Origin of the sequence: Rubripirellula reticaptiva, assembly GCF_007860175.1 — a bacterium.
GTDB classification, from domain to species: Bacteria; Planctomycetota; Planctomycetia; order Pirellulales; family Pirellulaceae; genus Rubripirellula; species Rubripirellula reticaptiva.
The window spans coordinates 1,730,143-1,778,767 of the sequence record NZ_SJPX01000001.1; the positions used below are offsets into that span (position 1 = coordinate 1,730,143).

At 54.3% G+C, this 48,625-nt stretch carries 33 protein-coding genes and 1 pseudogene (1 of these 34 cut by a window edge); 16 read left to right on the forward strand and 18 right to left on the reverse strand.

Annotated features, from left to right (window positions below):
• Nucleotides 1-1,154, forward strand: partial view of a sulfatase-like hydrolase/transferase gene (locus tag Poly59_RS06180; protein ID WP_146533118.1) — the 3' portion only. Its footprint begins 331 nt before the window's first position; 1,154 of the gene's 1,485 nt are visible here — the last part of the coding sequence; the start codon falls outside the window, past its left edge; the stop codon is at nucleotides 1,152-1,154.
• Nucleotides 1,155-1,183: 29 nt separating this feature from the next.
• Entirely contained in the window at nucleotides 1,184-1,900 is a 717-nt protein-coding gene (locus Poly59_RS06185) for a hypothetical protein (protein ID WP_246151439.1), read from the forward strand.
• A gap of 334 nt (nucleotides 1,901-2,234) precedes the next feature.
• Here the strand turns inward: Poly59_RS06185 and Poly59_RS06190 are convergent, their stop codons facing one another.
• Nucleotides 2,235-2,531: a transposase gene (locus Poly59_RS06190; RefSeq protein ID WP_246151416.1), complete on the reverse strand. Its 297-nt coding sequence runs from the start codon at nucleotides 2,529-2,531 to the stop codon at nucleotides 2,235-2,237.
• Between Poly59_RS06190 and Poly59_RS06195 the strand changes: the two genes are divergently transcribed.
• The gene (locus tag Poly59_RS06195; protein WP_246151417.1) at nucleotides 2,530-4,608 is read left to right on the forward strand and encodes a YHYH protein; all 2,079 of its coding nucleotides are present in this window, start codon (nucleotides 2,530-2,532) and stop codon (nucleotides 4,606-4,608) included. The genes Poly59_RS06190 and Poly59_RS06195 overlap by 2 nt on opposite strands.
• 51 nt (nucleotides 4,609-4,659) lie before the next feature.
• Nucleotides 4,660-5,316 carry an HlyD family secretion protein gene (locus Poly59_RS06200; RefSeq protein ID WP_146533120.1) on the forward strand — a complete coding sequence of 219 codons (657 nt, stop codon included), beginning with the start codon at nucleotides 4,660-4,662 and terminating at the stop codon, nucleotides 5,314-5,316.
• A gap of 79 nt (nucleotides 5,317-5,395) precedes the next feature.
• On the opposite strand, the gene Poly59_RS06205 is transcribed toward Poly59_RS06200, so the two are convergent.
• The 11 genes from Poly59_RS06205 to Poly59_RS06255 all read right to left on the reverse strand — a co-directional run bounded on the left by Poly59_RS06205 (nucleotide 5,396) and on the right by Poly59_RS06255 (nucleotide 17,740).
• Nucleotides 5,396-5,710, reverse strand: coding sequence for a hypothetical protein (locus Poly59_RS06205; RefSeq protein ID WP_146533121.1), 315 nt, complete (start codon nucleotides 5,708-5,710; stop codon nucleotides 5,396-5,398).
• On the reverse strand, nucleotides 5,711-5,902 hold the full coding sequence (locus Poly59_RS06210; RefSeq protein WP_146533122.1) for a hypothetical protein: 192 nt from the start codon (nucleotides 5,900-5,902) through the stop codon (nucleotides 5,711-5,713).
• Nucleotides 5,903-6,136: 234 nt separating this feature from the next.
• Entirely contained in the window at nucleotides 6,137-7,696 is a 1,560-nt protein-coding gene (locus tag Poly59_RS06215) for a sulfatase (protein ID WP_390621431.1), read from the reverse strand.
• 234 nt (nucleotides 7,697-7,930) lie between these two features.
• The gene (locus Poly59_RS06220; protein ID WP_146533124.1) at nucleotides 7,931-10,354 is read right to left on the reverse strand and encodes a hypothetical protein; all 2,424 of its coding nucleotides are present in this window, start codon (nucleotides 10,352-10,354) and stop codon (nucleotides 7,931-7,933) included.
• Nucleotides 10,355-11,728 carry a sulfatase family protein gene (locus Poly59_RS06225; RefSeq protein WP_146533125.1) on the reverse strand — a complete coding sequence of 458 codons (1,374 nt, stop codon included), beginning with the start codon at nucleotides 11,726-11,728 and terminating at the stop codon, nucleotides 10,355-10,357.
• 67 nt (nucleotides 11,729-11,795) lie between these two features.
• Nucleotides 11,796-13,778 carry a sulfatase-like hydrolase/transferase gene (locus tag Poly59_RS06230; protein ID WP_146533126.1) on the reverse strand — a complete coding sequence of 661 codons (1,983 nt, stop codon included), beginning with the start codon at nucleotides 13,776-13,778 and terminating at the stop codon, nucleotides 11,796-11,798.
• 93 nt (nucleotides 13,779-13,871) lie between these two features.
• Entirely contained in the window at nucleotides 13,872-15,434 is a 1,563-nt protein-coding gene (locus Poly59_RS06235; RefSeq protein ID WP_146533127.1) for a LamG-like jellyroll fold domain-containing protein, read from the reverse strand.
• A complete protein-coding gene (locus tag Poly59_RS06240) occupies nucleotides 15,431-15,955 on the reverse strand; it encodes a sigma-70 family RNA polymerase sigma factor (RefSeq protein ID WP_146533128.1) in 525 nt (174 codons plus the stop codon). The genes Poly59_RS06235 and Poly59_RS06240 overlap by 4 nt, the downstream gene beginning before the upstream one ends.
• A gap of 420 nt (nucleotides 15,956-16,375) precedes the next feature.
• Nucleotides 16,376-16,531, reverse strand: coding sequence for a transposase family protein (locus Poly59_RS30595; protein WP_146533293.1), 156 nt, complete (start codon nucleotides 16,529-16,531; stop codon nucleotides 16,376-16,378).
• Nucleotides 16,532-16,837: 306 nt separating this feature from the next.
• The gene (locus Poly59_RS06250) at nucleotides 16,838-17,230 is read right to left on the reverse strand and encodes a DUF6250 domain-containing protein (protein ID WP_146533129.1); all 393 of its coding nucleotides are present in this window, start codon (nucleotides 17,228-17,230) and stop codon (nucleotides 16,838-16,840) included.
• Entirely contained in the window at nucleotides 17,231-17,740 is a 510-nt protein-coding gene (locus Poly59_RS06255; protein WP_146533130.1) for a DUF6250 domain-containing protein, read from the reverse strand.
• 307 nt (nucleotides 17,741-18,047) lie between these two features.
• Here Poly59_RS06255 and Poly59_RS06260 point away from each other — a divergent pair, with 307 nt between their 5' ends.
• Nucleotides 18,048-19,160 (forward strand): DUF5658 family protein, encoded by a 1,113-nt coding sequence (locus tag Poly59_RS06260; RefSeq protein ID WP_246151418.1) that lies wholly within the window; start codon nucleotides 18,048-18,050, stop codon nucleotides 19,158-19,160.
• Nucleotides 19,161-19,258: 98 nt separating this feature from the next.
• Here Poly59_RS06260 and Poly59_RS06265 read toward each other — a convergent pair whose 3' ends face one another.
• From Poly59_RS06265 to Poly59_RS06280, 4 genes are all read right to left on the reverse strand, one after another.
• Nucleotides 19,259-25,582, reverse strand: coding sequence for a CHRD domain-containing protein (locus Poly59_RS06265; RefSeq protein ID WP_146533132.1), 6,324 nt, complete (start codon nucleotides 25,580-25,582; stop codon nucleotides 19,259-19,261).
• A gap of 482 nt (nucleotides 25,583-26,064) precedes the next feature.
• Entirely contained in the window at nucleotides 26,065-27,435 is a 1,371-nt protein-coding gene (locus Poly59_RS06270) for a Gfo/Idh/MocA family protein (RefSeq protein ID WP_146533133.1), read from the reverse strand.
• A gap of 68 nt (nucleotides 27,436-27,503) precedes the next feature.
• Nucleotides 27,504-28,067: a flavodoxin family protein gene (locus tag Poly59_RS06275; protein WP_146533134.1), complete on the reverse strand. Its 564-nt coding sequence runs from the start codon at nucleotides 28,065-28,067 to the stop codon at nucleotides 27,504-27,506.
• A gap of 67 nt (nucleotides 28,068-28,134) precedes the next feature.
• Nucleotides 28,135-28,575 carry a MarR family winged helix-turn-helix transcriptional regulator gene (locus Poly59_RS06280; RefSeq protein WP_146533294.1) on the reverse strand — a complete coding sequence of 147 codons (441 nt, stop codon included), beginning with the start codon at nucleotides 28,573-28,575 and terminating at the stop codon, nucleotides 28,135-28,137.
• A 670-nt stretch (nucleotides 28,576-29,245) separates the two neighbouring features.
• Between Poly59_RS06280 and Poly59_RS06285 the strand changes: the two genes are divergently transcribed.
• The 6 genes from Poly59_RS06285 to Poly59_RS06310 all read left to right on the forward strand — a co-directional run bounded on the left by Poly59_RS06285 (nucleotide 29,246) and on the right by Poly59_RS06310 (nucleotide 39,058).
• Nucleotides 29,246-33,991 (forward strand): PVC-type heme-binding CxxCH protein, encoded by a 4,746-nt coding sequence (locus tag Poly59_RS06285; RefSeq protein ID WP_456238989.1) that lies wholly within the window; start codon nucleotides 29,246-29,248, stop codon nucleotides 33,989-33,991.
• Nucleotides 33,992-33,997: 6 nt separating this feature from the next.
• Nucleotides 33,998-34,246: a hypothetical protein gene (locus tag Poly59_RS30070; protein WP_186776042.1), complete on the forward strand. Its 249-nt coding sequence runs from the start codon at nucleotides 33,998-34,000 to the stop codon at nucleotides 34,244-34,246.
• 176 nt (nucleotides 34,247-34,422) lie between these two features.
• Entirely contained in the window at nucleotides 34,423-36,747 is a 2,325-nt protein-coding gene (locus Poly59_RS06295) for a sialate O-acetylesterase (protein WP_146533135.1), read from the forward strand.
• Between the two features lie 89 nt (nucleotides 36,748-36,836).
• A complete protein-coding gene (locus Poly59_RS06300) occupies nucleotides 36,837-38,282 on the forward strand; it encodes an endo-1,4-beta-xylanase (RefSeq protein WP_146533136.1) in 1,446 nt (481 codons plus the stop codon).
• A gap of 366 nt (nucleotides 38,283-38,648) precedes the next feature.
• The gene (locus Poly59_RS06305) at nucleotides 38,649-38,840 is read left to right on the forward strand and encodes a hypothetical protein (protein WP_146533137.1); all 192 of its coding nucleotides are present in this window, start codon (nucleotides 38,649-38,651) and stop codon (nucleotides 38,838-38,840) included.
• Nucleotides 38,822-39,058 (forward strand): hypothetical protein, encoded by a 237-nt coding sequence (locus Poly59_RS06310; RefSeq protein ID WP_146533138.1) that lies wholly within the window; start codon nucleotides 38,822-38,824, stop codon nucleotides 39,056-39,058. Before Poly59_RS06305 ends, Poly59_RS06310 begins: the two co-directional genes overlap by 19 nt.
• A gap of 94 nt (nucleotides 39,059-39,152) precedes the next feature.
• On the opposite strand, the gene Poly59_RS06315 is transcribed toward Poly59_RS06310, so the two are convergent.
• Nucleotides 39,153-40,511: a sulfatase gene (locus tag Poly59_RS06315; protein ID WP_222436042.1), complete on the reverse strand. Its 1,359-nt coding sequence runs from the start codon at nucleotides 40,509-40,511 to the stop codon at nucleotides 39,153-39,155.
• Between the two features lie 922 nt (nucleotides 40,512-41,433).
• On the opposite strand from Poly59_RS06315, the gene Poly59_RS06320 reads away from it, so the two are divergent.
• From Poly59_RS06320 to Poly59_RS06335, 4 genes and pseudogenes are all read left to right on the forward strand, one after another.
• On the forward strand, nucleotides 41,434-42,300 hold the full coding sequence (locus Poly59_RS06320) for a PP2C family protein-serine/threonine phosphatase (protein WP_146533139.1): 867 nt from the start codon (nucleotides 41,434-41,436) through the stop codon (nucleotides 42,298-42,300).
• Nucleotides 42,301-42,464: 164 nt separating this feature from the next.
• Nucleotides 42,465-42,824 (forward strand): annotated as a pseudogene (locus Poly59_RS06325) (transposase); the annotation flags it as partial.
• 389 nt (nucleotides 42,825-43,213) lie between these two features.
• Nucleotides 43,214-44,374 (forward strand): C45 family autoproteolytic acyltransferase/hydolase, encoded by a 1,161-nt coding sequence (locus tag Poly59_RS06330; protein WP_186776043.1) that lies wholly within the window; start codon nucleotides 43,214-43,216, stop codon nucleotides 44,372-44,374.
• 15 nt (nucleotides 44,375-44,389) lie between these two features.
• A complete protein-coding gene (locus Poly59_RS06335; protein ID WP_146533142.1) occupies nucleotides 44,390-45,778 on the forward strand; it encodes an aspartate aminotransferase family protein in 1,389 nt (462 codons plus the stop codon).
• Between the two features lie 82 nt (nucleotides 45,779-45,860).
• On the opposite strand, the gene Poly59_RS06340 is transcribed toward Poly59_RS06335, so the two are convergent.
• The gene (locus Poly59_RS06340) at nucleotides 45,861-47,237 is read right to left on the reverse strand and encodes an NAD-dependent succinate-semialdehyde dehydrogenase (protein WP_146533143.1); all 1,377 of its coding nucleotides are present in this window, start codon (nucleotides 47,235-47,237) and stop codon (nucleotides 45,861-45,863) included.
• A gap of 371 nt (nucleotides 47,238-47,608) precedes the next feature.
• Between Poly59_RS06340 and Poly59_RS29265 the strand changes: the two genes are divergently transcribed.
• The gene (locus Poly59_RS29265; RefSeq protein WP_186776044.1) at nucleotides 47,609-48,064 is read left to right on the forward strand and encodes a hypothetical protein; all 456 of its coding nucleotides are present in this window, start codon (nucleotides 47,609-47,611) and stop codon (nucleotides 48,062-48,064) included.
• The last annotated feature ends 561 nt before the right edge of the window (nucleotides 48,065-48,625 follow it).

A 48,625-nucleotide genomic window follows, 5' to 3' on the forward strand; every position in this document is an offset into this window, starting at 1 on the left:
CGAAGGCAGCGCCAGCTGAAGAAGGTCACAAGATGGTTGAACCTCGCAATATTCGCTCGATTCCTGCTTCGGAAATCACCATCGGCGAACTTCTGCAGTCTGCTGGTTATGCGACCGCTCATTATGGAAAGTGGCATATAAACGGCGGAGGACCTGCAGCGAATGGCTATGACGAGGGCGATGGCGACATCGGCAACGAGTACGCTCACGACTACGGCGATCCGAACCCTGCGGACATCTTCGGCATGGCAGATCGTGCTGTGGCTTTCATGAGAAAAAACAAGGAGGCTGGCAAGCCGTTCTTCGTTCAAATGTCGTGGCACGCATTACACGCTCCGCAGAATGCGATGAAGACCACTCTGGCCAAGTACGCTCAGAAAATGGGTAGCAGTGTCGACGACAAACGAGTCGGCAGTGCGGCGATCGCAGAGAATCTGGACACCGGAGTTGGCATTGTCGTCGATGCGATCGATCTTTTGGGACTCGCCGACAATACCTTCGTGATTTACATGTCCGACAATGGCAGTGGCGGCGGGGGTGGTGGCAAAGGAGGAGGCAAACGTGGCGGTCTGGCCGGTGGCAAGGGTGGCGTGTGGGAAGGCGGCATTCGTAGTCCCATGATCGTCCGCGGTCCCGGTGTGCCAGCAGATTCATGGTGCCACGAACGAGTCGTCGGCTATGACTTTTTTCCCACGTACTGTGAATGGGCTGGGATTCCATCGTCGAAGCTGCCACGAGACATAGAAGGTGGCAGTCTCGCCAACTTGCTGGATGATGGCAAAGGCAACGTGAAACGCCCTCGTGAAGAAATGGTGTTTCATTTCCCGCATTATCAAGGTGGTGACGGACCGCATTCGGCGTTATTCCTCGGCAATCGCAAACTGATGAAGTTCTACGAGGACGGCCGCCTCGCGTTGTTCGACATTGCAGCAGACATCTCCGAACAAAACGATCTGTCGAAACAGTTGCCTCAGATGGTGAAAGAACTGGACAGCTTACTGGTAAGGCATCTCGACGATATTGACGCCCAAATGGCGACTCAAAACCCGCAATACGACCCAGTTAATCCACCAGTCGCACGCAAGGGCGGCGGTGGTGGAAACAAAACGGAAAAAAACAAGAAACCAAATCCGAACAGAAGGGAAAAGCGATGAACCGAATTGCACAAACTCTAAGTGCGCTGATGTTGATGGCAGTTGCTCTGTCAACCGTGAACGCACAGCAACCGCCTCGGAAGCCCCGCATCGACGACACCATCAAAGCGAACGTCTACGCGGACAACTCGTTCAAGCTTTACATCAATGGCGAACTGGTTGCCGTCGATTCTGTTGCGTTTGTTCCTCACAACGTCGTGTCGGTTGATGTGTTGCCTGCGTATCCGATGACGATTGCGGCCATGGGCATCGACAACGCTGATCCTAAAACTGGAATGGAATACGCAAACACCAGCATCGGTGATGGCGGATTCATCTTGAAGTTTGGCGACGGTACCGTGACCAACGCGTCATGGAAAGCGAAGAAGTTCTCTTGGGGGCCGATTGATGGCGACATGAAGAACCCGCGCGTCGAGAGTATTCCAGTTCCTGACGATTGGTTCACCGTCCAGTTTGACGACAGCAATTGGCCTAACGCCAAAGAATACACCGAGGAAGAAGTCGGGCCAAAGGAGCCCTACTTTGAGCATGACTTCACCGGAGCGAAGTTCATTTGGTCCGATGATGTGAAGCTGGACAACTTGGTCTTGTTCCGAACCTTTGTGAAATCACCGCCCGATGGAAAAGAACGCCCCGACTTTCGTGGATTAGCGGAAGTCGTGCCACAAGGTGGCGGTGGCGGACGACAAGGCGGCGGTGGTCGACAAGTGGGCGGGGGAAACGGTTCACAGAAGCCACCTCGATAGATAGCAAGTTCAAGATCGCAATAGCCAGTCGACAAAGCTTGCGGCGTTCAAGTTCGACTCATTCACATCGCGACGCCGATTGTTTAACCCCGTTGGGGTTGGATGTAGATCGGGATTCGAGACCCGGGGTGCGCTGCGCGACCCCGGGCTGTGCTGTTGAACGCTTTCGGCGTGAATCTCAATCCCAAGCGTAGCGCTCGTCAATTTCAACACCATACTTCGCACACAACCGACGGAATTCCTCTTGAAACGTTTCCTTCCGATGATGCTCTTCCTGATTCGTGATGTATTGCTTCAACGCGTCGACGTGACTCGGGCTAGCCGAGAACGCTCCTTATCCCGTTTGCCAATAGAAGTTTCCAATCTTCAATTCGGTCTTCGCCCATTCAGAGGAATCCTTCTTCAGTTCACGGATCAACTTTGCGATATCGATCGTCTTCCCCAACCGACACAGAAGATGAACATGATCTTCCACTCCACCGACGATGACGGCTGGACATTTTTGGTTGCCACATACACCGGCGAGGTACGCATGCATTCGCTTCCGGGATTCGGCATCCCGTAGCAACGCTTTTCGGTACTTTATTGAAAATACAATGTGAACATAAATCTGAACGAGAGATTGACCCATGAATGCTGTCCAGTATGAAGTCGTTGACGTTCTACGTGGAATCGACCGCGAAGTGGTGCAACAACACAGCCCGGGATCGCGCAGCGCACCCCGCGTATGTAAGCGAAATATGCCCGGAACCTCAGCGGGGTTCAACAACCAACGGCCCAATCCAGCGAAGGATTGTGCAACCCCGTTGGGGTTGAAGTTGGATTCACTATCGTTACCCAGGGTGCGCTTCGCGACCCTGGGCTTTGTTGTTGAACGCCTTCAGCGTCGGTTCGCCATCGCTGCTGCTCTGTTGTTGATCACAGCGTTGACAGACCGCACCGCCAACGCTCACGAGGGCCATTCACACGCACCTTTGCCTGAAGCAAAACAGAAAATCGTTCAGCTCAACACAGAGCCGCCGAAGCATCATTTCGTCGTATTTCAAAACGGGGCGGAAGCAACCGTGCCCGAGCTGGCCAAGCTGTTTCAACCATTCGAGAAAACCGTAAACGTTCGGTTCGACAATGATTTCCTCTTCGTTGAATCCAATGGCATGCCAGAGCATCCGATGATGATCGGCATTACCGCTTGGCAACAACAAGTACCGTTACCGCAGGCGTATTTCGGTGACAATGCTTATCGAATTCCGTTGCATCCGGTGCCAGCGAAGAATCCGATGTCAACGAAGGAGCATTTCTTTCGTGGGGCGATTGCTGTCGCGGTCAACGGGATACCGATCTTCAATCCGATCAAGAACGATGGCAAAACGGATACGTTGCAAGCCGGTGAACTTGACCAATGGGGTGGGCACTGTGGTCGAGCCGACGACTACCACTATCACATCGCTCCGGTTCATTTGGAGAAGATCGTTGGTGCGGGTAGCGCCGTGGCAGTCGCTCTGGATGGCTATCCAATCTACGGCTACAACGACCCGAATGGACAGCCTCCCACGGACCTCGATTGGTTGAACGGCCACAAAGGTCCCGATGGCAAGTATCACTACCACGCAACAAAAACATTCCCTTATTTGAACGGGGGATTTTATGGCGAGGTTGTCGAACGAGACGGGCAAGTTGATCCGCAGCCACGAGCTCGACCTTTGCGACCGTCACTGTCCGGACTCAGGGGTGCCAAGATCAACGGCTTTGAGAGTCCAAAGCGGGGCAGCTATGTGTTGCTCTACGATGTCGATGGCGACAAAAGGTCGATCAACTACACCGTCGCCGATGACGGGTCAGCAAGGTTCAATTTTGTATCGCAGCAAGGTACGAAAACCGAAACGTATACACCGCGTGAAGGCGGCGGTGCCGGTGGAGGCGACCGTAATGGAGCGCCGTCTCCTGATGAAAAACGTCCACCGCAAGGCGACCGACCGGCCAACCAGCCCAACGGTCAGCGTGGGGGCGGCGGTGGCCAAGGAGGTCAGCGAGAAGGTGGCAGCGGCCGCCAAGGCGGCGGTCAAGGCAGCGGAGGGCAACAGCAAGGCGGCGGTCAGCGACAGGGTGGAGGAGGCAATCCGTTTCTTCAAGCACTTGACGCCAACCGCGACGGAATCCTCGACAAAGCCGAGATACAGAACGCAACAACCGCACTTCTCACTCTCGATAAAAACAAAGACGGACAAATCTCCGGCGAAGAACTCCGTGGCCCCGGTGGTGGACAAGCCGATCGCCCCGATCAAGCGGGCGGCCCAAATGTAGGCGGCCCGAATGCGGGTGGTCCAAACGCTGGTGGACAGCGCGGACCACAACCCGGTGATGGTCCACGTCAACCTTGGATTCTGGTTCATGCCGACGAAATCGATCTCGACAAGAACAAGATCATCAGTCGCGATGAAATCGTTGGTGAAGCGACCAAGGCTTTCGATGGTTACGACGCCGACAAAGACGACACGCTGACCGATGCCGAATTGAACAGTCGCGGCGGATCACGCAGCGCCATGGGCGGCTTTCTGAAAGGTCACATGAAAGAAATCGATCGCGACGGCGACGGCATCCTGACTCGAGCGGAAGCCGTCGGCAACGCCGAACGCATGTTCGCCAAGATGGATACCAACGGTGACGGGAATATTTCAGCCGAAGAAATGGAAGCCTCACGGCGAGAATAAACGAGCCGCCAATCATTTCGACACGATTGGATTGAGCGTTCCAGATCCAACATGAATCGATTCGTTTCCAAAACACGATGGCTCACACGTTACGTGCTGCCGACAATCATCCTTGTCGGCAGTGCCGTCGCGTTTTACCCCATGGGTTCGACGCCGGAAGTGCCTCGCAAGCCGAAGACTGCCATCAAGGCAACGGTTGTTGAAGTCGCCGAAATCCATGCACTCGATGGACCGCTGACCATCGAAACGACGGGCGAAGTGGTCCTTCATCGCGTGTTGTCGATCGCTTCGGAAGTGGAGGGGCGAATTGTATTCAAGCACCCAAATCTTCGGGTCGGCGAACAGGTTGACGCTGGTGAAACGCTGATAAAAATCGATCCACAGCGATTCGCGTTGACTGTGCAGCGACTTGATATCACGGTGAATCAAGCCGCAACAACACTCAAACAGCTTCAGCAAGATAGGGCGAACCTAGCGGAGCAGGTAACGCTCGCTCGTCAGTCACAACAAATTTTGGTTGATGACCTTGAGCGAATCCTGAAACTCGATCGATCGCAGGCGACATCAACTTCTCCGTCAGCGCGAAGTCCGTGTCGCCTCGCAAGAAGACTTTGCGAAAGCCCGCCGAGCGACAACGCTCAGCGGCAAGGTCGAAGTAGAACGCGGAGTTTTCATTGCTGGGTCGATTGCCGCTTCGGTTGGCGCTGAACAACGGTTCGCGTGTATTGGCCAGCGTGACGACCAGTGGATGGTAGCCCGATTGTCCCTTGTAGTTGATGCCGATGCCTTACTTCTTTTCGGCGGACGTTTCGATTTGTGTACCATCGCCTTTGATGACCGCACAGTCAAAGAAGTCGTCGAGTTGTTGTTTCCAAACTTTCGCACGTACGCGATTGAAGGCGTTCATCAAGTGCAACACGTCGGCTGTAACAAAGCGACGACAGAAGTCACCCTCGGTGGTCGGATCGGGAATCCGATCGGCGCCCACTGCGCTAAGATAGGCTTCGTCCTGTCGGCGGACTTCAATGTGCTCAAGGCAATTGCCACTGGCGAGCAGGTTCAAAGCGATGTTGAAGACATGATCGGCCTCGTCGTAAGGCATCTACAACTTGAAGAGCGGAATGGCTCGATTGATTTCCTTTCGCAGGCCCAGTCGTTTGGCCAGTTCGATCAGCGCGCCGATGCCGCCTGCGGCGATCGCTCGCTGCTTATCCGCCAGTTCGTACTTGATGCTCTCGGGCCGAATCATCGGCGAAGCACCGGACCATTTATTTTTGTCGATTGGCCGCAGCATTTTTCGCTAGCGTGCTTTGGCCTGTCGCCTTACTTTAGCGTTCGCTCGAAACCCTCGTTTGCGTGCGTGAATTGAAGTCTTAGTAACCTCCAATACACGCGTAAAACGCCGAGGGTTTTCGAGTTCTTCAAAAATTCGCGAATGCAGGCTTCGCTTGATCAAGGCCTAGCACACGCTTGCGCTGCGTGCTTGTACTAAGCCGAGACCTCACCGGAACGAGTGCTGGCAACATGCCTACTTTTCGTCTTCCTCGAGCGGTCGTTCGCCTTCAAACGGTCCCCACAGAACACGCTTCGCATATCCTTTGTCGTCTTTGTAAACGGCCGCGTCGTAGTCGGGATTTGGCTTGGGGATTCTTGCGCCGACTTCTTTGAAGTACGCAGTCATTTCGTCGTACAGTTTCTTGTGTTGCTCGGGTTGCTGCGTCGCGATGTTGCTTGCTTCGCTCATGTCGTTCGACAAGTCGAATAGCATCGGAACGTCGGGTCGTTCGTAGAAATGCAGCAACTTGTGATTACCCGAGACGACTGCTGAGTGCGGCATCGTTTCGCGGTAGTGCGGGTAGTGGAAATACAGATTGCGATTCAGGAAAGCATCGTCCGGAGTCTTGCCTGCCATGTAGCCGGCAAGACTGACGCCGTCGATGTTCTTCAGTTCCCCAGAATTACCGCCCGCCCAATCGACAAAGGTTGGCAGGAAGTCGTAGTTGACGACGTTGCCTGCGAAGCTTCCGCCCGCTTCGATTCCCGGACCCTTCACGATCATGGGGACTCGAATGCCGCCCTGCCAAACCCACCACTTGTGGGCATGGTGCGGCTGGGTAAGTCCGGGCTGGATGTGTAGTTCATGATGCCGATAACCGTTGTCGGACATCATCACGACGTAGGTGTTGTCTTCGATTCCTAATTCCTTGATTCGATCCAGGACCGCACCGATGCGTCCATCGAGATCATCCGCCATCCCAAACCAAACCGCCGGGTCATCACCGAGTCTGACGGTGTCTTTGTCTTTGCGATTCGCCTTGTACCATGCTTGTACGAGTGGATGATCGGCATACTTATCGCGAGTTGCTGGTAGGCATTCTTGCCCGGCGTGCATGGCGTAGTGCGAAATTTGCAGATAGAACGGTTTGCCAGCTGAAGTTTGTTCCTCCATGAAACGGATCGCCTTTTCCGTGACGCTGAACATCAGCTTGGGATCTTTCAAGTCCAGAGGAAGTCGCCGCGGCTTTATCTCACCTTCCTTCAGACCTGTCTTTAGTGTGTTACCTGGGTTGTTGTCCGTGTCTCCGTCGTGCAGCGCATAGCCTTCGTCGCCAGGGTTGCCTCGCATATGCCACTTGCCGATGTGGGCGCTGACGTAGCCAAGCGGTGCGAGTGCTTCAGGGATGGTGACCGTGTCGGGATCGATCGTCATGTCTGAAACGCACGGAATAACCGGGTATTCGGGATAGCCTTTCGCGTCGTAATAATCCTGTCCCCGGTCATTTAGGTAGACGGTGAATCCGCTACGAGGCGAAGACTTGCCCGTTTGAACGCACACTCGCGACGGCGAGCACTGTGGAGACCCATAGGCATTGCGAAACTTCATGCCTTCCCGAGCGAGTCGTTCGATGTTCGGCATTTGCAAGATTGGCATTCGCGAGTTCCTTAGCGAATCGTCCATCGCAACCGGCGATCCGTTCCATGCCCAGTCGTCGATGAACAGCAGGACGATGTTGGGCTTTTCGTCGGCGTGGGACCGACCGCATAAGGCGGCCGCAACGAAAAGGCACAGCGAAATTTTGTTGAGCACGAAAATTCGTCCTGACGAAAAAATGTGGATGGTGAGTTTGCTAAGTATGCCGGCACGAGTCGCCAGCTAGTTGTTGATTGCTTTGATTGGACGATGAACCGACGCCTAGCAAGGTGCTCGCATTTCGTCTCGTGCGGGTTTCAGGTCATCGGCATGTTGTTGTTGTTGTTGTTGTTGTTGTTGTTGTGACGGTGACGAACTTCAGCACTTTCATGTTGCCGACTTGGCGTTGTGCTAGTTCTTCTTCTTGCTTTTCTGACCACTCGCTTTCTTCGGATACGCTTTGTCAACGATGTCCTTCGTCTCCCGTTTCACGCCAAAATGAGCTGCCTGGATTTTCATTCCATTGTTGAGAGTGCTGTTCCAGTCCAGGTAATGCGTCCGCGACATTAATTGCGGTTGGTAGTGCTTATCAAGAACTGCCGCATACGCTTCCCAATGGTTTTGCGCGTCCTGGATGTGGGCAATCGCTTCGTCATGAAGTTTCTTGTACTGGTCAGCGAAGCCAGACTCGCGATATACCCAGTACTTCGTAGCGCAGCGTTGCTTGTCGGCGTAATAGCGACCAAGCAATGCCATGCTTTCAATATCCCAAAACAGATCCCGCAGCTCGACATTGCTTTCAGTCGCAGCTTGTAATTCCGGAAGCGCGGCGCGTACCGTGTTGGCATATGCTTCAAGCTTGTCGGCCACCTGCAGGGGAGTCAGTCGGTCGCTGCCAAACTGATCCAGCTTATCCGCCAGATAGGCGTTACCCCATTCGGGAACGGAGACACATTGCACCTCGTCTCCAGGCGGACTCTTCCTCAATCGCATTGGCTGACGTCGATAAACTGGTGGCCCCTCGCCATAGTAGTACTGCGGAATCGTCAGGAATCCGGTGGCCGACGCCAATCCCGTCAGGCAGCCTTCCGGCGCGAATGCCGCATCGGTTCCCTCAAAGACAGCTCGATTCAACTGCGGAACCACTTCGGATACCGTTTGCCAGGTGTCGTGGAGCAGTTTTGCGGAGTGATTATTCAAACCGAAGCGATGCTTCAAGGTTGCCGTCCAATACTCATCGCCAAGTTCGTTGTTGTAGGCGAGTTCGCCCCACAATCGAAAGTTGTACCAATGCTTATCGATCTCCAGCTGACCCTGCAGATCCGGAATCGTGGAATAGAATACGCGCCCCCAAACGTAGCCATCCGAACCCATCATGAAACCGGGAGATTGCTCTAGCGGCATCTCGCGAATGAATTGGCGAACATAGTCAGGGCTGCCCCAGCGGTGCATGAAGATGTCGTCGTTGCGGATGTTCATCCAGATTTTGTATCCACCATCGACCCAGCCGTCTTTTATGGCGCGAGCTTCCCACTCCAGGGGTCTTCTTGATGAATACAGCCGGCCCACGCAGTACTTGATGCTGACATCAACAGGTCCGTCGTATTTCGAGGCGAACTGTTCCTGAACATCATCGACTTTCGTGCTGTGATTGCGGAAAATGAATCGCACCTCACGGTTATTCTCCCAACGCGGATCAGCCTTTGCGTCCATCACGCCAAGGCCGTAGGTCTTGAAAATGTACGCTTCAGTAGACTGATCGCCCTTGAGGAACTTGTTGTCATTCTCTCCGGCCGCCACGCCGATGGCAGTAATCGACGGATAGTTCAGCACCAGTTCTTTTACAGCTGCACGCAGATAGGCGATTGTGTCGGGATCGGTTTGATCGGTGGTGATGCCGTGCTTTCCCGTTGCACCGTAGGTAAAAACGTTCCAGTGAAACAGCGTTATCTGAATGCCGCGATCACCAGCGTGCTGGAAGACCTTTTTCCAATGCGAAATCTTCTCGTCGATCGTCATCCGCTTCACCAACGCCAGCGTGTTGTCATTGGTATCGACGACGCCATCCTGGTTTGAATCTAGGTAACCTTCTTCCCATTCGTCATCGTTGGGATCGAAGTTTCTGGCGATGAATTTTCCCTTGGAGTCATGCTTCAAAACGCCATCGCGTACTTTGTACACATCAGCTTCGACCGCTTGCTCGAAACCTGGGGTTCTGACCATGTGTGGATAAGGATGGCAGGTCCACAGGCTCAAAACGTTGTACCGATAGCGCGCCAAGTCATCGAGATACGGCTTCCAGAATCCGTCAAAGTCCCACATGTGTTCGACGTTTTCATTCGCCGCGTCGCCTGAGTCGTCGTAGGAAGGGCTGCGAGCATCCAGCGGGATGTTGAACTTGATTCCTCGTTTCGCCACAAACGACTTACGCTGCGCGTTCGAAATCGGCAGACCCAATTTTAAATATTCGGCGACTTCGATCCCGCCATACATGGCTCCGTTGGCGTCTGCACCAACAACCTGAACTTGGTTCGGCCCCGTCAACTGAATTTGAAACGCTTCCGGGTTTGTCGGATCTGATTTGATCACGATCGTAACCTGTAGATCCTCTCGTTTCGCCTCCTTCAGTGCTGCTTCGACTTCTTGCATCGCAAATGCGAGCTGGGGATTTGATGAGTCCGCTACGATTGCAGCCGAAAGTGACCGTGGAATCGGGACGGCGAGCATGAAGAACATGCACCAGAGCAAGCGTGATCGATTTTGCGCACCGGTATCACGGTTGTTGCTAGGTTGACATGCTCGGATGGTCGCGGATCGAAAATTAGAGTTATTCATTTAGTCTTCCTGGTCCTTCGTCTTGACGTAGTCCTTGGGAAGGGAGGCGACCCAGGTTTGCACTTTCGCGGAGAGCGTCTTCACGATGTCGGGATGTTGATCGGCGACATTGCTCGACTCGGCGGGATCAGCTGCGATGTTGTAAAGCTCGACTTCACCACCGTTCCTGCGTGTGGGATGACGCAGTTTCCATTGGCCTTCGCGAATGTAGGACTCACTGCCGGGCGAGCTGGTTTTCCAAAGCAGAGGTTTGGCGCGCAGGTGCGGTCCTTGACCAAGCCAAGCAGCCGAGACGTCTTCGCCGTCAAATTTGTTGGCATTGATCTTGATGCCGGTGATCGCGCACAGCGTTGGCAGCCAATCAACGCCACTGAGGACCGACGTCTTGTCGGTGCGTCCAGCGGGAACATGGCCGGGCCAGCGGACGATCCAGGGCACGCGCACACCACCTTCCCAGTGCGTGTGTTTGCCGCCACGAACCGGTCCATTGAAGCCCATTTGATTGAAACGCAATCCGCCGAGGGATGCCTTGGTCATGTCTGCGCCCTGATCGCTATTGAAGACGACAATGGTGTTTTCGCGCAGTCCGAGTTCATCGAGTCGCTTAAGCAGTCGCCCTACGTTATCGTCGAGCGACTGGACATCGGCGAGATAACAACGCATTGCGTCGTCCACGTCACCGCCGGCTTTTCGCACCGCGTTGAACTTGTCGTACATCTGCGGGGGGAAATCGCTGTCCTTCACGGTCAGCTCGCTCCAGGGTTTCACCAACCTGTCGCTGGGATTCACAGGATTGTGCGAGATGTGACCCCACACGTTCACATAGAACGGGCCACCTTTGTGTTGTTCGATAAACTTGATGGCGTCGTCGTAGATGGGCGCGTCGCGTCCGCGTTCCTCGCCTAGCTGCTTTTTCTTTCCACCCTGTTTCTCATCGCTCGAATTGATTGAATCAATGCCGTAGGTTCCAGGCTTCTGCACCGGCCCGATGTGCCACTTGCCGAAATGCCCCGTGTCATAGCCTTGCTTTTTCAATAATTCGGTAACAGTGACGCGGTCCGCGAAGCCGCCATTTGCGGGGTAAGACGGATAGGTAGCCGGATATTTGGAGGTCATTAACCCAGTGCGTGCCGGACAGCAGGTTGCACCTGTCGCATAGAACTGGATGAAGCGAGTGCCGTCTCTCGCGAGCGAATCGATATTGGGCGTACGTGAATACGGATGCCCGTAGCAATGCAGGTCGCTGCCGCCAAGATCGTCCGCCAGCAGGAGCACAATATTGGGCTGTTGCGATTCGACACCCGATACCGTGACCGCCGTGTTACCCAAAATCAGCAGGGATAAAGTGACGTAAACGAGTTTGGTTGTTTTCATTTTTTATCTGTTAGGTGACTGCCGTTGACGACTGCCTCGTCCCCTGTTCGACGATCTTGCCGCACGGTTACTTGCTGACTTCCGCGACGTCAATCGTTTGAACCTTGATGTCCTTGAAAAACTCGTTTTCCTGAAACTTTCCGGCACGTGTGTCCCTGCGGTTGGTCCACAGCGGGGTCGTACTGCCGTCGGCATGACGGATGCGAAGGTTGTCAAGATAGACTGTAAACGTGCCAGACTTTCCGCCGGTAAACACGACGCCGTGTTTGCCCAACGGTCCCGGTGCGGTGCTGCTTAGGCCTACGATCCGATGCTCCCACACGCTATTGCCATCCGCGATGCCGGGACCGGTGACTTGATCTCGACCAAACTGATCCACGCCAGTTCCGAGTTTGAAGAGTGGCTCAAAAGGTTTTGAATTGTTGCCCTCGAGCGTAGAGAAATAGGGATGTCGTTTAGACACATTTGGCGAGAAAGCGATGTCGTACTCGATCCAATCGGTCGCGTACTGGGTGCCATTCCAATTCGCCAACGAGATTGAAAGTCGATCCCGTGGTTTAGCCTTGTCCGAAATCGTAACGGTAACGGCAAGCACTTCGCCATCGGGTGCGGCGGCGGCGTGATACTTCGCTGGCGCGGGCTGATGGCCAAGGGCGAGATCGAGTGAATCAGTCCAAGCGTCCATCTTGGCAGTGAGCGACTCAACAACATCGGGATGAGAATCTGCGACGTTGTTTGCTTCAATTTCGTCCGCGACGGTGTCATAGAGTTCAAAGCGACTCGAGAAGCGGTGCAGCTTCCACTTGTCAGTGCGAATCGCGTCTTCGTCGCGCCAAACAAAGTAGTAACTTTCGACAGGGCTGGGCTCGTTATCGCGAAGCGCTGGCCAAACGTCCTTGCCGTCGAGAGGTCGAGTTTGTGGCATCGTCGAACCGGTCATTCCTATCAGCGTGGGGAAAATGTCCAGCGCGCCGCAGAGTCCGTCCCATTTCTTGCCACCCACCAATCCGCCTTTGGGCCAATAGAACACTGTCGGTAAACGCACGCCACCGTCATAGATCGAGTGCTTGTGGCCTCGCAAGGGAAGGCTGCTACCAGCCTCCATCGCCCCGTTGTCGCTGGTGAAAACCAGGATCGTGTTCTCGCTCAAACCTAACTCTTCAAGCTCGGCCTCAATCGCGGCTACATTCAAGTCCATCGAATGAAGCATCGCCGCGTGGACCCGTTTATCCTCTTCAGTTGTTTTTTCACTGGCGGCGTGAAGCTTAGCGGCAAGTTTCGGATCGATGGCAGCGAGATCGTCCTCTTTCGCTTGCAGCGGCGCGTGAGCAATGTGGAACGGAACGTAACAAAAGAACGGCTGGTCCTTACTGTCGCGGATGAAGTCGATGGCACGCTGGGTGACAAGATCATCGGTATAGCCTTCGTCCTGAGGACGGAAATCAAGGTTGTGCCACCACGACACCGGACCGTTGCCTTTGACCGTGACTCGACTGAAATAGTCCGCCCCGCCACCGTAATAAATCCACGCTTCGTCAAAGCCGTGTGCGTTCACGCCGTGACCACCCTCAAGCCTTTTATTGGGCATCGTTTTGTAGGCTTCGGCGAAGGCGGCGCGGAATTCCGGCGTATCGGGATCGTTGCCGTTGTGCCATTTGCCAAAGACGCCAGTGCGATAACCGTTGGCCTTGAAGCCTTCGGCGATGGTCGTTTCTTCCAACGCTAACTCGCCGCCTACTTCGGGCCCTGTCCCGACGCGGATCGGATGACGCCCGGTTAGCAACATCGCGCGTGTCGGCGAGCACACGCACCAGCCCATGAACTGAGTCAGTTCCACGCCTCGCGAGAAAAGCCGATCGATATTCGGCGTGGGCACGCCGCCGCCATGCACGCTTAGGTCTCCCCACCCCACATCGTCGGACATGATGTAAACGACGTTTGGCTTTGTCGAAGCTTCGGCAGCAGTTGCGGCAGGTAGCCCAATCCAGAGAGCAATCAGAGGAACAGCGATTAGGCAAATAAGGATCAAACGTTTCGGGATTGTGGACATTTGGTGGTTCTCACGTTGATTCTGGCTTGCACGGCAAGCGAGGAGGGGGGCGTATACACTCGCTTGCGCGTCGCATTTATAGTTCGGTTGTTTCTATTTTGCTCTTGCTATCTCATCCACAGCCGCCTGATAAAGCTCCGCGATCTCCGATTCGCTAAGTGCTTTGTCGAACAATGCCAATTCATCGATGCGGCCATTCCATTGCCCTCGCCCGCCAGCGTCTGTGCCAAACCAAAGAGTTTCATTGGCGGCACGTGCAATCGGCTTGCATGATACTGACGACACAAGTTGGCCGTCCTCGTAAAATCGCAGATGGTCGCCGTCGGCGGTGACGACGATGTGACGCCACGTTGATAGTGGTAGCGATGCGTTACTGATAACTGATTGCAATTCTCGATCGCGATCTCGAACTATTGCTCGGAGCGCCCCCCGTTCATCGAGTGACAATGCGAAGCTGCCTTTCTCGTTACGAATGTTTGTCGTCACGATACCGTTGGGGGTTTCGGTTTCGAGATACACAAAGACAGCGAGCGTGAATTGCCCGGATTCCAACGGCGGCAAAGTCGTGACTCGCCCGCCACGGCCCGTCGAGCCCGTTCCTACACGCAACGAACCTCCCGCAAACACGCCAGGTGCATGAGGCGGGCGACTGCCGCCAGCGACCGAATCACGATCAATCAATACCTCACCTGAATACTGAGACGGATGAGAAACCAGTCCATAGTCGCGGATTCCCATTCGGTAATAAGCAACCGGTGATAACTGCTTTAGCGAACGCAGGTACATCCGTTTCGGCTCATCAAAACTGCGGATGAAACGTTCCGTGGCAAGCTCAATTTTCGACGACGTTTGCGTTGAGGCTTCGATCTTGACGGCTTGAGACGTTCGCAGGTCAACCGCTTCTGTGGCGACACCATCTTGTGCAGGCCGCGGCTGAACACGAACAAGACCATTGAATACATGCACTTCACTTGTGCCTGATTCGACGTCGACGGAAAACTCAGTTCCAAAGTCAATCACTTCCGCTTCGGGTGTATCCACCGCAAACCCGACGCCCGCGGGCGGCACATTGGCTGACAGTCGACCGCGGTGCAGGACCAAGCGTTTGCCGCTGGACACATGAAATTGCGCAGGAGCCTCGACATAAACCATCACTCCGCCATCGAATCGCAGATGCAGCAAACCTTGCTTGAGTTGATACTCGCCAGCCACCAAATCTGGTTTGTTCCAGTTTGACCGGCCGGATGTTAGCACTGCATCAATCTGGCTGACGACGGTTGCAAGGTTCCCGTTCAATGCAACAGGTTCCTGTTCATCGGTTGGAATCCAAAACGCAATTATCAGACATGCAGCCGTCACTAGCGCGGCCACGGCGAACCCAACTGCGAATTGCACAGGACGCCCTAGCCGGCCGACCGACGGGTCGGGCAAGGTGCGTGCAGGTTCGGCTTTGACTTCCTCGCATGCACCGATCGCTTCGGCTTGAATGTTTTTGCGCAGCAGAGAACTTCGCAGGTCAGAATGTAATTCGGCACGGCGGGCGAATCGCTGCAGATTCTCCGTCTCTTCGAGCCACCGTACAATCTCGGCAGCTTCATCATCCGATGCCTCACCATCGATGAAGCGATCAATCAATTCGTCGTCAATCGGCATCATGCATGCTCTCCGGCAAGGCGGCGCTGAACGCAGTCAGCTAAGGCATTGCGTGCTCTCGATAAAAGTACACGAACCGAACCCGTCGTCGATCCAATCGATTCGGCGACCTGCGAGGCCGAGAGGTCATCGACATAACGCAGATCCAGCAGCCTGCGTGAGTTCTCGGGTAGCCCGTTGAGGCAGGCTTCCAAAGCTTCCCGGCGCCGATCTCTGGTTTCAGCTTGCTCGGCAATTGTCTCGCCGAGCCGCTGTAGCAAATCATTGGAAAAAACCAACTGATTGCGGCCCTGCATTCGGTAAAAATCGACTACCCGTGACTTGGCGATCCACAAGGCCCAGCCAATGAATGGGCGATTCGAGTCGTATTCGTTGAACCGCCGAGCAAGCTCTTGGGCAACTCGCTGCACGACATCTTCAGCGTCGTGGAACCCCGACACAGCCGCAAAGATATACGCCGAGATCGAAGGCTCAGCGTTTAGCCAGCACTGTGCAAATTCTTCGCGTTTTCGATTCTCGTCCATGCTTGGTCCGGCGTTTGAAAGTCCCGATTCTCACGTATGCCGCACGTCAATAAGATTCGTTAACAAGAATCCTGCCAAAAGATTGAATTAGATGTTTGGGACCGAAGCGAGTGTCCAGCGTGATGCGACTGTGGTGTTGGATGGGCTTTCAAGATCGGACCGACGCAGAATAAATCTTTGGAACTCCAAGTACTTACGCGAGGAAGTTTGGTTTCCAGCCAGCCGCCTTGGCATGACTGCACCAGACGACTTGCCATCAATTGCAATGACGCCCAACCTGTCCTTCTGGCGGTTACCAGAAAAACGCTTGGTCGAACGCTCGAAGCAAACTTGAAACGCGGCTGGCTTGATTGTCATCAGCACACGACCAATTGTGGTGTGAGACGGAATTCCATTGGGAAGCTAAAGGCGATCGGTCAGTCAATGTTCATTGCTCTTGGCACAAACACTGATTGGCTTGGGCCCTTCTGCACCAGCAATGACAGCCATAGTGCTGATCATGTTCATGTCTCCAAGAAGATGACGCTTTGTGACAAGCGATCGCGGATCAGGCAGTTCGGCAAAGTCTTGTACGATGCTCTCGACCTCAAATTAGGTTCCCTTTTCTTGGGCAACGCGATTGCTCCAATCATGGTTCCGTGAACACAGAGTCAACTTAACCAAGATCGTGGAAATGACTCGATCGTGCCAGCTCAAGCTACCTGAATCGCACGTCGGCCCTGAATGGTTAAGCCATCGCCTGTCACGATGATTTGGTGAAGATTAGTGTTCGTCGTTAGCGAGTCGTGCCCCGTTTTCATCGCTATTCTTTGCACATTGCCTTTCACCGCCACACGCAGATCTGATAACGAACTGACTTCGATCGAAGTTAGATGGGGAACGTTACTGAGTGCCGGGGTCGCTGCGCGCTGTGTCGACGTCGACATCGGGAACCAACGCATGGACGCGGAAGTTCGTGTAGATGTGGTGAGTGCCCAACATGCGAAATCCGAAATAGCCGTCTCGGTAAAATGGAAATCGATTGAGGTCGTAGATTGTTTTTTGGACTGTAGGGTCGTCTTGGCTGTCACGTCCTTCGACCTGGATCGTATCGCCGCTTGCAATTTCGTAAATCAGTTTTCCGTCGACGATGTACTGGATCCTATCGTCGTAGGCGACCAGTCGCACCGGCATCAATTTGTCGGGTGTGATCAGGTAACCCGGTTTCTCATCTTTGTCGTTGAGGGCTAGATGCTCCGCTGGCTTACCGTTCGACTCGCGTGGATATCGTCGCATTCACGTTGTTAGGTTGGCGATGGCGCCACCACCACCGGTACTGGCGTAGTAGCCGTGGATCTTTTCATAGGAAGAAAAATTCTCGTTGTACCGTTGCGGATCGAACAGGCCTTCGTTGCGAACCATCGGATCGTTGGCCATCCAGAAGTTGTTGATGTCGCGCGGCTGTGCCCCTTTGATCGCTGGTTGCGGCGTCGGGCAAAGTACGTCGTACGCAATGGTGACGTGCGTCGAGAGTTTCTGTTTGAACCACACCGTGCAGCCGATTCCTGGCAGCAGGCAGTCGAACGCGTGACCGCGCGCTGTAACCTTCGCTGGTGGAAAACCGGATCGCTGCTGGATCTGAACTTCCCAGTTGTTCAAGTTTTCAAGGTCGTTTTTTGCCAGTACCTCGCCGACCTTGAACAAGCCAGCACCGCGCCCAATCACTATCGGGTGGTCGTCGGCGAAAGCTGCCCTGGATCCCATCGCTAAGATAGCAATCACCAGGGGCAAAATCTTCCAGTTCATAGCTCCTTGAAAAAAGGGGGCGATTCAAATTTCTCGTCTGCCGCGTTGCTTCCAAAGCCACTATGCAAAACACGCTTACGGGCTGGGATCTTCGAGAATCAGTTTGATTGAGAGTCAATCAGCTGCCTAGACATTCTGTCTAGCGATCCGGCATACGGCTCTCAGGGCGATCTAGCCCAAAAAATACTTCGGTCGAACCGCAACCTAGAACAGAACGTGGGGTTATCCCTAATGATCAACGTGATTGCCCACGACCAATTGGACTAAAATGAATCTGCCATCGACTCGCGTTATTGTTTTTCCCCGCATGATTGCAGCAGTAATGTTGACGATTTTGGCAGTGACTACCCTGCACGCTCAGCCAGGTCGATTCTCGCGAACAGAGTCGGACTCGAGAATGCCGATTGAGACTGAGAGGGGGTATCTGTTTGTCAACGGAGAGTACCTGCAGCCGCCGTACAAGATTGAAGCTGATTTTGAGAAAGACTTGATCCGCATCAACGGAGCTGACTATTCAGCGGATGCGTTCGATTTGAGCGGTTTGGTGAATCTCGATTCTGCCAGGCGTAGAGGAGGCGAAGGTGGTCGTCGAGGAATGGGATTTCGGGACGGTGGATGGGATCGTGGACGGGAACGTCAGGCGGAATTCGCAGAGCCGTCGGGCAGCGTCTCTGCCAGAACGTTCTTTCGCGAACTCGACACGCTTCGCCTCAACACGATTGTCGTTTTGCAGAATGAGCGGCCACCTTTGTTCTTGTCGCTTAGCGAGGAAAGCTACGCCTTATTGTCGTCACTGATTGCAACCGATTCAGGGTTTCAAGATGCCATGGTGATTCCCGATGCAGTGCAGTCACCAGCGGAACGCGAGGTTTGGGAACAACTGGTGAGTCAGTTTGTTGCGACTCCCGCATTTCTTCAGCGAGCAAAGCTTCACGTAGAAAAAATGGACGCAGAAGCAAGGCAAGTTGATGACTTTGCCGCGGCCATTGAGTTGAGCAGTCGAATCAGCTATCCGTTGACGACGTTCGCTCTTGTCTTGGTCGTGGTTGCGATCGGGCATCTGTTGATCCATGCCCAGCCAATGTTCGGTGGCGTCGACGACCCGTCGGGTTTGGAGAATATCAAGAAGGCAACAGTCTTGTGTCTCGTCATTGTTGGATTGATGTCGGGGATCGATCTGATCTGGACACTGATTGCGAATCAAAATGGCTCGATGCGAGAGCTCAATCCGTTGGGCAGCAAATTGATCGACAACCCCGCCCAACTGATAATGTTCAAATTCGTCGTCACATCCATCTCAATTGGGCTTTTGTTCTGGTTTCGCGAAATTCCCTTCGCTCGCCGAGCAACATGGTGGTGCTGCTTAGTGCTAACGCTGTTGACGGCACGTTGGTTGACGTTCCACTCATTGTTTGCCTGAGTGCAGACCGTCGACAGAGGTTCCATAAGTTTCAACCAGTGTCGACGGATCGTGTAATGCTTGACCACGTGGTCGCGGGACAGGCGTCTGGCAGTTGATCAGACAGCTGGGGTGAGTAACTCGATTTGGAGATTGAGACCATCGCTGTCGAATTGTAGCTCGTCAAACGCCGCATCGGCGGCGCTGGACTCGATGGACGGTCCAGAGTTGGCGACGGCGTCGACTGGATCGGCCGCGAAGAATTGGCTATGAAGCATCGTTTGTTCGCCGTCGAAAAGTGTGGCCACCGCCGCGTCATTGGTTTCTTCATGGTCGCGGGTTGATGAAGACGGCAGCGATAGTGCGAGAAAATCTTGTCCCCTTTCATCGGCGGTGTTGCTAATCGGTCGGCGTTGCCGGCTTAGGTGATTGATCACGCGCAAAGCATCAATTGCCGACACGCGACCGTCGCGATTCACATCCAAGAAGGTCATGCTAGACGAGATAATTTGTTCGCCTTCCGCACCTGTCGGTGACACGCTTCGCAGATTGTTGATGACAAGCAACGCGTCGAGTGATGTCGTTTCGCCGTTCGCGTTGGTGTCGGTTGGTTCGAAGATATTGGTCGGCGGAGAGCTGGAGAGAGTGCTGAAGCCAGCCGAGGATTCGATCGAGTAGATGCGGTTGGTTGTTTGCGGTTCGAAAATGACTGCATAAAGCCCACCTGCCGTGACTGTTGCCGTGGTGATCCCGCCAGTAAACGTGCCAATTGGATTGGTATTGCCATCGAGAATACGAATGTTCTCGCCGACAGAAGCTGATCCGATTGGCGTGACCGTAACGACCGTATCGGAGATGGCTTGGAAAATGATTGCAGTCGGAATGCTGTCGCCGGGAATCACATGCGGCCGGGTCACTAACGTCGGCACGAATATCCGTGTTTCTCGCACGGCAAAGTCGTCATCCTGGATCGTGGCGATTGCAGTCGCGGTTGCGATTGTGGTTGGATTCGTTGCGTTGGACAGCGTTACGGTGAACGTTTCGTCTTGCTCAATCAGGTTGTCACCCATGACGTCGATCGTAATCGTCTTGGACGTTTCGCCGGCAGCAAAGATGATGGTTCCCGACGGCAGCGATCCGCCAAAATCGGCCGCATCGGCTGGGTCGGCGCCACTGCCGACGACGGCAAAGTCGACAGAAGTGCTAGCGTCGACGTCATCGCTTCGCGAGACGGTGAACGTGAACGTAGTCGTTCCGGCGTCGCCTTCGTTTTTATCTGCATCGGTTGAGGTGATGGAAAGTGTCGCTGTTGGTGCGGACAAGTCGGACTCGAAAGCGCCTATGTCGACGCCTGATCCTTGCGGTCGAGCGATGCCGCGTTGGTCGGTTGCTAGACCGGCGGCGACACCGGCGCCAAGTGCGGGGCTGCCGGCGAGCAACGCAATTGTTTGAGTCGGCCCGCCGTTATCGGCCAGCGTGCTCAGTCCAGCCGATACACCGATCAAGTTGCTGCCGGTATCCACCAAAGCACCAAAGACATCGTTGTCGGTTGTGGCTGTGTTTCGTGATACGATTGAATTAGTTACCGCGACGGTTCCCCCGATGGTACTGATTCCGCCACCGGTCGCCGCCGTGTTATCTGCAATTGTCACGCTGGTCAACTCGACCGCCGCACCTTCGCTAGCGATGGCACCACCCGAGGCTGTTGCCGTATTGCCTGCGATTGTCGAGTTAATGACTGTCACGTCGCCGGCCGCACCATCGTTGAAGATGCCGCCGCCGTCGCCCGAGGCATTGTTCGAGATTGTGGACCGGTTCACGGATAACATGCCCGCCGCACTGTTCCACAACCCGCCACCTTCATTGGCTGCGCTGTTGCGATCGACTGTGGCTTCGCTCAAAGCGGCCACACCGTCGCCCGTGATATGCAGGCCGCCACCATTGCCCGGTGCCGCAGAACTAGTCGGTCCGGCGATGTTGTTGCTAAGAGTTCCGCCGCGGATGGTAGTGGTGGATCCTGCAATTGCTTCGATACCGCCGCCGGCTCGATTGGCGTTGTTACTGGTAATGGTTGAATTCGTGATCGTCATAGTACCGGCGTTGAGAACGCCGCCGCCGCTGCCGGAACTGCCATCAGCGATATTGTTCGTGATCATCGAGGAATCAATCAGTACCGTTCCGCCGACATTGAAAAGGCCACCGCCACCATTGTCAGCGTCATTGCCGGACGCGGTGTTTCCGTCGATCGTGACACCAGTCACGGTCATCACGCCGCTGCCGTTCCACAGTCCGCCACCTTCGGACGCAGCCACGTTGTTGTTGACCGTGCCGCCCGTGATGGTTGCGTTTCCGTTGCCTGTGATGTGCAGTCCACCACCGTTGCCTGGTGCTGCGACTGCAGGGCTAACGCCAACGTTGTTGCCATCCAGGTTCACGTCGGTCAGCGTCGTCGACGACCCTGCGGTGGCTTCGATTCCGCCGCCGGCACGGTTGGCCATGTTGCCGCTGATAAAGGTGTCTTCAGCTTTGAAAAGGCTAGCGTTCCAAACGCCACCACCGCTGCCCGATATTCCATTGGCGACATTATCGGTGACCGTGGAATTCGAAAGCGTCACGTTACCCGAGTTGTGAATGCCCCCCCCGCCGTCACTGGCTTCGTCGCCTGTGGCTAGGTTATCAACAATGTTCGCGTTGGAAATTCTGACAGAACCTCCGATCGTATCGATTGTGGCCGCAGCAACGGGAGCAGTCACGCGAAACGACATGCCGTCGCCGAGATCGATGCCAGCGGGCGCGGTGCCCATTGCGGCGACATCAATTACATCGGAAATGTCGGTTGCAATCGTCTTGCCGTGCAGAACGACTTCGCGAAGTCCCAAAGGCGACAAATTGCTGAACTGGCGAGCTTCATCCGCATTAGTCAAATCGAACGTATAAGTCGTATCGAGGTTGAATTCCGTCCCGTTCGGGAATAAGGCGGCAGCGTCGATCTCTCCAGCCGTCAACAAGTTTAAAAAATGCATCAGCGGCGGTGTTCCATCTGGTGGATTCGATCCACCGTCGGCATCGCGCAGTTGCGTCGAAGTCAGATTCAACACTACGGGGCCGTACTGAGGGCGACCTTCCAAGAAGTCCAGGAACCCGTCCTCGATAGTACGTCCGTCGTCTGCCGCTAATGTTGGTAGGACCGACGATACAGGTGACGAACCATTGGCCAATCCACCTGCTCCGTCAAAGAATGGTCCGTCGCCTTGTTCCAAGACAGGCCGAGTCGCGTTTCCAGCGAATTGTCCGTGGATGTGAGCGACGTGCACTGCGCCAGGAATGCCGGTCAGATCTTGTAACCCTTCGGCGTCAATGACCACGCGAACCGTTCGAGTCGTTTCGGTCGGTGACGATACCGTGACATTTCCGACGCCCGAGACACCGGAATCGTTCAGCGGGACAAAGGTGAGTGCGAACGTTTGATCGGCCATCGGGTCGGCTTCTTGATTGTAGATGCCGCCACCGCGAACCGCTGTGTTGCTCGCGATCATGGTTCCGTCGATCGTCATCAAGCCGGTCGCCGAATTCCATAGCCCACCGCCCTCAATCGCTCGGTTGTTGCTAACGCTGCCGCCGATGATTGTGATGTCCGAATCGAAGGTGACGTGCAACCCGCCACCGTTGCCAGGACTGGCGTCTTCTGCGACCGAATTGCCGTCCGCGGCTTCGTCACCTCCCAACGTGATGTTATTCAGCATGACCGTAGCTCGACCGACCTCGATTCCACCGCCGGCACGGTTGGCCGTGTTGCCACTGATGATTGTATCGGTGACCGTCAGCGACCCGGCTCGGGTCAAAATCGCGCCGCCACTGCCCGCGGTTCCTGTCGCGGCGTTGCCGGATAGGGTGCTGTCACTAATCGTGACGCTGCCATCAATGTTCAGGACCGCTCCGCCGCCGTCGCCCATCATTGTGCCGGCCGCAGAGTTACCAGTGATCGATGTACCGGTGATGTCTAGCACGCCCATTGCAACGTTCATCACGCCGCCACCGCCACCGCGAACACCATCAGCGATGTTGTCGGCGATGTTGGCGTCGCTAACCCGTAACGTGCCGCCGTTGTTGAACAGGGCTGCTCCGCCATTATCGTTGTCGATGCCGCTAGCCGTGTTGCCGGAGAGCATTGTGCCGCTGACCGTCATCGTGCCGCTGCCGTTCCACAGTCCGCCGCCTTCGGAAGCCGCAATATTGTTGTTGACGGTACCGCCAATCACGCTAACCGTTCCGCCACCACTGACGTGCAGCCCACCACCGTTGCCCGGTGCGGCGATCGCGGGACTGACTCCGGCGTTGTTGCCATCCAAACTCACGTTGGTTAACGTCGTCGCCGATCCATCAGTAACTTCGATTCCACCGCCCGCGCGGTTGGCAGTGTTGTCGGTGATCGCTGTATTAATGACCGTCAGAGATCCACCCAGGTTCAGGATACCACCGCCGCTGCCCGACGATCCATCAGCGACGTTACCGTCGATCGTCGCACCGGAGATTTGCAAGTCGCCGCCGTTATTGAACAGTCCACCGCCACCATTAGCGGCATTATTACCGCTGGCGACATTCGACGTGATCGATCCGCCATTGATGCTCAAGGTTCCGGTTGCCGAGTTCCATAAGCCACCGCCTTCGCTGGCTGCCGTGTTGCTGCCAAAAATTACCATGTTCGACGTTACGATTGCTGCGCCAGTGGAATGCAAACCGCCGCCATTGATTCCGGCGGTATTGAATGAGACGTCGGTGCCAAGGTTTAGCGTCAGGTTGCCATCGACGACTTCCACGCCGCCACCAGCACGATTTGCTAAGTTGCCATCCGCGGCGACTGGTCCCCCAATGCGTGTTGAGTCAATCGTTACGTTACCGTCGGTCGAAAAAATACCACCGCCGCTACCGAGTGTGCCATCGGCTGCATTGGCGGTGATGATTGCGTCGCTAACCGTGAGCGTGCCGCCATTGTTGAAAATTCCGCCGCCACCATCGTCAGCTGCGTCACCGGATGCGACGTTATTCACAATCGTGGTGCCGTCGACTGTCATCGTGCCAACGCTGTTCCACAAGCCGCCGCCCTCGCGAGCAGCGATGTTCCCACTGACCGTTCCGCCGTTGATCACCGCGTTGCCATCGCCGCTGATGTGCAGCCCGCCGCCATTTCCCGGCGTGGCAAAACCTACTGGACCAGCGATGTTGTTCGAAAGCGTAACGCCCGACATCGTCAACGTGCCACCTGCTGATTCGATCCCGCCACCGGCGCGGCTGGCGATATTGCCGTCGATCGTGCTGTCCGTGATCGTCAGTGCCCCGCCTGCGTTGAACAGTCCACCACCGCTGCCCATCGTCATCGGGAAAACTAACTGCCCGCGTACCTCGCCCGATGGATTGTCAGTTGAATGAACATTGATATAGATCCCACCGGCGGCCAGGTCATCAATGTTCTCGGTTGGGAAATCAGCGTCGGTCAAACGCAGCCGGATGCCACCCGCTTCGGTGACAAAGTTCGACGCATTTAAATTGACGATCACACCTCCGTTGACGCCAGCATCACCGACATGCAGATGAGCTCCCGTCACCTGAGGAACTTCATCCTCGTCATTTTCGACTTCAACGCCTGTAACAAAAAGGTCAATCGAAAACGTATTGCCAGCGGGATCATAGATAAACGTCGCATCGCCGGTCGCCGAAGTTGTTACTGGCGGATTTTCTTGCGCACCTGTCAACGAGACACTCGATGAAACCGCAGCCGAGTTGCCGCTAATGGTTGAATCAACAATCGTGACAGAACCGCCATCGTTAAACAACGCACCACCGCCTGCGCCGGAGCCGCTGCCTGTTGCCGTGTTATTCGCCAACGTGACTGAGTCGAGCAATAGAGACTGGCCTGATGAAACAAAGATGGCTCCCCCACGTTCGGCGACACCGTCGCTAAGGGTTAAGCCTTCGACCGACACCGTTGTTACCACGCTTGCGTCATTGCCGGCATCAATTGAAAAAATGCGAGAGGCGCCGTCGCCGCTAATTGATTGAGCTGTCGCCGTGCCTAGCGAAATGCTGAGAGAATCGCTGATCGTTAGTTCGCTTCCAAGCGTGATTGCTGAAAGTCCGTCGGCGAAGGTGATTGTGTCGGTGATCCCGGGGCCCGTATCGCCTGCAACCGTGTCGGCGTTTACCACCGCATTTGTGTTGGCCGCCTGAACCGCTTCACGTAAACTCACCATGCCGTCTTCAGCAACGATATCGTCGGCCGTGTTGACCAGGTAAGCCGCCAAAACTCGCCGGTGCTCGAGAGGCTCGCCAAGCAATTGGCGGATCTGCGACCTGCCGCTGGTCGATCGTCGACCACTGCCTTGCTTGCGAGCATTTTTGCGGTCGGATTGAAGATCGAGCAGGCGAGAAGGTCGGAAACCAAACATGGTGAAGACTCCAGAGATGCGGACACTTAGATATTTGAGGCTGCAACGAGAGCGGATGCGCAGGGTTCCGGTCGTTACCCCGACGCGACGCAAACGCCGTGCCTCTTGTCTTGGGCTAGGCTTGCTGGGCACGAGTTGTGTGCTTGGTGCGAGAATCGCGGAAGCTCGGTCGGCGTGAAAAAATTGAAGGCGACCGTTTAACCAGCCTGGTCGGTGGTTGCAGAAGTGTTTCGCTGGCCAAATCGGATACAGTTCCAAGCATGGATGACCGTATCACGCAATTTGGCGTTGCGTTTTCGAAGCCCTGTTGTAACCAACTTTCGACCCAGCATTAGCGAAGGAGTAGGCTGAAATCGGTTACCGGTAGTGTTTCGCGGACGGATCTGTGGGAGAGGATTCAATGAACCATCCGGCGGAACGACACTGCGTTAGTCGCCCGCCGGATCTTGTCCAGATTTTAATGCCTAGCGTCGAGGCTAGAATTACATGCTGATCTCGAAGCCCTTGCGGCTTTCGCGAGATAAGAACGCGTTGGCTTGATCATCACCGATGATTTCACGCTTGGTCGGATCCCATTTTAGTTCGCGGCCTAAGCGGATTGCGATGTTTGCCAAGTGGCAAGTCTCGAGCATGCGGTTGTGCGACCAAACATCCGAGATCGGTTGCTCGCGGGAATTCATCGCAGCGATCCAGTTGGCGGTGTGGTTTTCACTGACAGGGCCGCCGTAGACTGCTTCGACTGCGCCCTCGGGCAACGGATTGGTTTCCAAATCCTCGACCGGTTTGCCGGTCAGTTTGCCGCGGTTGACGAAGAAACGACCTTTGGTTCCTTCGAACAAAATGCCGTTGTCACCCTCGCTGGTGATGACCAGTGGAATGTCGCCGGGCATGTTCGCATGAATTTCAAACTTGGTCGGCGAATTGTACTGATCGCTGACGGTTGGATAACCATCTTTGTAATCCACAGGCAACGAAAAGCTGACCGGCGTGACCTTGTTCGGACCAGTAGCATCCGCGCCGAGCGCCCATGTCGCGATGTCAACATGGTGCGCACCCCAGTCGTTCATTTGGCCACCGGAATACTCGTACCAATTACGCCAAGCGTAATGACAATTGGTATAAAGTGGCACGCCGCCACCGTAGCCTTCACGCATTTCGGGCAAGGCACGGTAGGGAACCTTCGGGGCTGGGCCGAGCCATGTGTCCCAGTCGAGACCCTTAGGAACATCGATCGCCGGAATGACTGGCGAACCGGTAGCACCGTTGATTCCACAAGTCACCTTGCGGATCTCGCCGATCCGGCCGTCACGGATCAACGCAATTGCTTTGAGGAACCGATGATCGCACTCGGTCCGTTGCATCGTTCCGACCTGGAAGACGCGACCAGTTTGCTTGACAACTTTCTCGATCAACTTGCCCTCGTCGATCGTCAGCGTCAAAGGCTTTTCACAGTAGACGTCTTTACCGGCCAGCATTGCTTCGACCGAGATCTTGGTGTGCCAGTGATCGGGTGCTGCAATCATGACCGCATCGATGTCGTCACGGTCCAGGACCTTGCGGTAGTCGGCGTACCCGTCAGCCGTTTGGCCGGTCCTTTCTTTTAGCTTTGCCAGGTTCTCACCAAGCACCGTTTCGTCGAGGTCAGCAAAGGCGGCGAAGTCCGCGAACTTGGTTGACTTGCTCGTGATGGTCCAACCCTGGTTTCGCAGTCCAATAGTGGCGAAGACAGGTCGCTCGTTTGGTGAGTCTTGACCACGACTGACGGCGCTAGTTCCCATAAAGAACCCAGTCGCGGTCGCCGCGCTGGTTGCCTGAATAAAGTCACGCCGGTTGAATTTGCGTTTCGAAGTCATTTTGAATCCTCTACTGGGAGATCGGGGAAGGAATTAGAAAGAAAACTATTGGGAGAGTGAAGCTCCCGTTATTTGCCCAAGTCTTTGAATCGTTCGTAAGTCTGATTGAGTGGGTGGGCGTCTTTCCGACCGTCAATCATACACGCAGTCCATTCGGAAAGTCGCCGTCCGAGTCGCCTGCAAGCTTCTTGGACCCGATCTTCCTCTGGAATGCCCGCTGAGATCGCTCCATAATGGGCCGAAAACTTAATGCCGGAATAGTCCGTCAGTCCAAAGATGAGAAAGCCGTAGTTGATCAAGATCGACATCAGCGCCATGCAGGTCCATTCCTGGCCACCGCCCCAAGCACCCGCAGACGAGAAAACACAACCGATTTTTCCATCTCGCTTCCCCCAATTCTCGATTGGCTGCTCGTCCCACCACCGTTTCATCTGCCAACTCACCGACCCATAGTTGGTGGGAGAGCCGAGTGCGATGCCGTCACACCAGTCGAGGTCAGTATGATCGGCTTGGTCAGTGCTTTTCAAACGCACATCAACGCCTTCAAGTTGACTTGCACCTTCAGCGACCAATTCTGCCATTCGCATGGTGTTCTGTGTGTTGGAGTGATAGAGAACTAGTACATTTGCCATGTCGATTTTTACCGATGTGAATAACGGAAAGACAGCACACGCTTCGCCCAATGAAACTTTGTCCAATTTACACAAGCGTCGCTTCATCGTTGATCGCGCAAGTCAAATTTCGCAGCAGAGCTAACAGCATCTCTGCTTCCTTTGCAGACATACAACCGCACATGTCATCGCGAATGGGCTGGCCAGCCTTCCACAACTTCTTGTTCATTCGTTTGCCTGCGGCCGTCAGTTTGACGGTCTTCGCCCTAGCGTCCGAAGGGTGGCTTTCTCGTTTGACAAAACCATTTGCTTCCAAAAGAACCAACATCGCTCGAACCGTGCTGGGATCCGACGAAATTTGATCCGACAATTCGCGTTGGGTGAGTGCTTCCCCATTCGCGAGCGCCGCCAATAGGACAAACTGGTCAGCGGTAACCTGGTGCTCTGCAAATCGTGCGTCTGTTCTCCGGTGTAACGCTAGGTATGCCGCACGCAACGCCAAAGGAAGATCTCGGTGAGTGTCAATCATGTCTCTGGCCAATCTGATTTTTGCATATATTCCGTGCTCAACTTCGCGAGGATGCATCGTTCGCTGCTGTGCGAACATAAAAAGTCGCCGCATTGCAAATCGAATCGATTTTTCTGGCAGAACACCGACTGGTTTGATCTTCAGTCTCGAGTGCTGCATGCTTCAAATGCACGGCAGTGTACTCGGCAAAGATTCTGGCTCGCAGCGCAGCGTCTTCAAAAGTTTAACTGGTTGGTCGACCGGGATCTGGTGCGAGCAGCAAACAATTGTCAGCAATTTTTTAATGCGTGTACGCACGAATACGTGGTTTTGTCCTGTTTTGCCTGCAAGTGAAATACGTATGCATGTTTTCGAAATTTTTCATGGGCCGCGCGTGCCGTTTGGCATTAGAGTCATATTCACTGCCGGGTCGTTTCTCGTGTGCGACCTAACTTGTTACCACTACAGTCACACCGCAAGCGTCTTGCCGAGCGAACATTTGTTCGCCGCGAAACGTTGGTTCGGTTTCGAAACGCTGCTTGCATTGGACAATTTGATGATGAAGTCGATTTATAAATTCACCTTAACCACGATCGTTCTGTTCGTTGGTCTTGCGAATTCCCAGCGAGTCTCTGCCCAGTCGCATGCCGATGCTGTCGCTCAAGCGAATCGTCCGTTTGCAAGACCTCTGATGACGCCGCCGACAAAGGATGAAACAAGTTTTGCGTTTAAGGATGTCGGGGCCAAAATTCCCAATTACACGCCGGGCGCAAGTTGGGGAACGCAACAGGCTCCGTTGACGCTGATGCAGGAGCCGGTTCCCGCTAACCAGTCGATCGAGTCCTACTCCGTTCCCAACGATTTTCACCTGTCGTTGTGGGCCGAAGAATCAAGTAAGAATTGGCCCGATGACTCTCAAGCGACTGAGAAGTTTGCTGGCTTGACAGGCAAGCCGATCGCGATGAACTGGGATGAACGCGGTCGATTATGGGTCTGCGAAACAGTTGATTATCCGAATGAACTGCAAGCGTCTCCTGGTCGAGGTCGCGACCGCATTCGAATTTGCGAAGACACGGATAACGATGGGCAAGCTGATAAGTTCACGGTCTTTGCCCATCACCTGAGTATCCCTTCAACGCTGGTCTGTTATCGCGGCGGTGTGATTGTGCAGAACGGTGCGACAACGATTTACCTCAAAGATGTTGACGGCGACGATGTTGCCGATTTCCGTCAAGAATTGATCACCGGCTGGGCGATGGGTGACACGCACGGTGGCGTGAGTAATTTTCAGTACGGTCCCGACAATTGGATTTGGGGCATGCAGGGGTACAACAACTCCGAGCCGATCATCAATGGTCAAGCTCAAATGAGATTCCGTCAGGGATTCTGGCGATTCAAAGTTGGAAGCGGTGCAGCAGACAGAACGGCTCCCGCGTACGCACTCGATAAGCAATCCGGCTTACCTGCCGACCACGCTTCCGGTGATTTCAACGACGACACGATCCGAGTGGACGCGTTGGAGTTCATGCGAGCGACCAACAATAACACTTGGGGGCTTGGGTTTAGTGAAGAAGGTTATGTGTTCGGATCAACGGCAAACGGCTGCCCAAGCGTCCATATGCCTATTCCCAATCACTATTTCGACCAAGTCGCTGGCTGGTCGCCCAGCACACTGCAGAAGATTTCGCCGACGGACAAGTTCAATGCCCTCGACCAAAAAATTCGCCAAGTAGATTATCACGGCGGCTATACCGCAGCGGCTGGCGGAGCAATTTACACAGCGCGGAACTACCCGGCCGCGTGGTGGAACAAAGTGCAAATGGTTTGCGAGCCAACCGGCCATATCGTTGGCGGGTTCGTGCTTGAAAAGGATGGTGCCGGATATCGAAGCAATAATGTGTTCAACGTCGTCGCCAGTATCGACGATTGGGCTGCGCCAATCATGTCCGAAGTTGGCCCCGACGGAAATGTTTGGGTGCTCGATTGGTACAACTACATCATCCAACACAATCCGACGCCCAATGGTTTTCAGACTGGTAAGGGTGCGGCTTACGAAAGCGACCTGCGCGATAAACGCTTTGGTCGTATCTATCGCTTGCTCTATAAGCAAGAAAAATCTCCAACTCGTGCAATGCAACTGGCCGATGCGTCTAGTGCCGACTTGGTGAAAGCACTCAAGAACGACAATTTTTTCTGGCGTCGAACCGCGCAGCGTTTGCTTGTTGAACAGAATGCGACTGACCGGACAACACTAAGTGACTTGGTTGCTCTGGTGGACAATCAGCAAACCGATGAGATCGGTCTGAACACCGCTGCGATGCATGCGATCTGGACACTATCCGGTTTGGCCCAAGGCGGCAGCAACGAGGCAAACGCTGCACTCGCTATGGCGTGCAAAAAAGGTTTCACGCATCTGTCCAGCCCGGTGCGCAACGCAGCAATAGCCAACTGTGCAAATGATCAAGTAAAGCTCGCCGTCGAAAGCGGCGTTTTGCGAGATGCAGATCCTCGCGTGCAACTATCCGCCTTGTTGCGGATCGCTGATGGAGCCGGTTCCGCGTCGGGGGAAACTTTGGCATCGATGGTTGATGGTGCGAAGTCGATTGCATCCGACGAAATTTTGATGGACGCTTGGACATCCGCTGCCGCAATCGAACCTGTCGAAATGTTGGTCGCCTTGATCAACGCAAGCCGCCGATCCAGCAACCGCGGTTTGGCGTCACGAGTCGCGATTTTGTCCGAGCACCTTGCTCGCTCGCAGCCAACAGCAAGTCAGATCGAATCGCTTTTGGCCATTGAGCCGGATGCACCGCTGGCGATCTCGCTGTGGGAAGGTCTGTCCAAAGGCTGGCCAAAAGAATTGTCCGTCACCTTGTCCGACGCTGCTCAAACACGGTTTCGTGAGCGTTTTCTTGCTAACGACACGAGCGTCGAAAGCAAGGCTGCGATTTTAGCAGTTGCCGATAAGTGGGGGATCAAGAATCTGGACGAAGCGGTTGCGTCGATTCAGGATCAACTTTTCGCGACTGCTTTGGATACCGAGGCGGAAACTGCGTCGCGTCTGACCGCTTGGGATCAAGCGATCAAGCTGGCCCCGGCAAGCGATCGCATCTTGGATGCAATCGACACGCTGCTCACTCCACAACTTGCACCCGAGACCGGCGCAAAAGCAATTGCATCGCTTGGAGATGCTCGCGTTCCAGGCCTGACCGAAAAACTGGTTTCGATTCGCGGGTCGCTTGGTCCAAAACTAACAGGCGAAATACTGACATTGCTGTTGGCTCGTGCTGATACGACCACGGAATTGCTTCAAGCAATCACCGACGGAAAGGCACAGTTCACTGAACTGCAACTCGATCAGCGACAAGCTTTGTTGAATCACCCGACTCGAGAGATCGCGAAGCGGGCGAGAGAGTTGATGGAGATGAAAGGTGCTGCAGTGGCGTCGAATCGCCAAGCACTGGTGGATGAGTGGATGCCAGTCACGGAACTGAGCGGAAATCTTGAGAACGGAATTGCAATGTACAAGAAGCACTGCATGCTATGCCACAAGCACGGCGAACTAGGGGTTGCCATCGGACCCAACCTGACCGGCATGGCTGTGCACCCCAAGGAAGAGATTCTGATCAACGTTCTCGACCCTAATCGCAGTGTCGAGAACAACTTCCGCACTTACCAAATTTTGACGGTCGATGGTGCAGTGCTTACCGGAATGTTGGCTGGTGAGTCCGCGAATTCGTTGCGTCTGATCGACACGCAAGGCAAGGAAAAGCTAGTGCTGCGTGAAGATATTGAGCAAATGATCTCTTCTGCCAAGTCGTTGATGCCGGAAGGCTTTGAAGGTCAGATTTCAAAACAAGAAATGGCGGATCTGCTGACATTCTTGGCCAATCGTGGACGCTACACACCGCTGTCTCTCGCTGCTGCGGCAACGATCAGTGGCCCGAAGGGATTGCCGGGATTCCGCGGAAATTCAGGCGACAAGTTTGAGCTTAATTCTTATGGAACGGTCGAATTCGAAGGTGTTCCCTTCGAATTGCAAGACCCTCAGGATGGACGAGTAGCGAATATCGTCGTCTTGCAAACTGCTCGTGGTCGATTCCCCAGCACGCTGCCGAGCGAAGTGACGATTCCTTGTTCAGGAAACGTTTCCGCGATTCATATTCTCGGAGGTGTAGCTGCTTTCGGATTCCCGATGAACCAAGATGAGACAGCAAGTTTGGTCGTACGGTGCCAGTACGAAGACGGAACGTCGGTCGATCACGAGCTGATCAACGGCAAACATACCGCGAACTATCAAGAGAAAACGGACGTTCCAGAATCGAAGTTTGTGATCGATGCCAATGGAAAGCAAATCCGTTATCTAAAGATTCCTATCGACGCAGCCAAGCCTCTGAAAAGCATCGAGTTGGTCAAAGGTGATAATCGCTCCACACCTCTCGTCTTCGCCATTACGGTTGAGTCTGCCGGTGGCAAAGAAGCTGACGACACGGTTGCGATGGACGAAAAGCCCCAGGCTGCGGCACAGCCGCCCCGACGTCGCGGCGGCGGCTTTGGCGGTCCGATCGAACTTGGACCCGATGATGTCGCAGCGTACGCAGCACCACCGGAAGGCTTTAAGTCTGAGCGAGATGTACCGCATGGCAAGCTTGAGATGATCGAGTATGAATCAAAAACCGTTGGCACGACTCGCAAGCTGAATGTCTACACACCGCCAGGCTACACGACCGACAAGAAGTACCCAGTGCTTTATCTGTTGCACGGTATTGGTGGTGACGAGACCGAGTGGCAACGATTTTCTTCGCCGAATTTGATTCTCGACAACCTCATCGCCGATGGAAAAGCCGTCCCCATGATCGTGGTAATGCCCAATGGACGAGCACAAAAGAACGATCGAGCTGAAGGCAACGTGATGGCAAGTGCACCGGCCTTTGCGGTCTTCGAGAAGGACTTACTCAACGACGTGATTCCAGCGATCGAGTCGAAGTATTCGGTCGATACCAGTCGAGAAAAGCGTGCCATTGCTGGCCTCTCGATGGGCGGCGGCCAATCGTTCAACTTCGGACTCGGTAACCTCGACACATTCGCCTGGGTCGGGCCGTTTTCTGCCGCACCGAACACGATGCCAGCGGAAGAGCTGATTCCCGATGTCGCCGCGGCAAAAGCCAAACTCAAACTGCTGTGGATCTCTTGCGGCAACAAGGACGGGCTAATCCGAATCAGTCAGAACGTCCATCAGTTCCTAAAACAGAAAGGTATCGACCACGTCTGGCACGTCGACGGACACGGCCATGATCCTCAGCATTGGAGCAGCAGTTTGTACTGGTTCACGCAAAGCGTGTTCCAGGACAAGCCTGCGAAGAACGCGAAACTCGACAACGCGGTGATTGGCAATTGGATCGGTACCGTCAGCACGCAAATCGGCGATCAAGCCTAGGTGTTCATGATCGAGAGCAAGGATGGGCAAGTTGGCGGATCGGCCGAAATGACGCTCAACGGCGAGAAGCACAACAGCAGCCTATCCAATGTGAAAGTCGAAGACGGCAAAGTGTCGTTCGATGAGGTCCTCAACTTTCAAGGCAACAATTTGCCGATCAGCTACTCAGGCACATTGGTCGACGATGAAATGCAACTGTCTCGTAAGGTGGGCGAATTCGCTACAGAGGAGTTCACCGCAAAGCGATCCAAGTAGTTTTTGATGCAAGCCAACGAACCGCGAAACAGGTGCCACACCAGAGCCTCGTGACCGACGGCGGACACACTTGGATGAACGCTCGAAATTACCTCGCAGAAACGCTGCAACTCTTCTTCAAATAGAACCGCAAGTTCCAACTTCCCCGCAAATTCTCCAGCTACAAGAGACGACCTATGTTTTTACGCTTACCCGCACTGATGTGCAGTGTGCTGCTGCTCGTCTCGATTAGTTTGGCGCAAGACACTGAACCGGCGGATGACTGGGAACCGGCGGTCACCAACCAGGAGGGCAAAGAGTATCCTCAGGTCAACTCCGAAGGCCGCGTCAGATTTCGTGTCAATGCACCCGAAGCGACAAGTGTTTCGTGCAGTTTCCGCGACAGCAGCGAATTTGTGAAGGATAATCAAGGAGTTTGGACGGGATACACGCGCAAGCTTGATGAAGGCTTCCACTATTACACGATCAAGATCGACGGAGCCGAAGTTCCCGACCCCAACAGCAAATACTTTTTCGGTGCCATGCGGTGGGGTAGTGCCGTGGAAGTTCCTGCGAACGACAGAGACTTTTACGCTGTCAAAAAGGTTCCTCACGGACAACTTCGCGAAGTCCTTTTCTACTCGGAAAGCACCCAAACGGATCGTCGAGCTTTCGTTTACACTCCGCCGGGATATGACGCCGACCAGGAAAAGCGTTACCCGGTTCTGTATCTGCAACATGGATGGGGCGAGAACGAATACGGTTGGAGCGTTCAGGGCCACGCCGGCCTGATCATGGACAACCTGCTTGCCGAAGGTAAGGCTAAGCCATTTATTATCGTGATGACCTACGGCATGACGAATGATGTCCGTCCGGGCGGAATCGGTGGCTTCGACATCAGCCATTTTGAAACGGTACTTGTCAAAGAGTTGGTCCCGTACGTCGATTCCAACTTCCGCACGCTGACCGACCAACCCAACCGAGCCATGGCTGGTCTTTCCATGGGCGGCATGGAAACCAAGGCAATTACGCTTCGAAACCTCGACACGTTTTCACACATCGGTCTATTCAGTGGCGGGTCGATCACCATGGACGACGTCAACAACACCAAAGGTTTCAAGAAAAGCAACAAGCTCGTCTTTGTCAGTTACGGCAGCAAGGAAGTGGGCGGCGGAGGGCGTCCAGGACGTGGCGGCGATCCCGAAGCGCATGCAAAGGCACTCAAGGACGCGGGCATCAATAGCCACTATTACGTTTCACCTGATACGGCTCACGAATGGCAAACCTGGCGTCGCAGTTTACGCCAGATTGCTCCACTGTTGTTTGCCTCAGACGGCAAACTCAGCGGCGCGTGGAAAGTCGACTTCGACACCCAAATCGGTCTTCAAAAGTACATGATGACGTTCGATTGTGGCGGTCAAAATCCAACAGCGAATGCCAAGGTGAAAGTTGAAGAGAGAACGCGACAAGTCGAATTCCACGACGTTAAAATCGATGGAGATACGATCTCGTTTTGGGAGCCACTGAACCTGGGCGGCAACGAGATTCGCATTGAATTCAACGGAAAGGTCTCAGGCGACTCCATCACATTCACACGCAAGGTAGGCGAGTTCTCCAACGAAGAAGCGACTGCAAAGCGAGTAAGTCTTGATGCACAAATGGAAGCAGATGCAACAGCGAACGAGGGAAAAGGGTCAGCTAACAACATGAAGCAATTTCCCGTCGCCATGGCGGGCGAAGTGGACCCGAATTTTCACGTCTACCTCTGCTTTGGCCAGTCCAACATGGAAAGCGGCGGAAGCATGAATGATGAAGATCGCAACGTCGATGAACGTTTCCTACTCATGGCGGATTTCGACAATGCCGATCGCGGATGGGAGAAAAACAACTGGTACCATGCTGTTCCACCGCTTGCCGCACGTGGCCGAGGCATCTGTATGGTTGACGGCTTTGGCAAGACATTGGTGGCGGGACTTCCACAAAACGTCCGAGTCGGAGTGATCAAAGTTTCCGTACCCGGCTGCAAGATCGAACTGTTCGACAAAGACTCGTTTCAATCTTACATCGAGAACGAACGGGACTGGATGAAGAACATCGTCCGAGGCTACGGCGACAACCCTTACCAATACATGGTGGACATGGGAAAAGTGGCGCAGAAGCACGGTGTGATCAAGGGCATTCTTTTGCATCAGGGCGAGTCCAACTACGGCGACAAAAACTGGCCTCAAAAGGTCCGTGTCGTCTATGACAACCTGATCAAAGACTTGAATCTGAATCCCGAAGAAGTGTCACTGCTTGCCGGTGAAATGGTGAATGCCGACCAACAAGGACAATGCGCTGGCATGAACGAAATCATGGCAGGACTCCCGAAGATAATACCGAATGCCCATGTCATTTCATCAGCTGGCTGCACGACGGATGACAAGTTGCATTTCAATCCAGACGGCTCAAGGAAGTTCGGACACCGATATGGCGAGAAAATGCTTTCGTTACTCGGCAAAGAAGCGGTTGCAGCCAAGTAACTGCTGAGGCGTCCACCGAATTCAGATCCGGCGGGCGTTCCACCAATACCGTTGAGTGATCGAGAAGCCATCAACCTAGGAAAGTGTTCATGAGAAATGTCGGAAAGCTGGCCATCGTCGGCGTGGTCGGGCTGTTGATTTTTGCTTTACCCGTATCTGCAGAGGAGATCGACGGTCAATGGCATGCGATGTTCGACACACCGGCCGGAGTTCAGACGTACCATTTCGATTTCCAGGACATGGACGGCAAGCTGACAGCTAAGGCGGTCGTCGAGTCCGCTGATGAAATGCGTGATGTGGAGTTCGAGGAAGCCAAGCTGGACGGTGAAACGCTGAAGTTTGTGGAACTGCGGAAGTTTGGCGAGCGAGAGCTTCGCATCGAATACACCGGCAAGCTGAGTGATAGAGGAATCATGTTCACTCGCAAAATCGGAGACTTCGGCAGTCAGGAATCGGGTGCAACTCGAGACATTCCCAAACCGGAACCGCAGTCTTCTGCGCCGGTGGTCAAAGTTCATCTCGATCGCATCATCAAGGATGCTTACAAAGATTTATTTCGTGTTGGCACTGCCGGAGATTTTCCATCGCGGTACTCGAGCGAGGAGCTACAGCTTGCGTCGGAGCATTTCAACGCCGTCACTCCGGAAAATTGCATGAAGCCTGAGCGTGTTCACCCGGACGAGAAGACATGGCGATTCGAGCTTCCCGATGCGCTGGTCCAATGGGCAACCGACAGCAAAATGAGTGTCCACGGACATACGCTCGTCTGGCACGCGCAGACCGGTGATTGGTTCTTTCGGGATGGCGACCGAGAAGTCTTGACTCAGCGAATGAAAGATCACATCCACACGCTGGTTGGTCGATACCGAGGAGAAATCCAAAGCTGGGATGTCGTCAATGAAGCGATCAATGATGCTGGAAATGAAGAAACCGGGCAAACCGAGAACCTCCGCGATTCAAAATGGTTGCAAACACTGGGGCCGAAATTCCTGACGCTGGCGTTTAAGTTTGCCCACGAAGCTGACCCCGACGCAATCCTTTATTACAACGACTACAACATCGAATCCGGACCCAAGCACGACAGTTCGATGGTCTTGTTGAAACGATTGCTCGATGACGGAGCACCGATTCACGCGGTTGGAATTCAGGGGCATTGGACGACCGGTCGCGTGCCTTATGAAGACATCGACAAGGCGATCTCGGACTACGCTTCACTGGGTCTGAAGGTCAGCATCACCGAACTTGACGTCACGATTCGCGGAGCTTCCGGTGGTCAATTCGGCGGTGGCTTTGGGCGAAGACGTTTTGGTAGCCGCGAACCAGCTTCGATAGAAGACCTCAACGCTCAAGCCGATGCATATGCAAAACTATTCGCGATATTCAGTAAGCACAAAGACGTGATTGAGCGAGTCACCTTTTGGGGCCTCAACGATCGCCGTACATGGCGTTTCGGACAGCATCCCTTGATCTTCGACGCCAACAACTATCCCAAACCGGCTTACGCTGCGATTGTAAACGAGCCAGGGCGCGACTGAATACCAAGCCACCGTTCGCTTGCCGAACCAAACATTGGCTAGGCACTGCCAAGGGCGACACAAGCAAATCACCACGTCGCCAAAGCACAATCATCGCGACTGAAATTAGCGACCGTGCCCAGGATCACCACGATAGGTCGCTTGACGTTCATCGCTAAAACTCACTTCGTGCATGTCTTATTCAACAGTCGTGAAATCTTTCAAGAAATCAATGTCTATGATTTTTTGTAGGGACCATGAATACTTGTTCCATGCCATCGTTCAGCGGCGACGTTTCGCAAATGTTCGGACTCGAATACGGCTTCGGCGAAAAACAAGCAAGGCATCATCGGCGTCCAGGATGCTCAACACCGCGATTGAATCCGAATGGACCGTTGGTACTCGGCCGTTCCACCCGAAGCCGAACAGTCAAACTGGCTGAGCAACCGAACGTCGGTTTCCATCATTCTCCGTTCGGTCGAAACTTGCCAAAAACCAGACTTTTTGAAGGCTGACAACATCTGCTTCATCGATGCCTCGATTCGCGAGGTGACGCTGCGTTGGCCGATCGAATCGTGATCACCGACTCGCCGTCCAACGTTGACAATAGTGAAGCGTTCACGATCACTGTTGAGGACATGGGCGCTATCCAGCGAATTGCTGGGGTTCGCAGCGGTGCACTGACTCACGCAGTCAACAACGATATGTGTTTCGTTAACCTTGGCTTCACCGTGATCGACAGCAACACCATCCAGGTCATAACATTCAACACAAGCATCATAATCCCCGGAACGTGAATGCTGTTCACGCTCGAAGCCGATGGCCAACGTTGTCGACACGCCACAGGCGTTGGTGTGAAAACGTTAGGGAACTGTCCCGCAGCATGGCAACTCACTGAATTTTCGACAGCCTCTCGCGGAATCCATTGAGCACCTCAGCGTACCTCGAGTTCTTCGCCAAGTTAGTGAACTGTCCCGGGTCTTCCTGCATGTCGTAAAGCTCTTCGCCATCCTTGCCGTAGTTCATGTATGACCATTGATCGTTCCGCAGCGACCGCTGCTTGCCCCCGCCGGAGTACGCGATGTCGCGTAGGATCGCGGTGGGGTCGGCAATCGCGGGGACAAGGCTGTGACCGACGATGTCGCTGGGTATCGAAAGTCCGGCGAGCTCACTAACCGTCGGATAGATGTCGACAAGCTCGGCAAACGTCACGGCGCGACCGGACTTCCTGCCCGGCGTGAACACGATCAAGGGCACGTGCGTCACTTCTTCGTGCACGTTTGATTTCAGCCAGAATTCGTGCTCGCCTAGGTGGTAGCCATGGTCGCTCGTGAACACGACCACTGTGTTATCCCGCAGGCCGAGCCGATCCAGCTCGCCCAACACCCGACCGACCTGCACGTCCATGAACGTGACCGCCGCGTAGTACCCCGCCCACATCCGCTTCACATTGTCGGGATACTTGCTGATGCCGGATTTCTGTGACGTGCTACGTGCGAGCCCCGCCTTCGGGATATCGTCGTGATCGCCAGGCAGCGTCTGCGGAGCGGTAATTTTGTCGATCGGATATGGTTCGAAATAATTCGGCGGCGCGACCATCGGGTAGTGCGGCCGAACGAAACCCACCGCGAGAAAAAACGGATTGTCTTTGTGCTCGCGCATCAGCTCGATCGCCTTGGTCGCGGCTTTGTAGTCGGGCTGATCGGTTCCGTCTCCCTCGCTTTCCACGGTCACAAACGGGCGGTGCGGATCGCCGGTGGACTGCCGGTTCTCTTCCTCGGTGGTGAAGATGTTCTGATTCAGCAGCGAGTAGAGGCCCGGCGTGTGCGCTTCGCGACCGGGCGCGTTGAAGCGTTCGGTCCATGACGCGGCGTGATCGACGCCGTTGGTCCCCGCGATGATGTCGCCGGGCACTCGCATGTGGTAGATCTTCCCGACGCGCGCTGTGTACCAACCGTTGTTCTTGAAATGTTCCGCCATGCTCGGTCCGCTGCCGCTCGCCCCAACGTATCGGCTGAACATGAACGACTGACGTGATGGCCCGCACACGAGCCCCTGGCAGTACGTTTTGTCGAAAACCATGCTGCGTGCGGCGAGCTCGTCGATATTCGGCGTCTTGCACAGTGGATCGCCATAACACCCCAGCACGCTCGCCTTCAGGTCGTCCGACACGATAAACAAAACGTTCCGCACCTTCGCCGGTTCCTCAGCAAACAGCAGTCCGCTCTGAGCGAATAGAAGAAGCAGCAAGAATAGTCGTAGCATGGTCGCCTTTGATGTGTTCAATACGGAGCATCGCGGATCGCCAAGCAACACTCGTTGTCCCTTAGCGGTCTCTAGTTCCTACGCCTGGCAGAGTATACGTCGTCGAGCGACCCGAATTCGGTGAACTTGAATTTACGTTTCACCGCTTCCGTCGATGAAACCGGTGTGAGAGTGAAACGAAAGGAAAAGTACACCGGTGCACAGCCCCAAATCCGTTGTTGGAACTTTACGGAAACTGCTAGTTGCGTCGAATTGGAAACCGCCACTTTCGATCGTGGACGATTGGTTTGACAAGAGTTTTACCCCGACGGTGTTTCACGTTGGTTTTTGCTGCACCCTTGGCTTGCTAATCCAAACATGGGACGTCGGCGGGACTTCGCAGGCGATGAATACGAGACTTCCGACCTCGAAGGTTGGATCCGCGGGATCACGTAGTTCATGAATCATTGCTGATTGAATTCAAGAAACCAAGAAAACAGAACGACGCCAATCATTAAGTTTGACAATCAGAAGGTTGCGTGCGTCGAAAATGAAAATCATCGGCATGTGCAATTGACAGCGACTGTACCGCTTTCTATCGGTCTTGCCCGTCAGGTTCATTGCCGTGGCATGGGCACCTGGAGAACGTGCGTGATCGAAGTGTCGGGGCCAATACCGAAGATGACAGCGATCGAAAAGGCGATTCGGTTTTCCGCCACACAATCACCGCCACACAAAAAGAGCAGCGGAATGGGGTTGGCATGCCAATAAACTGTATTTGAGAAATCCGAGGTCAGGAAGCTCGCTGGAAGTATGGGACAGAAGAAGGGCGAGCCATGCCGACCCTCGTTGGCACTCGCCGATCGGTCCACCGTGGCCGTGACAATACGCTGACAGGGATTGTGGTACAACAAAGCACGAGGTGATTATGCCACAGCAATCGTCCGATTCGTCAGTATCTCATCAGCGCATGCAATGCATGGAGGTGTGGGGTGGAAACCGACAGGTCGATAGATACCTAGCGACACCAGGTCTAGAGGCTTGGATATACAGTCAGCCCCACGAGCAAGCGCCCGGTGGCGGTGATGTGTATTACATTTCTTCGTGCGCATCAGGCAGAATCACCCGAATTCTGCTTGCCGATGTCAGTGGTCATGGTGTGGATGCATCTAAATTGGCAGTAGGTTTGCGGGAACTGATGCGGCGAAATATCAACATCATTCAGCAAAAGCGTTTTGTTGCTGAAATGAACCAGCAGTTTGCTGAACTCGCTTCGAACCATCAGTTTGCCACGGCGGTGGTCTGTTCTTTTTTCTCTCCGACAAGACGACTCACCCTTTGTAACGCCGGTCATCCCGAACCTCTGTGTCTGCAGCAGCAGGACGGGCAGTGGACTTCCATTTCCCAACCATCGGAGGCCCGTGAATTGAGCGACTTTCCGCTCGGTGTGATCGATGAAGCAAGTTACACGCAGACTGTCCTGACGCTCTCAGACGGTGACTTGGTGTTGCTTTTCAGCGACGCGTTTGTCGAGTCGGTAGACGCCAATGGCGATATTTTGGGCGCTGACGGACTGCTGAGCATCATTCGAGGTCTTGAGTCCGACCAACCCGATCGTTTTATTCCCGCACTTAATGACGCGATCAGGGCAGAAAATCCAAGTAACTTGTCGGACGACGACGCGACTGTGCTACTGATTCGGGCGACTGGAAAGAGAACTTCGGTCAAGAACAACCTCTTGGCTCCCTTCCGCCTGCTCCGTCCTGCTCGGGACCGAACGGAGCTTTCAACCTAGAGCCTGCGGTCAAGACTGACATTGGCGAAGTTTGTGGGATGTGCAGAATAGCTCGTTTTCAAGCCCGGAGGGAATCCCGATGGCTGGTCGCTTCGTTGCTGACGAGACTATGGAATAAAATAGAATTGTGGATTCCGAAGTATTAACGAACGAGCAAAGGAGGCAGTCCTCCGGTCGATAACCGAACCGTGTTCACACGTTTGATTGTCATGTTGAAAACCGAAATTGGATGGCGGGACTTGCCGACGGAACTGGAAACGAGCGAGAAGGCGATTCGCAGACGTTTGAAGTCTTGGACGGAACAAGGCTTGTGGGCAACGATATTTCATCAGTTGCTCACACGTTTACGGGCATCCGGACGACTCGACCTAGCCGACGTACTCGTCGACAGCGGGTTGATCCAATCGCCGTGCGTAGGCGAAAAGTCGGCCCCCACCCGATGGACCGTGGGCAGTGCGGGAATAGTCGGCGATGGTCCGCGCCGACTGCGGTTGTACATCGAACAATGCCCTGGCTGTTTTTGATGCAATTAGCATCCATTTGCAAATTCCGCAGCGTGGGAAGGACGTGATCGTAGGATAGGAAAAGTGTCGTTGGCCGGTGAAAGAGCGATCGCCTAACTGAAGCAATATCTCTGCGTCGGTGTGCGGTGTAAAAAACTCGGCGGAGTCTACGAATCCTCTCTAATGCTCGCATCTGCGATGATCGCGTTCAAGCAGCTTTACAGAACCTTGTTTTGACCACACGCAAAAAATTTGTTTTGAATTTTGGCGTATAGCCTCCATCATTGACATTGATAGATTGGCAGGTTCGCAGCACTATCTCTAGAGCTGAATTGGCCGAGCCTTCGATGCTTGAATCGCCTACGATAGGCAAATCGATTTCTTGCCTTCCTCTGTCTGGATCACGCGTCATGCCTGCCATCGAAAAACTAACCATTGTCGGTGACGCTGAAGCGATGGGGCGCGCTCATGGGACCGCATTTCGTAGTGAAATTCAGGCGTTGACCGAAGAGCGGATGCGGCTTTGCCATGACTGTTTTTGGAGCGGGGAACGCAATGATTCCACGAACCCAAAAGCATTGGCAGAGGCTTGCTGGGAACATCAAAAACGTTACGACACGCAAACGACGGCTGAACTTGAGGGTATTGCCATTGCAGCGGATGTGCCAGCTCGCGATCTGTTGGTGACAGGCGGGTTCACTGATTTTGTTGACGCGCTGCGTAGCGATGCGGCTTTGAGTTCTCCGTTTCAAAGTCCCATCAACGATCCAGGTCAATGCACCGCGGTGCTAGTGGCTGCCGGCACGAGTGCGGATGGCCTGCCGTTGCTTGCGCAAACTTGGGACATGCACCCTACGGCTACTCCGTACATTCGCGTGCTGGACCAACGATCGACCGATCAACCTGCGACGGTGGTCTTCACCGTTACCGGCTGTCCGGCGATGATCGGTATTAACGAGCACGGTCTTGGGATCGGAATCAACAACATGGTGACCATGGACGGGCGACCCGGCGTGATGTGGACAAGCGTGGTGCGTCGCATGCTGCGTGCTCGAAATGCCGATGAAGCCCTCGAACTATTGAAACATGCACCGGTGGCCGGAGCGCATCATTACCTTTTGATTGATGCGGAAAGCAACGGATACAGCGTCGAACGCTCACCGACGCGAATTGCCGTGCGAACGTTGGAATCAACGCTCGCCCACACTAATCATTGCTTAGACTCGGAACTGGTCAGTATTGAACCCGTTCGCGGCGATGCACCGGCGCATAGTACGCAGGGCAGACTGCGATCAGCTAAGCGTTGGCTTGATACTCATCGCGAAGATTGTTCTCGCCAAGGTTTATGGCGTTTATTGAACCAATTTGACGCCAAGGACCCCTTAGGCTCGATCTGCCATGGCCCATTTCCCGATTACGATGTAGAGACTGGAGGCGCGGTGGTGATCTCGCCTCGTGATCGTGCGATGGATGCGATCTGGGGGCAAGGCCGAGTCCACACGAAAGCGGACCAGACCGAGCCCGAAACCTTTACTGTATTGCCAAACAATCCCATGCCAAGTGTTTCTTGATTTGGAACGCACTCTATGTCTAAAAAGAATCTTGCAACTTCTACGATTCAAATCAGCGGCCCTATTCCAGGTCCTCGGGCCCAAGCGATTCTCGATCGCCGCGACGCATCCACGGTCCGGGGCCTTTACCGATCGTGTCCTATCGTTGCCGAGTCTGCTTCCGGCGCTACGGTGACTGACGTCGACGGCAACGTTTTCATCGACCTAGCCGGCGGCATTGGCGCACTCAATGCCGGTCATTGTCCACCCGAAGTCACCAAGGCGATTCACGACCAAGCGGATAAGTTGATTCATTTGTGCAACATCGTGGGCACCTACGAATCGATGGTGCAACTGAACGAAAAACTGCATGAGATTGTGCCGATCCGCGGCCTCAAAAAGACATTGCTTTGCAATTCGGGTGTCGAGGCCGGCGAGAACGCAGTGAAAATTGCGCGCTACGCCACGGGGCGACAGGGCATCATCGTGTTCGAGGGAGCATTTCACGGACGAAGCCTCTTGGGAATGACGATGACGAGCAAATACGATCTCTACAAACGTGGATTCGGGCCGTTTGCGAGCGAAGTCTATCGTGTGCCGTTTCCGTATGAATACCGCGAGAAGCCGAACGGGATGAGCACCGACGATTTCTGCGAACTACGAATCAACGATTTGAAGAAAGCTTTCGTCGCGCAGATTGATCCCACCAGTGTCGCCGCGGTGATTATCGAGCCTGTGCAAGGCGAGGGCGGCTTTATCCCAGCACCGCCCGCGTACATTCGAGCCTTACGCGAACTCACCGCCCAACACGGAATCCTGTTAGCCAGTGACGAAGTGCAAAGCGGCTTTGGTCGCACAGGAAAAATGTTCGCGATCGAACACACGCCGGGCTGTGGTACCGAGTGGGATGTCGACATGGTGATCATGGCCAAGAGCATTGGGTCGGGATTGCCGATTGCGGCAGTCACCGGCAAGGCTGAGGTGATGGACAAACCACACGTTGGGGGACTTGGTTCAACTTTCGGCGGCAACCCCGTGGCGTGCGCCGGTGCGGTAGCAACGATCGACTACATGCGAGAAAACAACTTGGCGGACCGGGCGAACGAGATCGGCTCGATAACACTGGATTACTTCCGTCGGTGGCAGGCAAAGCACCATGCTATTGGCGACGTGAGGTGCGCCGGTGCGATGTGTGCGCTGGAATTTGTCAAGGATCGAAAAACTAAAGAACCCAATTCGGTTCTGCCACCGTTGATCGTCGAAGAGGCGTTCCAGCGGGGGGTGATCATGATTCGCGCCGGGCTTTACGGTTCGTGTCTTCGTTTGCTTGCGCCGCTGGTGATTAGTGATTCGCAACTCCATGAAGCCATGCAGGCACTGGAATCTGCGATCGATGCCGCAGTGTTGCGAGCCAAGACCGCGTAGGTGATGCAAAGAGAGACAGTGAACAATGGAGTTGACCGCCCTCAAGTTTAAAAACTTGACGTTTCCTCGCGGATCAAATCGGTCATGAACTTTTTGATCCCAAGTGAACGAGCTTCTTATTGACAAACTCTAGAATACCGAGATGCGAAAGCTCTCGGCCATAGCCCGAATTTTTTATGCCACCGAATGGTAGGTCAGCTTGCGATTTGGTGGGTTGGTTAATGAAGATCATCCCCGATTCAATTCTCTCGGCAATGCGCCGGCCACGATCAATGTCACGGGTATAGATACTTCCGCCTAGGCCATAGGAGGAATCATTGGCCAATTGAATCGCAGCTTCTTCGTCATCAACGACGTAAACGGTGGCAACCGGACCAAATAGTTCTTGGTCATAGGTCGGCATATCAGGAGTGACGTCAGTCAAGATCGTAGGATTGAAATAAGCACCCGGCCGAGCGGGACGATCGCCACCTAGCAAAACCGTAGCTCCTGCGTCGACCGACGCTTGCACTTGTTCGCTTAACGTAACCGCCGCTTGTTCCGTCGAGAGTGGTGAAACCGTCGTTTCGTCATCCATCGGGTCACCGATCTTCAACACAGACATCGATTGTTTGAACTTTGCCAGGAATTCGTCGGCAACCGATTTGACGACGATGAAGCGTTTCGCAGCGACACACGACTGGCCAGCGTTTGTCATTCTTCCTTTCACGGCAAACTCGACCGTCGAATCAATGTCTGCGTCTTCTAAGACAATGAATGGATCATTTCCTCCAAGTTCCAGAACCGAACGTTTTAAATTCTTGCCAGCCAGTGCTGCAACGGCCGCGCCCGCTCGCTCGCTACCCGTTAGCGAGACACCTTGAACTCGTAAATCAGATACGATCGCCTCTACAAAACTGGTTGGAATAAATAGGTTCGTGTAGACACCCCTTGGCAGTCGGCATTGCTCAAACAGATCTGCAATGATCTGAGCGCACTTGGGGACATTTTCTGCGTGTTTCACCATCACAGTGTTTCCTGCCATGATGTTCGGTGCAGCGAATCGTGTGACTTGATAAAAGGGGTAGTTCCAAGGCATCACTCCCAGCAGTACACCAATCGGTTCGAACCGAATAAAGACGTTTGCATCGGAACTCTCCAATTGCTGGTTCGCCAAGAATGATTCCGCACCGCCTGCGTAAAACTCAGCAATTTGGGCGCAAAACTCGATCTCCCGTCGACTTTCAGAAATTCGTTTTCCCATCTCACGAGTGATGATCTGAGCCAAGTCATCGACACGCTCCCTGAGCAGGCTAGCGAACGCAGTGACGGCCTGTTTGCGTTCGTCAAAGGTCGTTGTTCGCCAAGACCGATACGCTTGGTCAGCACGTTCAACCAACTCAAGCGTCTCGTCTTTCGACAGCGTTGGGAAAGTCTCGATGGTTTCGTTAGTAGCCGGGTTGATACTGAAAATTTTCACGATGGGTTACCTTGCTACGATCGTTTTAGATGCGAGGAATCACTAAGCTCGACGTTTTCTGTTTCCTTGAGTCGTCTCAGCTTCAAATTGATGTAGGTGAAAGCAGCATCCTTACGCAAGGGTTGTGACTTCTCTCAGTTCCAAGCCGTGCCAAGCACAGCCGCTATGATCGGTGTTCCTCGTGATTTTAAGCCACTTCTGGATCAACTGTCACGTGCATTCTCGCGGCGACAAACTGCGAGACGCGTGACCCTCTTCTTCGGTCCATCTGGGTTTATTGTGGGTAGAGATCGAGTCCGCCGCAGTAAAAGTAGATTGCCGTCTTGAAATTTTCGGGGTTGCGGTAGCCGCCGACTCTTCTCTTTATCGACATGATCTTGCTGTTCAAGCCTCCGCCGAAGCGTCGCGTAAAAGCGATCGGTCGTCCACCGGTCAAAGGCAGGTCATTGCCGGTACCTTGCGAGGTCGTTGCTACCAAGAAGCGGGACAATAAACTTCGGGTTCGTTGGCATGGCGGAGGCTGGCGAAACGTCGAGGTGATCACGGGTGTGGACGGATGGTTCAAAAGCGGCGAGGGATTGGTGTCGATTCGCTGGGGGCACGTTCGTGATCTTGATAGTACGCATCGCGACGACGTTCCAAGAAATATGGGCTCGCCTGGGATTGGAGACGACTCGCGGATGGGATCGGCAAACGGTGCTGCGGATAGCCCGGTGCTTGTTCAAGCTGGATACGATCGAGGTTTTCTTTTGCGACACGATGCCCGAAAGCAGTTCGCATTTTTGCAGACGATCATCGCAGGGAAAGGAAACGATCACATTGATTGACCTGATCATCAGTGTCCGGCATGTTCTGTGGCTCGAATGGATTTTCGAACACACGCCCGGTGGCGAGACGATTCGGAAATTACCCAAGCAAATGCGGGCTTTAATAGAATTTGGGCTCACGCAGGCTATCTGAAGGGAAAAGTCGGACCTAACACGAACTCCCTAGAAAAATGACCAACCCTTTGACAACAACTCAGATGTCTTCGGACTTGAATTTGTCTACGGTTAACCAGTGAACTGCGTACTAAATTTCGGTTGATGTTTCCGGCAGACGACGTACCGCCTGTTCCTCACAAACCCGAAGTAGAAAGATAAGGGCACGCTTCTCCGCAGCAATGCTTTTTACACAATTGCTCGCCCACGAGCAGGCAACAACTTGCGGCATCTTAAGTGCCATTCGGGATGGAAGTCGATTTAGAATCGCCCTCCCCTTCCAGGGCAATCGCACGTTGATTTCGTTTCGGTCCAAGGATTGCGTTGTCATCGCTGAAGTCAAGCCGCTCGTTGTTGAGTGGCGTGTTTCCCGCACGGAGGTGCCAAGCGATGAACGGACCAGCAGCC

Excerpts from the sequence above, each read along its gene's own strand:
- Poly59_RS06240 (WP_146533128.1), bottom strand. The coding sequence starts at position 15,955 with ATGGACGAGAATCGAAAACGCGAAGAATTTGCACAGTGCTGGCTAAAC.
- Poly59_RS29265 (WP_186776044.1), top strand. The coding sequence starts at position 47,609 with ATGATCTTGCTGTTCAAGCCTCCGCCGAAGCGTCGCGTAAAAGCGATC.
- Poly59_RS06205 (WP_146533121.1), bottom strand. The coding sequence starts at position 5,710 with ATGCCTTACGACGAGGCCGATCATGTCTTCAACATCGCTTTGAACCTG.
- Poly59_RS06335 (WP_146533142.1), top strand. The coding sequence starts at position 44,390 with ATGTCTAAAAAGAATCTTGCAACTTCTACGATTCAAATCAGCGGCCCT.
- Poly59_RS06195 (WP_246151417.1), top strand. The coding sequence starts at position 2,530 with ATGAATGCTGTCCAGTATGAAGTCGTTGACGTTCTACGTGGAATCGAC.
- Poly59_RS06300 (WP_146533136.1), top strand. The coding sequence starts at position 36,837 with ATGAGAAATGTCGGAAAGCTGGCCATCGTCGGCGTGGTCGGGCTGTTG.
- Poly59_RS06210 (WP_146533122.1), bottom strand. The coding sequence starts at position 5,902 with ATGCTGCGGCCAATCGACAAAAATAAATGGTCCGGTGCTTCGCCGATG.
- Poly59_RS06260 (WP_246151418.1), top strand. The coding sequence starts at position 18,048 with ATGATTGCAGCAGTAATGTTGACGATTTTGGCAGTGACTACCCTGCAC.
- Poly59_RS06235 (WP_146533127.1), bottom strand. The coding sequence starts at position 15,434 with ATGATGCCGATTGACGACGAATTGATTGATCGCTTCATCGATGGTGAG.
- Poly59_RS06330 (WP_186776043.1), top strand. The coding sequence starts at position 43,214 with ATGCCTGCCATCGAAAAACTAACCATTGTCGGTGACGCTGAAGCGATG.
- Poly59_RS06265 (WP_146533132.1), bottom strand. The coding sequence starts at position 25,582 with ATGTTTGGTTTCCGACCTTCTCGCCTGCTCGATCTTCAATCCGACCGC.
- Poly59_RS06255 (WP_146533130.1), bottom strand. The coding sequence starts at position 17,740 with ATGAACTGGAAGATTTTGCCCCTGGTGATTGCTATCTTAGCGATGGGA.
- Poly59_RS30070 (WP_186776042.1), top strand. The coding sequence starts at position 33,998 with ATGATCGAGAGCAAGGATGGGCAAGTTGGCGGATCGGCCGAAATGACG.
- Poly59_RS06305 (WP_146533137.1), top strand. The coding sequence starts at position 38,649 with ATGGACCGTTGGTACTCGGCCGTTCCACCCGAAGCCGAACAGTCAAAC.
- Poly59_RS06320 (WP_146533139.1), top strand. The coding sequence starts at position 41,434 with ATGCCACAGCAATCGTCCGATTCGTCAGTATCTCATCAGCGCATGCAA.
- Poly59_RS06270 (WP_146533133.1), bottom strand. The coding sequence starts at position 27,435 with ATGACTTCGAAACGCAAATTCAACCGGCGTGACTTTATTCAGGCAACC.
- Poly59_RS06225 (WP_146533125.1), bottom strand. The coding sequence starts at position 11,728 with ATGAAAACAACCAAACTCGTTTACGTCACTTTATCCCTGCTGATTTTG.
- Poly59_RS06190 (WP_246151416.1), bottom strand. The coding sequence starts at position 2,531 with ATGGGTCAATCTCTCGTTCAGATTTATGTTCACATTGTATTTTCAATA.
- Poly59_RS06280 (WP_146533294.1), bottom strand. The coding sequence starts at position 28,575 with ATGATTGACACTCACCGAGATCTTCCTTTGGCGTTGCGTGCGGCATAC.
- Poly59_RS06220 (WP_146533124.1), bottom strand. The coding sequence starts at position 10,354 with ATGAATAACTCTAATTTTCGATCCGCGACCATCCGAGCATGTCAACCT.
- Poly59_RS06285 (WP_456238989.1), top strand. The coding sequence starts at position 29,246 with ATGACGCCGCCGACAAAGGATGAAACAAGTTTTGCGTTTAAGGATGTC.
- Poly59_RS06250 (WP_146533129.1), bottom strand. The coding sequence starts at position 17,230 with ATGCGACGATATCCACGCGAGTCGAACGGTAAGCCAGCGGAGCATCTA.
- Poly59_RS06230 (WP_146533126.1), bottom strand. The coding sequence starts at position 13,778 with ATGTCCACAATCCCGAAACGTTTGATCCTTATTTGCCTAATCGCTGTT.
- Poly59_RS06295 (WP_146533135.1), top strand. The coding sequence starts at position 34,423 with ATGTTTTTACGCTTACCCGCACTGATGTGCAGTGTGCTGCTGCTCGTC.
- Poly59_RS06200 (WP_146533120.1), top strand. The coding sequence starts at position 4,660 with ATGAATCGATTCGTTTCCAAAACACGATGGCTCACACGTTACGTGCTG.
- Poly59_RS06185 (WP_246151439.1), top strand. The coding sequence starts at position 1,184 with ATGTTGATGGCAGTTGCTCTGTCAACCGTGAACGCACAGCAACCGCCT.
- Poly59_RS06275 (WP_146533134.1), bottom strand. The coding sequence starts at position 28,067 with ATGGCAAATGTACTAGTTCTCTATCACTCCAACACACAGAACACCATG.